This is a genomic window from Micromonospora sp. WMMB482 (assembly GCF_019038635.1).
Lineage (GTDB): Bacteria > Actinomycetota > Actinomycetes > Mycobacteriales > Micromonosporaceae > Micromonospora > Micromonospora marina.
In genome coordinates this window covers 4,024,909-4,082,134 of record NZ_JAHOPD010000020.1, presented here as the reverse complement: position 1 = coordinate 4,082,134, position 57,226 = coordinate 4,024,909, and the positions used below count along the sequence as shown (strand labels likewise).

Annotated in this window: 55 protein-coding genes and 1 pseudogene (2 of these 56 running past the window's edge); 16 read left to right on the top strand and 40 right to left on the bottom strand. The window is 72.2% G+C overall.

The genetic code is table 11. The annotated features are described in order from the left end of the window. On the bottom strand, positions 1–4 hold the 5' end (the start) of the coding sequence (locus KSK32_RS20415) for a sulfurtransferase (protein WP_216932644.1). The gene continues 854 nt to the left of window position 1, outside the view; 4 of the gene's 858 nt are visible here — the first part of the coding sequence; the start codon lies at positions 2–4; its stop codon lies beyond the left edge, outside the window. A 97-nt stretch (positions 5–101) separates the two neighbouring features. On the opposite strand from KSK32_RS20415, the gene KSK32_RS20410 reads away from it, so the two are divergent. Continuing rightward, the gene (locus tag KSK32_RS20410; protein WP_216932643.1) at positions 102–788 is read left to right on the top strand and encodes a metal-dependent transcriptional regulator; all 687 of its coding nucleotides are present in this window, start codon (positions 102–104) and stop codon (positions 786–788) included. Between the two features lie 33 nt (positions 789–821). On the opposite strand, the gene KSK32_RS20405 is transcribed toward KSK32_RS20410, so the two are convergent. Both KSK32_RS20405 and KSK32_RS20400 read right to left on the bottom strand, forming a co-directional pair. After that, a complete protein-coding gene (locus KSK32_RS20405; RefSeq protein ID WP_216932642.1) occupies positions 822–1,370 on the bottom strand; it encodes a hypothetical protein in 549 nt (182 codons plus the stop codon). A gap of 87 nt (positions 1,371–1,457) precedes the next feature. Then, positions 1,458–1,691: a DUF5522 domain-containing protein gene (locus tag KSK32_RS20400; protein ID WP_289256343.1), complete on the bottom strand. Its 234-nt coding sequence runs from the start codon at positions 1,689–1,691 to the stop codon at positions 1,458–1,460. 194 nt (positions 1,692–1,885) lie between these two features. Here KSK32_RS20400 and KSK32_RS20395 point away from each other — a divergent pair, with 194 nt between their 5' ends. Further along, positions 1,886–2,482, top strand: a complete 597-nt coding sequence (locus KSK32_RS20395) for an RNA polymerase sigma factor (protein ID WP_216936242.1) — start codon at positions 1,886–1,888, stop codon at positions 2,480–2,482. Beyond that, positions 2,479–3,429 (top strand): hypothetical protein, encoded by a 951-nt coding sequence (locus KSK32_RS20390; protein WP_216932641.1) that lies wholly within the window; start codon positions 2,479–2,481, stop codon positions 3,427–3,429. Before KSK32_RS20395 ends, KSK32_RS20390 begins: the two co-directional genes overlap by 4 nt. A gap of 79 nt (positions 3,430–3,508) precedes the next feature. Here the strand turns inward: KSK32_RS20390 and KSK32_RS20385 are convergent, their stop codons facing one another. The 3 genes from KSK32_RS20385 to nrdR all read right to left on the bottom strand — a co-directional run bounded on the left by KSK32_RS20385 (position 3,509) and on the right by nrdR (position 8,003). Continuing rightward, positions 3,509–4,462 (bottom strand): DUF2332 domain-containing protein, encoded by a 954-nt coding sequence (locus tag KSK32_RS20385; RefSeq protein WP_216932640.1) that lies wholly within the window; start codon positions 4,460–4,462, stop codon positions 3,509–3,511. Between the two features lie 108 nt (positions 4,463–4,570). After that, positions 4,571–7,468, bottom strand: coding sequence for a vitamin B12-dependent ribonucleotide reductase (locus KSK32_RS20380; RefSeq protein WP_216932639.1), 2,898 nt, complete (start codon positions 7,466–7,468; stop codon positions 4,571–4,573). A gap of 34 nt (positions 7,469–7,502) precedes the next feature. Next, the gene (gene nrdR, locus KSK32_RS20375) at positions 7,503–8,003 is read right to left on the bottom strand and encodes a transcriptional regulator NrdR (RefSeq protein ID WP_013284751.1); all 501 of its coding nucleotides are present in this window, start codon (positions 8,001–8,003) and stop codon (positions 7,503–7,505) included. A gap of 490 nt (positions 8,004–8,493) precedes the next feature. On the opposite strand from nrdR, the gene lexA reads away from it, so the two are divergent. Then, on the top strand, positions 8,494–9,276 hold the full coding sequence (gene lexA, locus KSK32_RS20370; RefSeq protein WP_013284750.1) for a transcriptional repressor LexA: 783 nt from the start codon (positions 8,494–8,496) through the stop codon (positions 9,274–9,276). 54 nt (positions 9,277–9,330) lie between these two features. On the opposite strand, the gene KSK32_RS20365 is transcribed toward lexA, so the two are convergent. Beyond that, positions 9,331–11,052: a hypothetical protein gene (locus tag KSK32_RS20365; RefSeq protein WP_216932638.1), complete on the bottom strand. Its 1,722-nt coding sequence runs from the start codon at positions 11,050–11,052 to the stop codon at positions 9,331–9,333. Between the two features lie 161 nt (positions 11,053–11,213). On the opposite strand from KSK32_RS20365, the gene KSK32_RS20360 reads away from it, so the two are divergent. After that, positions 11,214–11,807, top strand: coding sequence for a peptidoglycan-binding protein (locus KSK32_RS20360; protein ID WP_216932637.1), 594 nt, complete (start codon positions 11,214–11,216; stop codon positions 11,805–11,807). A gap of 57 nt (positions 11,808–11,864) precedes the next feature. Here the strand turns inward: KSK32_RS20360 and hflX are convergent, their stop codons facing one another. After that, a complete protein-coding gene (gene hflX / locus KSK32_RS20355) occupies positions 11,865–13,286 on the bottom strand; it encodes a GTPase HflX (RefSeq protein ID WP_216932636.1) in 1,422 nt (473 codons plus the stop codon). Between the two features lie 196 nt (positions 13,287–13,482). Between hflX and KSK32_RS20350 the strand changes: the two genes are divergently transcribed. Beyond that, positions 13,483–14,955, top strand: coding sequence for an NAD-dependent malic enzyme (locus KSK32_RS20350; protein WP_216932635.1), 1,473 nt, complete (start codon positions 13,483–13,485; stop codon positions 14,953–14,955). Between the two features lie 463 nt (positions 14,956–15,418). Here the strand turns inward: KSK32_RS20350 and dapF are convergent, their stop codons facing one another. From dapF to KSK32_RS20335, 3 genes are read right to left on the bottom strand one after another with little or no spacing between them, the layout of a single operon-like run. Continuing rightward, entirely contained in the window at positions 15,419–16,264 is an 846-nt protein-coding gene (dapF, locus tag KSK32_RS20345; RefSeq protein ID WP_216932634.1) for a diaminopimelate epimerase, read from the bottom strand. 7 nt (positions 16,265–16,271) lie between these two features. Next, entirely contained in the window at positions 16,272–17,291 is a 1,020-nt protein-coding gene (gene miaA, locus KSK32_RS20340; protein ID WP_374226719.1) for a tRNA (adenosine(37)-N6)-dimethylallyltransferase MiaA, read from the bottom strand. Further along, on the bottom strand, positions 17,174–17,893 hold the full coding sequence (locus KSK32_RS20335; protein WP_216932632.1) for a class III extradiol dioxygenase subunit B-like domain-containing protein: 720 nt from the start codon (positions 17,891–17,893) through the stop codon (positions 17,174–17,176). The genes miaA and KSK32_RS20335 overlap by 118 nt, the downstream gene beginning before the upstream one ends. 204 nt (positions 17,894–18,097) lie before the next feature. On the opposite strand from KSK32_RS20335, the gene KSK32_RS20330 reads away from it, so the two are divergent. Beyond that, the gene (locus KSK32_RS20330) at positions 18,098–19,306 is read left to right on the top strand and encodes a DUF349 domain-containing protein (RefSeq protein WP_216932631.1); all 1,209 of its coding nucleotides are present in this window, start codon (positions 18,098–18,100) and stop codon (positions 19,304–19,306) included. 334 nt (positions 19,307–19,640) lie between these two features. Beyond that, positions 19,641–21,266, top strand: coding sequence for a cellulase family glycosylhydrolase (locus KSK32_RS20325; protein ID WP_216932630.1), 1,626 nt, complete (start codon positions 19,641–19,643; stop codon positions 21,264–21,266). 90 nt (positions 21,267–21,356) lie between these two features. Here the strand turns inward: KSK32_RS20325 and miaB are convergent, their stop codons facing one another. Continuing rightward, entirely contained in the window at positions 21,357–22,856 is a 1,500-nt protein-coding gene (gene miaB, locus KSK32_RS20320) for a tRNA (N6-isopentenyl adenosine(37)-C2)-methylthiotransferase MiaB (protein WP_216932629.1), read from the bottom strand. Between the two features lie 52 nt (positions 22,857–22,908). On the opposite strand from miaB, the gene KSK32_RS20315 reads away from it, so the two are divergent. Further along, positions 22,909–23,136: a DUF2277 family protein gene (locus KSK32_RS20315; protein ID WP_018785974.1), complete on the top strand. Its 228-nt coding sequence runs from the start codon at positions 22,909–22,911 to the stop codon at positions 23,134–23,136. Positions 23,137–23,215: 79 nt separating this feature from the next. Here KSK32_RS20315 and KSK32_RS20310 read toward each other — a convergent pair whose 3' ends face one another. Both KSK32_RS20310 and selD read right to left on the bottom strand, forming a co-directional pair. Continuing rightward, positions 23,216–23,695 carry a hypothetical protein gene (locus KSK32_RS20310; protein ID WP_216932628.1) on the bottom strand — a complete coding sequence of 160 codons (480 nt, stop codon included), beginning with the start codon at positions 23,693–23,695 and terminating at the stop codon, positions 23,216–23,218. A 212-nt stretch (positions 23,696–23,907) separates the two neighbouring features. Continuing rightward, positions 23,908–24,897 (bottom strand): selenide, water dikinase SelD, encoded by a 990-nt coding sequence (gene selD, locus KSK32_RS20305; protein WP_216932627.1) that lies wholly within the window; start codon positions 24,895–24,897, stop codon positions 23,908–23,910. A gap of 198 nt (positions 24,898–25,095) precedes the next feature. Here selD and KSK32_RS20300 point away from each other — a divergent pair, with 198 nt between their 5' ends. The 4 genes from KSK32_RS20300 to KSK32_RS20285 all read left to right on the top strand — a co-directional run bounded on the left by KSK32_RS20300 (position 25,096) and on the right by KSK32_RS20285 (position 28,441). Beyond that, positions 25,096–25,851: an amino acid ABC transporter ATP-binding protein gene (locus KSK32_RS20300; protein WP_289256342.1), complete on the top strand. Its 756-nt coding sequence runs from the start codon at positions 25,096–25,098 to the stop codon at positions 25,849–25,851. A 50-nt stretch (positions 25,852–25,901) separates the two neighbouring features. Beyond that, on the top strand, positions 25,902–26,834 hold the full coding sequence (locus KSK32_RS20295; protein ID WP_216932626.1) for a glutamate ABC transporter substrate-binding protein: 933 nt from the start codon (positions 25,902–25,904) through the stop codon (positions 26,832–26,834). 78 nt (positions 26,835–26,912) lie between these two features. Continuing rightward, on the top strand, positions 26,913–27,569 hold the full coding sequence (locus KSK32_RS20290; protein WP_194802967.1) for an amino acid ABC transporter permease: 657 nt from the start codon (positions 26,913–26,915) through the stop codon (positions 27,567–27,569). Then, positions 27,566–28,441: an amino acid ABC transporter permease gene (locus KSK32_RS20285; RefSeq protein WP_216932625.1), complete on the top strand. Its 876-nt coding sequence runs from the start codon at positions 27,566–27,568 to the stop codon at positions 28,439–28,441. Before KSK32_RS20290 ends, KSK32_RS20285 begins: the two co-directional genes overlap by 4 nt. A gap of 75 nt (positions 28,442–28,516) precedes the next feature. On the opposite strand, the gene rny is transcribed toward KSK32_RS20285, so the two are convergent. The 9 genes and pseudogenes from rny to KSK32_RS20240 all read right to left on the bottom strand — a co-directional run bounded on the left by rny (position 28,517) and on the right by KSK32_RS20240 (position 37,249). Then, positions 28,517–30,283 (bottom strand): ribonuclease Y, encoded by a 1,767-nt coding sequence (gene rny / locus KSK32_RS20280; RefSeq protein ID WP_216932624.1) that lies wholly within the window; start codon positions 30,281–30,283, stop codon positions 28,517–28,519. After that, a complete protein-coding gene (locus KSK32_RS20275) occupies positions 30,280–30,516 on the bottom strand; it encodes a hypothetical protein (protein ID WP_216932623.1) in 237 nt (78 codons plus the stop codon). The genes rny and KSK32_RS20275 overlap by 4 nt, the downstream gene beginning before the upstream one ends. A gap of 778 nt (positions 30,517–31,294) precedes the next feature. Further along, complete coding sequence (locus KSK32_RS20270; protein ID WP_216932622.1) at positions 31,295–31,999, bottom strand: 3-keto-5-aminohexanoate cleavage protein; 705 nt, start codon at positions 31,997–31,999, stop codon at positions 31,295–31,297. Positions 32,000–32,050: 51 nt separating this feature from the next. Beyond that, entirely contained in the window at positions 32,051–32,743 is a 693-nt protein-coding gene (locus KSK32_RS20265) for a regulatory protein RecX (RefSeq protein WP_216932621.1), read from the bottom strand. A gap of 11 nt (positions 32,744–32,754) precedes the next feature. Next, positions 32,755–33,804 carry a recombinase RecA gene (recA, locus tag KSK32_RS20260; RefSeq protein WP_216932620.1) on the bottom strand — a complete coding sequence of 350 codons (1,050 nt, stop codon included), beginning with the start codon at positions 33,802–33,804 and terminating at the stop codon, positions 32,755–32,757. 185 nt (positions 33,805–33,989) lie between these two features. Further along, positions 33,990–34,190, bottom strand: a complete 201-nt coding sequence (locus KSK32_RS20255; RefSeq protein WP_091190932.1) for a DUF3046 domain-containing protein — start codon at positions 34,188–34,190, stop codon at positions 33,990–33,992. After that, positions 34,181–35,493: pseudogene (locus tag KSK32_RS20250) on the bottom strand (MFS transporter). Before KSK32_RS20250 ends, KSK32_RS20255 begins: the two are co-directional and overlap by 10 nt. A 68-nt stretch (positions 35,494–35,561) precedes the next feature. Continuing rightward, entirely contained in the window at positions 35,562–36,704 is a 1,143-nt protein-coding gene (locus KSK32_RS20245) for an acyl-CoA dehydrogenase family protein (RefSeq protein ID WP_216932618.1), read from the bottom strand. A 20-nt stretch (positions 36,705–36,724) separates the two neighbouring features. Beyond that, complete coding sequence (locus KSK32_RS20240) at positions 36,725–37,249, bottom strand: hypothetical protein (protein ID WP_216932617.1); 525 nt, start codon at positions 37,247–37,249, stop codon at positions 36,725–36,727. Positions 37,250–37,331: 82 nt separating this feature from the next. On the opposite strand from KSK32_RS20240, the gene KSK32_RS20235 reads away from it, so the two are divergent. Next, a complete protein-coding gene (locus tag KSK32_RS20235) occupies positions 37,332–37,988 on the top strand; it encodes a 4a-hydroxytetrahydrobiopterin dehydratase (RefSeq protein ID WP_216932616.1) in 657 nt (218 codons plus the stop codon). A 42-nt stretch (positions 37,989–38,030) separates the two neighbouring features. Further along, positions 38,031–38,378 carry a nuclear transport factor 2 family protein gene (locus tag KSK32_RS20230; RefSeq protein ID WP_289256341.1) on the top strand — a complete coding sequence of 116 codons (348 nt, stop codon included), beginning with the start codon at positions 38,031–38,033 and terminating at the stop codon, positions 38,376–38,378. On the opposite strand, the gene KSK32_RS20225 is transcribed toward KSK32_RS20230, so the two are convergent. Both KSK32_RS20225 and KSK32_RS20220 read right to left on the bottom strand, forming a co-directional pair. Beyond that, a complete protein-coding gene (locus KSK32_RS20225) occupies positions 38,368–39,069 on the bottom strand; it encodes a UdgX family uracil-DNA binding protein (protein ID WP_216932614.1) in 702 nt (233 codons plus the stop codon). The two genes, KSK32_RS20230 and KSK32_RS20225, sit on opposite strands and share 11 nt — an antisense overlap. Before the next feature lie 80 nt (positions 39,070–39,149). After that, complete coding sequence (locus KSK32_RS20220) at positions 39,150–40,487, bottom strand: aminotransferase class I/II-fold pyridoxal phosphate-dependent enzyme (RefSeq protein ID WP_216932613.1); 1,338 nt, start codon at positions 40,485–40,487, stop codon at positions 39,150–39,152. Positions 40,488–40,525: 38 nt separating this feature from the next. Here KSK32_RS20220 and KSK32_RS20215 point away from each other — a divergent pair, with 38 nt between their 5' ends. Then, the gene (locus tag KSK32_RS20215) at positions 40,526–41,806 is read left to right on the top strand and encodes a bifunctional pyridoxamine 5'-phosphate oxidase family protein/GNAT family N-acetyltransferase (RefSeq protein ID WP_216932612.1); all 1,281 of its coding nucleotides are present in this window, start codon (positions 40,526–40,528) and stop codon (positions 41,804–41,806) included. A gap of 12 nt (positions 41,807–41,818) precedes the next feature. Here the strand turns inward: KSK32_RS20215 and KSK32_RS20210 are convergent, their stop codons facing one another. The 15 genes from KSK32_RS20210 to KSK32_RS20140 form a co-directional block, all read right to left on the bottom strand. After that, a complete protein-coding gene (locus KSK32_RS20210) occupies positions 41,819–42,748 on the bottom strand; it encodes a sporulation protein (RefSeq protein ID WP_216932611.1) in 930 nt (309 codons plus the stop codon). 137 nt (positions 42,749–42,885) lie between these two features. Next, a complete protein-coding gene (locus tag KSK32_RS20205; RefSeq protein ID WP_216932610.1) occupies positions 42,886–43,950 on the bottom strand; it encodes a hemolysin family protein in 1,065 nt (354 codons plus the stop codon). Beyond that, the gene (locus tag KSK32_RS20200; RefSeq protein ID WP_216932609.1) at positions 43,947–45,302 is read right to left on the bottom strand and encodes a hemolysin family protein; all 1,356 of its coding nucleotides are present in this window, start codon (positions 45,300–45,302) and stop codon (positions 43,947–43,949) included. Before KSK32_RS20200 ends, KSK32_RS20205 begins: the two co-directional genes overlap by 4 nt. A 163-nt stretch (positions 45,303–45,465) precedes the next feature. Next, positions 45,466–45,801 carry a monovalent cation/H(+) antiporter subunit G gene (mnhG, locus tag KSK32_RS20195; RefSeq protein ID WP_216932608.1) on the bottom strand — a complete coding sequence of 112 codons (336 nt, stop codon included), beginning with the start codon at positions 45,799–45,801 and terminating at the stop codon, positions 45,466–45,468. Between the two features lie 184 nt (positions 45,802–45,985). After that, on the bottom strand, positions 45,986–46,249 hold the full coding sequence (locus tag KSK32_RS20190) for a monovalent cation/H+ antiporter complex subunit F (protein WP_216932607.1): 264 nt from the start codon (positions 46,247–46,249) through the stop codon (positions 45,986–45,988). Positions 46,250–46,261: 12 nt separating this feature from the next. Beyond that, positions 46,262–46,894, bottom strand: coding sequence for a Na+/H+ antiporter subunit E (locus KSK32_RS20185; protein WP_216932606.1), 633 nt, complete (start codon positions 46,892–46,894; stop codon positions 46,262–46,264). Continuing rightward, entirely contained in the window at positions 46,891–48,396 is a 1,506-nt protein-coding gene (locus KSK32_RS20180; RefSeq protein ID WP_216932605.1) for a Na+/H+ antiporter subunit D, read from the bottom strand. Before KSK32_RS20180 ends, KSK32_RS20185 begins: the two co-directional genes overlap by 4 nt. 55 nt (positions 48,397–48,451) lie before the next feature. Then, positions 48,452–48,934 (bottom strand): Na(+)/H(+) antiporter subunit C, encoded by a 483-nt coding sequence (locus KSK32_RS20175; protein ID WP_216932604.1) that lies wholly within the window; start codon positions 48,932–48,934, stop codon positions 48,452–48,454. A 55-nt stretch (positions 48,935–48,989) separates the two neighbouring features. Beyond that, positions 48,990–51,821, bottom strand: coding sequence for a Na+/H+ antiporter subunit A (locus KSK32_RS20170; RefSeq protein WP_216932603.1), 2,832 nt, complete (start codon positions 51,819–51,821; stop codon positions 48,990–48,992). Positions 51,822–51,955: 134 nt separating this feature from the next. Further along, on the bottom strand, positions 51,956–52,582 hold the full coding sequence (locus KSK32_RS34585; protein WP_216932602.1) for a universal stress protein: 627 nt from the start codon (positions 52,580–52,582) through the stop codon (positions 51,956–51,958). Positions 52,583–52,672: 90 nt separating this feature from the next. Continuing rightward, on the bottom strand, positions 52,673–55,387 hold the full coding sequence (locus KSK32_RS20160) for an HAD-IC family P-type ATPase (protein ID WP_216932601.1): 2,715 nt from the start codon (positions 55,385–55,387) through the stop codon (positions 52,673–52,675). 264 nt (positions 55,388–55,651) lie between these two features. Next, complete coding sequence (gene mnhG, locus KSK32_RS20155) at positions 55,652–56,017, bottom strand: monovalent cation/H(+) antiporter subunit G (protein ID WP_216932600.1); 366 nt, start codon at positions 56,015–56,017, stop codon at positions 55,652–55,654. Further along, positions 56,014–56,271: a monovalent cation/H+ antiporter complex subunit F gene (locus KSK32_RS20150; RefSeq protein WP_216932599.1), complete on the bottom strand. Its 258-nt coding sequence runs from the start codon at positions 56,269–56,271 to the stop codon at positions 56,014–56,016. Before KSK32_RS20150 ends, mnhG (KSK32_RS20155) begins: the two co-directional genes overlap by 4 nt. Position 56,272: 1 nt before the next feature. Then, a complete protein-coding gene (locus KSK32_RS20145) occupies positions 56,273–56,683 on the bottom strand; it encodes a Na+/H+ antiporter subunit E (protein ID WP_216932598.1) in 411 nt (136 codons plus the stop codon). 6 nt (positions 56,684–56,689) lie between these two features. Next, positions 56,690–57,226, bottom strand: the final stretch of a protein-coding gene (locus KSK32_RS20140) for a proton-conducting transporter membrane subunit (RefSeq protein WP_216936240.1). It continues 927 nt past the right edge of the window; 537 of the gene's 1,464 nt are visible here — the last part of the coding sequence; its start codon lies beyond the right edge, outside the window; it ends in the stop codon at positions 56,690–56,692.

The following is a 57,226-nucleotide window of genomic DNA, read 5'->3' as shown; positions in this document are numbered from 1 at the left end:
ACATGCGGTCCAGTCAACACCATTCGACGCGCCACCTCCGGCTTGGCCTGCGTCGATGGTCGGTGGTAGCGGGTACCATCAGAGGCCAGGAGGCCGCAGACGTGAAGCACGACCTTGTTGACACCACTGAGATGTACCTGCGCACCATCCTCGAACTCGAGGAGGAGGGCGTGCCGCCGCTTCGTGCCCGCATCGCCGAGCGGCTGAAGCAGAGCGGTCCGACGGTGAGCCAGACCGTCGCCCGCATGGAGCGCGACGGCCTGCTCACCGTCGAGGGCGACCGGCATCTGACCCTCACGCCGCAGGGCCGCAACACCGCCGTGTCGGTGATGCGCAAGCACCGGCTGGCCGAGCTGCTGCTGGTGAACGTGATCGGGATGCCCTACGAGGAGGCCCACGAGGAGGCCTGCCGGTGGGAGCACGTGATGAGCGACGCGGTGGAGAAGCGAGTCTTCGACCTGCTCAACCGCCCGACCCGCTCGCCGTACGGCAACCCGATCCCGGGCCTGGCGGAGCTGGGCGACCCGGGCCAGACCCCTGCCGACGGCGTCGAGGGCGAGCGCAACCTGGCCTTCCCCGGTCTGTCCGGCCCGGTCGTGGTGCGGCGGATCTGCGAGAGCGTGCAGACCGACTCGGACGTGCTCCGGCAGTTGCACGCCGCCGGCGTCGACCCGGGCGCGACGGTGACTGTGGCGCAGGAACGCGACGGCGTCTCCATCGACCGCTCCGGCGACCGGGTACGCCTGCCCCGCGAGGTGGCGTCCCGGGTGTTCGTCGCGGCCCGCTGACGCGGTCCCGCGACCTTCGGTCAGAGCTGCCGGTCAGAGCTGTCTGGTGTCGATCGCCTTCGCCAGCGTGACCAGCTTGCCGGCTGTCTTGTCCGCCTCCGCCTTCGCGGTGCCGGGCGGGGCGGTCCAGCGCAGGGTGGCGAGCTGGCCCTCGGTGTCCAGCCAGCCGACCTCGGCGGCCGGGCCGGACTTCGCGGTCTTGGGCAGCGTGCGCCGGTAGGCGGCCTTGCCCAGCTTGCTTATCTTCGCCGCGCCGCCCGGCTGCACGTCCAGGGTGAACGTCGCAGCGTCGATCGACGTCTCGGTCACCGACAGCGTCAGCTCCGGCAGCACCGCCCCGGCCGCCCGGACCAGGCAGGTGTGGGTGTCGCCCCGCTCGGTGGCCGCCGCCACGTCGAACGTGCCGCCAGTGTGCTCGGCGATCACCGCGAAGTCGAGCAGCCGGCACGCCCCGCCCGAGGACGCCGCCGCGACCGGGACCGGCGGGGGCGGAGCCGGCGGCCCGGCCTCGGTCGGCCCCTCGTCGGCGCAGCCGGCGGCGAGCAGGACGGCCGGAACGACCAGCCAGATACGGGCACGCACGGGAGACCTCCGCGGTCGGCGGCGGGTCCGGCCCGCCGGAGTTCCGTCGGACACCGTACGGTGCACCCCAGCGGGGACGGAAGCCCCCTAATCGGCCACGTACGGACAGTGCCGGCAGCCTCGCCCGCAGCACGTGCCACGCCGCGCCAGGAAGCCGGCGCTGAGCACGAACAGCCCCGTCTCCGGATCCAGGTAACCGGCCTCCCCGGCGGCCAGGGCGGCCGTGTGCGCGGCGAGGATGCGTTCCCGCCCCGGGTGGTCCGGCGACAGCCTCGACGGGTGCGGTTCGGTAAGGGGCCGTCCCGCCAGCTCGTCGCGCACCGCTGAAGTCTACGGAGGGTGCCCTCGCGAGGTCGGCACCACCGGCATCCGCCCGGTCCCGATGGTCTCGCCGAGGGCGATGCTCACGCTGATGTCGGTGTCACGCCGGCTGTCCGGGAGGGACACTACGACCGGACCGCGCCCGCCGTGAACCCGTCCGCGCCGACCGGGCATGAACGGATGTGACGAACAAGATGCACCGGGCCGAGGCCCACGAGCGGGGACATCCCGGGGTCTGGCCGCCCGACGAGCCGTCGGACGACGACGTGATACGCGCGTCCCTCGCCGAGCCGGAGCGGTTCGCGCCGTTGTTCGACCGGCACGCCGTCCCCGTGCACCGTTATCTGGCTCGCCGCATCGGTCCGCCGGCGGACGACCTCCTGGCCGAGACCTTCCTGGTCGCATTCCGGCGGAGGGCGTCGTACACCCCGGACGTCGGCGTACGGCCGTGGCTCTTCGGGATCGCCACCAACCTCCTGCGCCGGCACGTACGGACCGAGGAACGCCGCTACCGCGCGCTGGCCCGGCTCGCCGCCGGCGAGTCGGCACCGTCGGTGATCGAGGACGCGATCGACCGGCTGGACGCCGCCGCCCTACGCCGGGACCTGGCCCTGGCGCTGGCCTCGCTGCACCGGCGGGACCGGGACGTGTTGCTGCTCACCGCGTGGGCGAACCTGTCGTACGAGCAGATCGCCGCCGTGCTCGACATCCCGATCGGCACCGTCCGTTCCCGCCTGCACCGTGCCCGCCGACTCACCCGACTCGCGCTCGCCCTCGAGGAGCCGACATGAACGAGATCAACCTGCTACGTACGCACGGGCCGGATGCCCCGAAAGCGTCCACCGAGACGCTCCGCCTCGCGAGGGACCGCCTCGCCGGCGAGTTGGCCGCCGCATCCGTACGCCGGAGGGTTCCGCCGCTGCGGCGGCGGACGCTCCTGGTGGCAGCCGGGGCCACGGTGGTGGCCGGGGCGGGCGTCGGCCTCGCGGTACGTCCGCTCGATCGATCGGCGGAGCCGTTGACCCTGGTGGCTGCGACGATCCCGGAGTTTCCGCTGACCCTGCGGTCGCGGCCGGCGACGCTGAACCCACCTCGCTACAGCTACGCCCCGGGCCAGTTTCTCGCCGTGTACCTGTCCCGCAGCACCACCGACGACGTCTACCTCTCTGTCGGGGACAGTCGACCGGCACCGATCGCGACGACGTCACGTCCGGTGGCTGTCGGAGGCCGGCCGGCCGAGATGTACGAGGAGCCGTACCCCGGCGGTCCGCGTGAGCACGTCGTGTCGTGGGAGCGCAGGCCCGGTCAGTGGGTGTCGCTGACCGGCCACGGCATGTTCGCCGACGACGCGGCGCTGCTCCGGCTGGCCGAGCACCTCGTTGACGAGCCGCAGCAGGTGCCGCTGCAGGTCCGGCTGGCGCCAGGCGGTTGGCGGCTCGCCTTCTTCAAGAACGACACCATCCTGACCCTGCAGGGCGACTCCACCGACGAGACGCTCACCGTGCAGGTCGTTGCACGCCGTGACCCGGACCTGCTGCGCAACGTGATGGGAGCCCGGGAGGAGCGAAGGGTCACGGTGGGCGGCCGGGAAGCCCATCTGATCCGCGCCGACGAGATCTGGTTCCTGCAGGCCGAGGTGCCCGGCGGGGCGGTGGTCAACCTGCGGGCGCCGCTGCGGCTCTCGGTCGACCAGGTCGTCGCGATCGCCGAGCAGATCTCGGTCACTCCGCGCCCCTGACCGTCTGTTGCCGGCCCGTTCCGGTCGATCATGAGGTTGGCGGTCGTCCTGCCGGCGTGTCGCGCCGCCAACTTCATGATCACGCGTTCGGGGCCGGGGCCGGGAGCCAGGTCAGGGACTGGCCGTGGCCCCGGGTCCAGGCCAGCGGGCGGCCGTCCAGGGCCAGGACGTTGTGGAACCCGTCGGCGGGCGGCTCGGGCAGCGTCGCGTGCGGCAGCACCGACAGGTCCTCGTTGGCAATCCAGTGGCCGGGCAGCGTGCGTACCAGCGCGGTGAAAGCGTCCCGGCGCGCCTTCGGCACCTGGTAGAGCACCGAACTGTGGAACACCACGAGCGTCGCCCCGGCCGGAGCTTGCGCCGCCAGCGCCGGTAGGTCGTCGACCAGGTCACCGCGTACCAGCAGCGGCGGGTCGGCCGCCGCGACCGCCGCCGCCGCGCGCAGCCGCTCCCGGCGGTGCCGGTGCTCCGGCCAGATCAACGCCTCCAGCCAGGCCACGTCCGCCGGGTCGGTGACGTCGAGCGGGTTCACGTCGAGCCCGGCCCGCCACACCACCTCCGGACGCCGCACCGGCGGCTCGGTGCCGGTCAGGTCACAGTCGAGCACCGGCTCGCCGTCGCCGACCCGCCGGTCGCCGTAGCGGTACGCGTACCGGTCGGGGTAGAGGCACAGCCCGGCGGACGCACCCACCTCCAGCAACGCCAGCGGCTGCGGCAACGCGGCGAGCACCGGCAGCAGCACCGCGCAGCGCCCCGCCTCGTTCGTCTGCGTCGCCCGCACCCGCATCTGGGCCGCGACGTCCGGCCAGTGCGCCATCACGTACGCGCGGAACGCCGCCGGGTCGTCCACCGGCCCGCCGCGCAGCCGCACCACCCCGAACAGCAGGTTCGGCTGACGCTTCGCCGGCGGCAGCGAGTCGAGCAGGGCGAGCAGCTCCGGGTCACCGGCTACCGCCCGCGACAACCGCTCGTACGCCGGGGACACGCCGCGCGTCTCACGCTCGGCGAAGACCCGATAGATGTCTGCCGTGCTCATCCCCCGAGCATTCCAGCTTCCGTACCCGATCGTCTGTGACCGTGGGCACCCGGACGCGCGCGAACGCGGCAGGGAAGTCCCTGCCGCGCTCGCGTGTTCGGCCGGTCGTCAGCTGCAACCGCTGGTGGAGCCGCAGCCCTCGCAGACGTAGCAGCTACCGGCGGGCCGCATCTTCGTGCCGCAGGTGAAGCAGAGCGGCGCGTCGGCGGCCTTGCCAATCACGGCCTCCAGCAGTTCGGTGCTGGAACCCACCGGCGGCGCGGGCTTCACGGCAGCGGCGTCGGCCATCTCCTGCGCCGGCTGCGCGACCGGGCCGGTCTTCGGCTCGGGCGCCTCGACCGGGGCGGAGGCGGCCATCGCGGTGAGGTCCGCACCGCTCGCCTCCGCCTCCGCCTCGGCCGCGAGCTGGGCGGCCCGCTCCCTGGCGGTGAAGATGCCCAGCTCGGCGCGGCGGTCGTACGGCAGGAAGTCCAGTGCCAGGCGACGGAAGATGTAGTCCATCACCGAGGCGGCCATGCGCACGTCCGGGTCGTCGGTCATGCCGGCCGGCTCGAAGCGCATGTTGGTGAACTTGCTGACGTACGTCTCCAGCGGGACGCCGTACTGGAGACCGATGGAGATGGCCACCGAGAAGGCGTCCATCACGCCGGCCAGGGTCGAGCCCTGCTTCGACATCTTGAGGAAGACCTCGCCGAGGCCGTCGTCCGGGTACGACGAGGCGGTGAGGTAGCCCTCCGCGCCGCCGACCGAGAACGAGATGGTCTCCGACGGGCGCTTCTTCGGCAGCCGCTTGCGCACCGGGCGGTACTCGACGACCTTCTCGACGACCTTCTCCGGCTCGGCGGCCGGCGTCTTGGTCTCGACGGTGCCCTTGCCCGGCTTGGCGGCCGACAGCGGCTGGCCGACCTTGCAGTTGTCGCGGTAGATCGCCAGCGCCTTCAGGCCGAGCTTCCAGCCCTCGAAGTAGATCTTCTCGACGTCGGAGACGGTGGCCTGCTCCGGCATGTTGACCGTCTTGGAGATGGCGCCGGAGATGAACGGCTGGACGGCCGCCATCATCCGCACGTGACCCATCGGCGCGATCGAGCGCTCGCCCATCGCGCAGTCGAAGACCGGGTAGTGCTCCGGCTTGAGGCCCGGGGCGTCCACCACGTGGCCGTGGTCGGCGATGTGCTCGACGATCGCCTCGACCTGCTCCTCGGGGTAGCCGAGGCTGCGCAGGGCGCGCGGCACGGTCTGGTTGACGATCTGCATCGAGCCGCCGCCGACCAGCTTCTTGAACTTCACCAGCGCCAGGTCCGGCTCGACACCCGTGGTGTCGCAGTCCATCATCAGGCCGATGGTGCCGGTCGGGGCGAGCACGCTGGCCTGCGAGTTGCGCCAACCATTCTTGTCGCCGAGCTTGTTGCCGAGCGTCCACTGCTTGGTCGCCTCGCGCTGCACGGCGGTGGCCACGGTGCCGGTCGGCTTGATCGCGTCGTTGGCGGCGGCGTGCTTGCGCATGACCCGCTTGTGCGGCTCGGCGTTGCGGGCGTAGCCGTCGTACGGGCCGACGATGCCGGCCAGCTCGGCGGAACGGCGGTAGGCGGTGCCGGTCATCAGCGAGGTGATCGCGGCGGACACCTCCCGGCCCTGCTCCGAGTCGTACGGCAGGCCGGAGGCCATCAGCAGCGCGCCCAGGTTGGCGTACCCGATGCCGAGCTGCCGGTAGGCGCGGGTGGTCTCCCCGATCTTCTCGGTCGGGAAGTCGGCGAAGCAGATCGAGATGTCCATCGCGGTGATGACGAACTCGACCGACTTGACGAACTTCTCCACCTCGAAGCCGCCGTCGGCGCGGAGGAACTTCATCAGGTTCAGCGAGGCCAGGTTGCACGAGGAGTTGTCCAGGTGCAGGTACTCCGAGCAGGGGTTCGACGCGGTGATCCGCCCGGTCTCCGGGCAGGTGTGCCAGTCGTTGATGGTGTCGTCGTACTGCAGGCCCGGGTCGGCGCACTCCCAGGCCGCCTGGGAGATGGTGTGGAACAGCTTCTTCGCGTCGATCGTCTCGATGGTCTGCCCGTCGAGCCGGCCGCGCAGGTCGAAGCCGCCGCCGTTCTCCACCGCGGTCATGAACTCGTCGGAGACGCGGACCGAGTTGTTGGCGTTCTGGTACTGCACGCTGACGATGTCGGCGCCGCCCAGGTCCATGTCGAACCCGGCGTCGCGCAGCGCGCGGATCTTGTCCTCCTCGCGCGCCTTGGTCGCCACGAACTCCTCGATGTCCGGGTGGTCCACGTCGAGGATGACCATCTTGGCCGCGCGCCGGGTGGCGCCACCGGACTTGATGGTGCCGGCGGAGGCGTCCGCGCCACGCATGAAGCTGACCGGGCCGGAGGCGGTGCCGCCGGAGGAGAGCAGCTCCTTCGAGGAACGGATGCGGGACAGGTTGACCCCGGCGCCCGAGCCGCCCTGGAAGATCCGGCCCTCCTCCTTGTACCAGTCCAGGATGGAGTCCATCGAGTCGTCGACCGACAGGATGAAGCACGCCGAGACCTGCTGCGGCGACGGCGTGCCGACGTTGAACCACACCGGCGAGTTAAAGCTGAACACCTGGTGCAGCAGCATCCAGGTCAGCTCGTGCGCGAACACCTCGGCGTCGGCCGGGGTGGCGAAGTAGCCGTACTCCTCACCGGCGGTGCGGTAGGTGTCGACCACCCGGTCGATGAGCTGCCTGAGCGACCACTCCCGTTCCGGGGTCCCCACCGCGCCCCGGAAGTACTTGGTGGTCACGATGTTCGCCGCGTTCACCGACCAGGACTCGGGGAACTCCACCCCGCGCTGCTCGAAGTTGATCGAGCCGTCCCGCCAGTTCGTCATGACGACGTCGCGGCGCTCCCAGGCGACCTCGTCGTAGGGATGCACCCCCTCGGTCGTCCAGACGCGCTCGATCTTCAGCCCCGCCCCGGCCTTGTTCCGTGACTTGCTGGTCGTCACGCCCTCGCCCCCCTCGTCGGCACGGTCACCCACCGCGCCTCGTGTACCTGTCAGAAACCCGAAAATGTCAGCTGATCGCGCCGGCGGCGTCCGCCGCACCGGCACCGGCGCCCTCCCGGGCGCGCGCGGCGGCCCGCAGCGTCTCGATCTCGCGCTCGAAGTCGGCGAGCGAGTCGAAGGACCGGTAGACGCTGGCGAACCGCATGTAGGCCACCTCGTCGAGGTCACGCAACGGGCCGAGGATGGCCAGGCCCACCTCGTGGCTGGGGATCTCGGCCGCCCCCTTGGCCCGTACGGTCTCCTCGACCTTCTGTGCCAGCAGCGCGATCGAGTCGTCGTCGACCGGCCGCCCCTGGCACGCCTTGCGCACCCCACCGATGATCTTCGTACGGCTGAACGGCTCGGTCACCCCGCTGCGCTTGACCACCGCGAGCACCGCCTCCTCGACGGTGGTGAACCGCTTGCCGCACTCCGGGCACGACCGTCGCCTCCGGATGAGCTGGCCGTCGTCGGCCTCCCGCGAGTCGACCACCCGGGAGTCGGCGTGCCGGCAGTACGGACACCGCATTCGCCCGACCTCCTGTCGTCGATCGCGGGCACACCTACCGGCTCCCGGGCACGCGTCGACACGGCGGGGCCATCGTCCGATGACCGTCGCCGGGTGCGCTGTGCGGGAGTGCGTTCGGTAGTTGGACCCAACCTGTAGGCAACTTACGCCCGTGTGACTACTACATCTAGGGGTCGACCGTATGCCGAACCCCAAGCGAGGTCAAGTTGACCGGCGTGTCCGGCGAGTCGTCAGGATCACGTCCGGCGCGGCGCCGCCGAGGAGCCCAACGGACGGCCTCCCGCACTGGTCACGGGCGGCCGGGATAGAACATCCGTTCGAGCGGCGTACCCTTCTATCAGAACACCAGTTCGGAAATCCAGGAATTCGGCGCGACACGCCGACAGCAGGTCGTACAGATGTTTGAAAATGGCCGATCTCACCTATACGGTCAGACCACACGCACCACGAGCCGACGAGGCACCCCAGCGCCGACCAGGGAGGGACGGACGTGACCGAGGACCGGGCCAGCCGGCAGAAGAACCCGCAGCCGAACGACGGGGCGGGTCCTCCGGCGACCCGTCGCCCCCGCACCGCCCGCAGCCGCACCGCCCCCGCGGCCGTGCGTCCGGTCACCCCGGTGGTGAGCAGCTTCCCCGACCCGGCGACAGTCGACCTGACCGCCCGGCAGCGGCGGATCCTGGAGTTCATCCGCAACTGGGTCGAGCGCCACGGCTACCCGCCGAGCGTACGCGAGATCGGCGAGGCGGTCGGGCTGGTGTCCCCGTCCAGCGTCGCCTACCAGCTCAAGGAGCTGGAGAAGAAGGGCTTCCTGCGCCGCGACCCGAACCGGCCGCGCGCCGTCGATGTCCGCGCACCGGGCGAGGCGGACGACGAGGCGGCCCGCGCGCAGCGGCCCGCCCCGGCGTACGTGCCGATGCTGGGCCGCATCGCCGCCGGTGGGCCGATCCTGGCCGAACAGGCGGTGGAGGACATCTTCCCCCTCCCCCGCGAACTGGTCGGCGAGGGCGAGGTCTTCATGCTCCAGGTCAAGGGTGACTCGATGCTCGACGCGGCGATCTGCGACGGCGACTGGGTGGTCGTCCGGCAGCAGCCGAACGCCGAGGTCGGCGACATCGTGGCCGCCATGCTCGACGGTGAGGCGACGGTGAAGACCTACCGGCGGCGCGACGGGCACGTCTGGCTGATGCCGCAGAACCCGGCCTTCGACCCGATCCCCGGCGACGACGCCACGATCATGGGCCGCGTGGTCGCGGTGCTGCGCCGCATCTGACCGACAGCAGCGAAAAGGGGTGACCGTGGCCGGTCACCCCTTTTCGGTGTCGTCTCAGTAGCGGTCCCCCCGGTACTCCCGGCCGCCGCCGGACACCGGGCCGTACCGGCCCTGGTCGTCGTAATCGTCGCGGCGCCCGCCGCGCGGCTCCTGGCCGCGGCGCGGTGGCTCGGCCCGGCCGCCGTCCCCCCGCGGCCCGCCGCCGTTCGGCTGCCCGCGGTGTCCGGCCCCGCCCGGGCCGCCGCCGTAGCCGCCACCCGGGCCGCCACGGCCGGGACTGCCCTGACCGCCGCCGCCAACCGAGCTGTCACGGCCGGGACCACCCTGACCGCCGCCCGGTCCGCCCTGTCCGCCGCCGCCGTAGACGCCGCCACCGCGCCCGCCGCCGCCGTACACGCCGCCGCCCTGCGGACGAGCCCCGCCCGGAGGACGGCCACCGCCCTGGCCACGGCCGCCGTCCTGCGGGCCGCCGCCGTACACGCCGCCGCCTTGCCGGCCACCGCCGTAGACACCGCCGGACGCCGGGCGGTCGCCGTTGGCCGCGCCGCCGTAGACGCCACCCTGACCACCGCCGTAGACACCGCCGCGCGGGGCGTCCGGCCGTTCGCCCGACGGGAAGCCGTTGTTCACCGGGAAATCGCCGCTGCGCTCGGGCTCGCCGGCCGGTGCCCGGGGCGCCGGCTTGCGCCGCGCCCGCAGGATGCCGAACACGCCCGCGCCCATCAACAGCGCGCCGATCACCCCGACCGCCGCGATCAGGTACGTGATCTCGTCGAGCGAGAGCCCTTCGAGCCAGGACTTCTCGGCGGCCACTTTGGTGTCGGCCCTGCCGCCGTTGGCCAGCGCCTCCGCACCGGTGGTCGACGGGGTGTAGCTGAGGATGTGGATTGGGTCGGTTGCATCGAAAATACCCCCGTCAGAGACGGTGACGAACGACTTGCCGTCGGGGGTGTAGGAGATTGCTTCGCCGAACGGGTCGGCCAGTGGGGTGACGCGAGGCTTGCCGGTGGTCAGAGAGGTGACGATGTCACCCCCGGTCACGTCGAACTCGAAGGCGTCCGCATAGGTGCGCAGGGTCACCTTGCTGCCGTCGGGCGAGCGAGCCGCGCCGGTCACCGTCACTCGACCACTAGCCTTGAGTGGATTGTCCGTCGTGGTCCTCGGCAGCGAGACCTCACCGACCTTCTTCATCTTCGCCGGCTCGGTAGCACCACTTCGCAGCTTTTCTGCGGGCGTGAATATCTCCGCCGGCCCGGCGGGGACCTTGGTGATGATCAGCGGCATGTTGTTGTCGTCGATCAACAACGCTTCCGCATCACGCGGCTTATCGTCGGGATAAGAGAGACGGTGCAAGACCAACTGCTTGGAACCGTCGATCCGGCCCGACCACACCGCTACTCGTTCCCGGCGTTTTGTGCTGGTAATATTGTCGCCGGTATCGGCGACCCACAACGTCTTCCGGTCGGGGCCGAGCGCCAGATCCTCGGTATCCAACGGCCCGTCGCCTGAGTAGCGCAGCTCCTTCGAGACCTTGCACTTCTCATTCAGGTAGAAGACCCGCTCTAGGCTGTCGTCGTCCGTCCCGTCGTTGATGACCACGTAACCACTGGACGTCGCCACCAGACCGGACAGCTCCCGCAGCCGCTTGTCCTCGACCGTGCACTTCTTCTTCGGAGCCGCGGAGAGCACCGGGGCCGCAGATGCCGCCGGGGCGGCCCAGACCGGCACGACAAGCGCTCCCAGCGCGAGCGTAACCGGGAAGACAACGTGGCGCATGACGCACAGTGTCGCATGCCCCGTTGGCGAGGGGCGGCACGGCAGGGCCCTAAGCCCAAAATTGGGCTATTCCACACAAGCGCAACTTTCCGGACGAAGCGCCTGACCCAAGGGCCGCCCCATTGACATACGCCTACACGACAAATAGGAATCATCACGGCATGCAGGTCATGCAGGTCACTCAGACGACGGGGATTGGAATCCTAGTGCGCCTTAGGAAAAAGCTGCTCGCCGCTGCGCTCACCACCACAGTCGGCATCATCGGATTCGTCGCACCAGCCCATGCTAATACGAGCCAGGGTTTCGTGGCAGGATCAGGGGCCGTCACCGACGATTTCGGTGACGAAGGCACAGTTTCCAGAAGCCCACACAAGCGCAGTGGAGCGACGGGCCTCTGGCAATACATCCTCTGGGCCGACGGGGCCAAGGAGAGCGACGGCTCCACCTTCGACGCAAGCGACATCGACTGCGACTTCGGCCCGAATACAGAGCATGCGACGAAGGACTGGCAGCGACGCTATGGCCTGAGTGCCGACGGCGTAGTCGGAACCGGAACCTTCGGTCGCGCGGACAACAAGCTCGCACAGGTGGGTGATCTCGGCGAGGGTCAGATCAGGGTCAGGTACAACGGATCCGTGCATACCTTCGACATGATTCGGAACGGCTACAACAGCGGCCTGAACTCCTACGGTTATTTCTCGACCGGAAGCTACGCCTTCTACCGGTACAGCAGCGCCCCCGGCGACTGCGTCTGACGCGAGAGGCTCCTGTGGTGCCTTCCCACCTGTTGGGAGGCACCACAGGAGACGCGGTCAACCCGCGAACGGGACCAGCTCGGCGGCGAGCGCCTGCCCCACCCGCACGTGCAGCAGCGTGCCCTCGGGCAGGTGCGCGGTGCTCAGCACCTCACCCTGCCGGTGCACCCGGGCGACCAGGTCACCCCGGTCGTACGGGAGCACCGCGCGCACCTCGACGGCCGGCCGGGGCAGCCGCCGCTCGACGGCCTCACGCATCTCGTCGATCCCGCGCCCGCTATGGGCGGAGACGAAGACGGCGTCCGGCCAGAGCCGCTTGAGCCGCAGCATCGTCTCCTCGTCGGTGGCGTCGGTCTTGTTCACCACCAGTAGTTCCGGCAGCCGGTCGGCGCCCACCTCGGCGAGCACCTCGCGTACCGCCCGGACCTGCTCCTCCGGGTCCGGGTGCGTGCCGTCGACCACGTGCACGACCAGGTCGGAGTCGGCGACCTCCTCCAGCGTCGAGCGGAACGCCTCGACGATCTGGTGCGGCAGGTGCCGGACGAACCCGACCGTGTCGGACAGCGTGTAGAGCCGCCCGTCGGACGTGGTGGCCCGGCGGGTGGTCGGGTCCAGCGTGGCGAACAGCGCGTTCTCCACCAGCACACCCGCACCGGTCAGGCGGTTGAGCAGGCTGGACTTGCCGGCGTTGGTGTAGCCGGCGATGGCCACCGCGGGCACCGCGTTCCGGGTGCGCCGGGCGCGCTTGGTCTGGCGTACCGTCGCCATGCTCTTGATCTCGCGGCGCAGCCGCGCGATGCGGTGGCGGATGCGCCGCCGGTCGGTCTCCAGCTTGGTCTCACCGGGACCACGCAGGCCCACGCCGCCGCCGGCGCCCCCGCCGCGGCCGCTACCACCGGTCTGCCGGGACAGCGTCTCGCCCCAGCCGCGCAGGCGCGGCAGCAGGTATTCCAGCTGGGCCAGCTCGACCTGCGCCTTGCCCTCCTTGCTCTTGGCGTGCTGGGCGAAGATGTCGAGGATCAGGGCGGTCCGGTCGACCACCTTGACCTTGGTGCGCTGCTCCAGGTTGCGCAGCTGCGACGGCGACAGCTCACCGTCGCAGATGATCGTGTCGGCGCCGGTGGACAGCACCACCGCGCCCAGGTCGTCGACCTTGCCCCGGCCGATGTACGTGGCCGGGTCGGGCCGGTGGCGACGCTGGATCAGCCCTTCGAGCACCTGCGAGCCGGCCGTCTCGGCCAGCGCCGCCAGCTCGGTGAGGCTGTTGTCGGCGTCGGTCTGGGTGCCCTCGGTCCAGACCCCCACCAGGACGACCCGCTCCAGCCGGAGCTGGCGGTATTCGACCTCGGTGACGTCTGTGAGTTCGGTGGAGAGGCCGGGGACCCGCCGTAGCGCCTGCCGCTCCGACAGCTCGTACTCGCCGGTGGTGGCGTCGAACTCGTCGTCGGTGTAGGGGTGGAAGGTCTCCTGCTCGCGCAAACTGCGTCTCCTGTCCGTTATGTGCAACGCCGAGCATTTTCGGCGCGTGACACCAATCCTGACATGTGACAACGCCGGACGCACGTGTGTTATGCCCGCGACGCTACCCACCGGTAGCGGGGGCGGATGCCGGGCGACCTGGGCGGGCGAGTAGAAATGCCAGTCGAGCCGCTCAGCGCCGACGGAGGAGTTTCTCGTGGCCAACACACGACTGCCGAGTGCCGGATTCTCCATCACCATCCGGATCGCGGTACCCGCCGACGCCACCTCCATCGGCCGCCTCACCACCGCCGCCGGCGAGGCCGGGGCCATCGTGACCGCGCTGGACGTGGTCGACTCCGACCCCGCGCACGTGATCGTCGACCTCACCTGCGACACCGCCGACGCCGGCCACGCCGACCAGGTCGTCGACGCGCTCACCGCGCTCGACGGCGTGGACGTGCGCAAGGTCTCCGACCGCACCTTCCTGCTGCACCTCGGCGGCAAGATCGAGGTCACCCCGAAGGTCGCGCTGCGCACCCGGGACGAGCTGTCCCGCGCGTACACCCCGGGCGTGGCCCGGGTCTGCATGGCGATCGCGGAGAACCCGGCCGACGCGCGCCGGCTCACCATCAAGCGCAACACCGTCGCCGTGGTGAGCGACGGCACCGCGGTGCTCGGCCTGGGCAACCTCGGGCCGGCCGCGTCGCTGCCGGTGATGGAGGGCAAGGCGGCGCTGTTCAAGCGCTTCGGCGGGGTGGACGCCTGGCCGGTGGTGCTGGACACGCAGGACACCGACGAGATCGTGGCGATCGTCAAGGCGATCGCGCCCGCGTACGGCGGGATCAACCTGGAGGACATCGCCGCGCCGCGCTGCTTCGAGATCGAGGCCCGGCTGCGCGAGGCGCTGGACATCCCGGTCTTCCACGACGACCAGCACGGCACCGCGATCTGCGTGCTGGCCGCGCTGACGAACGCGCTGCGCGTCGTGGGCAAGCAGCTCGCGGACGTCCGGGTCGTGGTCTCCGGCGCCGGCGCGGCCGGCACCGCGATCATGAAGCTGCTGCTGCGCCAGGGCGTGGGCGACATCATCGCGTACGACCGCCAGGGCGCCCTGCACCGCGGACTGCCGGACCTCAACCCGGCCTGGCAGTGGCTGGCCGACAACACCAACAAGGAGAACTACTCCGGTGACCTGGCCGGGGCGGTACGCGGCGCGGACGTGTTCATCGGCGTGAGCGCGCCGAACCTGCTCACCGGCGAGGACGTCGCCGCGATGGCGAAGGACGCGATCGTCTTCGCGCTGGCCAACCCGGACCCGGAGGTGGACCCGCGGGAAGCGCGCAAGTACGCCGCGGTGGTCGCCACCGGTCGCTCGGACCAGCCGAACCAGATCAACAACGTGCTGGCCTTCCCCGGCGTGTTCCGCGGCATGCTCGACGCGCACGCCGAGGAGTTCACCGACGAGATGGCGCTCGCCGCCGCGCAAGCCATCGCGGACGTGGTCGGTGCAGACAAGATCAACCCGACGGTGATCGTGCCGAGCGTCTTCGACTCCCGGGTCGCCCCGGCCGTGGCCGCCGCGGTGCGGGCCGCCGCCCAGAACCCGGCCGCGACGCCGGCCCCGGCGGCCGACCCGGGACCGGCCGACCTCCCCGAGATCGCCGCCAACGCCAGCGCCATCCCCTGAGCTGGCCGGAGCGCACGTGGATTCGCACGAGATCCTGGAAGGAAACGGCCCTCACAGGGGCCCGAATCTTCCAAGATCGCCAGCAGCAACCCCCTCCGGAGGGCGGCACGTCGAACAGAAGCCGCCCGCCGCGGCTTGACCGACCCCACGTCCCCGAAGTGGCGGCATCACCGCCCTTGATCAACGCCAGTTCGCCGAAGTGGCGGCATCCGCGGCTCGGCGACACCACCACGTCGGCGAACTGGCGTCGATCATGACGATCCGGGGCGGGATGGAACGGCCGAGGCGCGCCTGCCGTGCTACGGACACCACTCGTCACGGTCTCGACCAAGGAGTTTGTGTCATCCGGAACCCCGGAATCCGCCACAAACTCCTTGATCACCGGGCGGGAGGGCGGGCATCACCGGGGCGGGAGGGCGGGCGGCACCGGACGGGGCAGGGCGGGCCGGGGCAGGGCGGGGGGCTAAGGGTGCAGGGCTGTGGGCGTGAGAGTGCCTGTCGCCACCAGCACGGCGGGGCCGGAGAGCCAGCACGAGTCGGCTGTCACGGTGACCGTCAGACGCCCGCCTGGCACGTCCACTGTCATCGTGCCGGTGTCCAGGCCGGCGTCGCGCAACGCCACCGCCGCCACCGCGCACGCGCCGGTGCCGCAGGACAGCGTCTCGGCCGAGCCGCGCTCGTAGACCCGCATCAGCACGTGCCCGTCGGTGCCGGCGACCGGCTCGCCCGGGGAGGTGAACTCGACGTTCACCCCGGCCGGGAACGTCGAGGCGTCCACCTCGGGCGTGCGGGTGAGGTCCAGCCCGGTCAGCTCCAGCGCGGCGGGCAGCGGGCACACCAGGTGCGGGTTGCCGACGTCCACGGCGGTGCCGGGCAGCGTCAGCCCGCCGAGCGTGGCGGTTGCCGTGTCGTACAGCCGGGGGCGGCGCATCTCGACCGACACGTCAGCGCCCTCGACGCGGGCCCGCACCAGGCCGGCGCGGGTGGCGATGGGCAGCGTCCCGCCCGACGGGGCGACCAGCGAACGGTCCAGCAGGTAGCGGACGAACACGCGGGCCCCGTTGCCGCACATCTCGGCGAACGAGCCGTCGGAGTTCCAGTAGTCCATGAACCACTCGGCCTCACCGGCGAGCGCGACGCCCTCCGGGTGCTTGGCGGCGCGTACGACGCGCAGCACGCCGTCGCCGCCGAGGCCGCGCCGCCTGTCGCAGAGCGCGGCGACCAGGCCGGGTGTCAGGTCGAGGGCGCCGTCCGGGTCGGGCAGGATGACGAAGTCGTTGCCGGTGCCGTGACCCTTTGTGAACTCCACGCCCCCATCATGGCCGATGCTCGGCGACCACCCGCAGGGCAGTGTCGAGAAACGCGGGCGACGCCGAGTCCAGCCAGTGCACGCGCGGGTCACGCCGGAACCAGGAGCGCTGCCGCCGCACGAACCGGCGGGTGGCGCGGACCGTCTCCTCGTGCGCCTGCGCCTCGGTCAGCTCCCCGGCCAGGAACCGCAGCACCTGCTGGTAGCCGAGCGCCCGGCTCGCCGTCCGCCCCTCGGGCAGCCCTTCGCCGACCAGCGCCCGCACCTCGTCGACCAGCCCGCCGGCCCACATCCGGTCCACCCGCAGCGCGATCCGCTCGTCCAGCGCGGCGGTGTCCAGGTCGACGCCGAGCTGCACCGACGGGTAGTACGGCGTGGGTGACGGCAGCGACGCGGTGAACGGCGCGCCGGTCAGCTCGATCACCTCCAGCGCCCGGACGATCCGCCGGCCGTTCGTGGGCAGGATGCTCGCCGCCGCGCCCGGATCGGCCTCGGTCAGCCGGGCGTGCAGCGGCTCGGGGCCGACCGCCGCGAGTTCCGCCTCCAGCCGCTCCCGCAGCGCCGGGTCGGTGCCGGGGAACTCGAACCGTTCCAGCACCGCCCGCACGTACAGCCCGGAGCCGCCCACCAGCAGCGGCACCCGTCCCCGGGCGAGGATGTCGTCGACGGCCGCGCGGGCCAGCGTCTGGTACTCGGCGACGCTGGCCGGCTCGGTCACCGGCCAGATGTCCAGCAGGTGGTGCGGCACGCCCTCCCGCTCGGCCGGCGTCAGCTTCGCGGTGCCGACGTCCATGCCCCGGTAGAGCTGCATCGAGTCGGCGTTCACCACCTCGCCGCCGAGCGCGTGCGCCAGCGCGATGCTCAGCGCCGACTTCCCGGCCGCGGTCGGCCCGACCACCGCCACGACGGTCACGACCGCTCCCAGTTCGCCACCAGGTAGGCAACGCCGTAGGGCGCGTCCTGGTAGCTGACGTCGCCGCGCCAGTCGCCGCCCGCCGCCCGGGCCGCTCCGGCCAGCACCTGCCACGGCGCCCGCCCCGCGACCCTCAGCTCCGCCGACAGCCCCGGGTCCAGGCCGAGCAGGGCGTCGGTGTCCGCGCGGGCCAGGGCCGAGGCGACCCCCTCGTCGTACGCCTCGGCGCGCGGGTCGTCGTACCCCGGCGCCTTGACGCCCCGGCAGGCGGACCCGTCGCCGAGCACGAGCAGCGCGACCCGCGGATCGTCGTCGCCGATCAGGCTCGCGCCGAACGCCGCGCACTCCGCCGGTGTGGCGTCGTGCGCCACCGACCGGGCCAGCCGGGGCAGCTCGGTGCCGGAGCGGTTCAGCAGCCAGGCGCCGACGGTCAGGCTCAGCGGCAGGCGCTCCGCGCCGGAGCAGGAGGTCTTCCACAGCCGCACCGGCCGGTCGAGCCCGAAGCCGCGCAGGGAACCCGAGTCGGCGGCGTCGAACCGGACGGTCTCCGGCCCGCCGCCGACGAGCAGAATCGCCTCGGGATCGGCGGCGAGCAGCCGGGCGACAGCGGCGTCGGTGGCGGCGCGCAGGTCGTCCAGCTCGGGCGCGGCGGCGCCGGCCAGCTCGGGCACGATAAACGGAGGGTGAGGGCAGACGGCGGCGGCGACCAGGGGCACGCCCCCAAACCTATCGGCATCCCCCGGTGCGTCCCCGCGCCGATCCGGTCATCGAGGGCGTACAACACCGTATGGTCACGGTCGGCGACAGGCGCTCGACACGGACGGGGGCGGACCTGTGACAATGCCGGGAGAAAGTTTGCTGCGCCGTGGCGGCGAACGAGGGGGCTGTCCCCTCGGCGCCGGGAGAACGAGGATGGGCACATGAGCGACTGGACTGCCTTCGGACGGGTCGACGAGGACGGCACCGTCTACGTCAAGACCGCCGAGGGCGAGCGGGTGGTCGGATCCTGGCAGGCAGGGGCACCGGAGGAAGGGCTCGCCCACTTCGCCCGGCGCTACGCCGACCTTGTGACCGAGGTCGACCTGACCGAGGCCCGGCTCAACTCGGGCGCGGCTGACGCCGGCCACTCCCTGACCACGATCCGCCGGATCCGTGGGTCGCTGGCCGAGGCGCACGTCGTCGGTGACATCGACGCCCTTGCCGCCCGCCTGGACAAGCTGGCCACCGTCGCCGAGGAGAAGGCCGGCGAGGCCAAGGCGGCCCGCGAGGCCGCCCGGGGCGAGGCGCTGGCACGCAAGACCACCCTGGTCGAGGAGGCCGAGAAGCTGGCCGCCGAGTCGACCGGCTGGAAGACCGCCGGTGACCGGCTCAAGGAGATCCTCGACGAGTGGAAGACCATCCGCGGCGTCGACAAGAAGACCGACGGTGAGCTGTGGAAGCGGTTCGCCGCCGCGCGCGACGGCTTCACCCGCCGCCGGGGTGCCCACTTCGCCTCCCTCGACCAGCAGCGCAAGCAGGCGCAGACGGTCAAGGAGGAGCTGGTCGCCGAGGCGGAGAAGCTCAAGGACTCCACCGACTGGGGCGTCACCGCCGGTCAGCTCAAGGACCTGATGGCCCAGTGGAAGGCCGCGCCGCGCGCCGCCAAGGAGGCCGAGCAGAAGCTCTGGGAACGGTTCCGCGCCGCGCAGGACGAGTTCTTCACCCGCCGCAGCGAGGTCTTCTCGGCGCGCGACAACGAGCAGCGCGCCAACCTGGAGCGCAAGCAGGCGCTGCTGGCCGAGGCCGAGGCGCTGGACGTCGACGGCGACCCGAAGGGCGCCCAGGCGAAGCTGCGGGAGATCCAGGCGCAGTGGCACGAGGCCGGCCGGGTGCCCCGCGAAGCCGCCGCCGGGCTGGAGCGCCGCCTGCGGGCCGTCGACGACAAGGTCCGCGAGGTGATGGACTCGGCGTGGCGGCGTACCTCCAAGGAGGACAACCCGCTGCTGGCGCAGATGCGCGCCCAGGTCGCCGAGGCCGAGGACCGGCTGGCGCGGGCCCAGGCCGCTGGTGACGCCCGCCGGATCAAGGAGGCCGAGCAGGCGCTCGCCTCGAAGCGGCAGTTCCTCCAGCTCGCCGAGCAGGCCGGCTGAGGTCAGCACCCCCGGCCGGGCAGGCCGGCGGACACGCACATCGGGAGAGCCCCCGGCCTGGTCGGCCGGGGGCTCTCCGGCTTCACGCCGCCGGGTTGACGCATCGAGGCAAGCTGATCAGAATGAGCGGCGGAGCCTGGTTCCGGCACCGGCACGAGGGCATCGACGGCTGAACTGCGCCGTCGACGATCGCCGATGCGCATTTCCGCGGGTGGCCGTCCACGTGACCGGCCCGGCGCGCGCTTTCGCGCGTACTCGACGAGGAGCGGGCCGATCCTCCTGGTCCTGCCGCCCGCGGCGCCTGCGCGGCGCGGGCATCCGAAGTGGAGCTTTCATGCACCGACGCACCGCCCTCGGCGGCGCCCTGACGGCGCTCGCCACCGCAGCAGCAGGCGTTCTCGTCGCCGCCGCCGTCTCCACCGCACCGGCCGCCGCGGCGGCCGGTGGCACCGGCACCGGTTACCTGCACACCAGCGGCAACAAGATCGTCGACAGTACGGGCGCGACAGTCCGGCTGACCGGCATCAACTGGTTCGGGATGGAGACCGACAACAAGACGTTCCACGGCCTGTGGTCGAGCAACCCGTGGCGCTCCCAGCTCGACACCATGGCCCGGCTGGGCTACAACACGCTGCGCATCCCGTACTCGAACGACGCGCTCAAGGCGGGCGCGACCGCGACCGGCATCAACGACTTCGTCAACCCGGACCTGGTCGGGCTCTCGCCGCTGCAGATCCTCGACAGGGTCATCGACTACGCGGGCAGCAAGGGGATGCGGGTCATCCTGGACCGGCACCGGCCGACGTCGGCCGGGCAGTCGCCGCTCTGGTACACCTCGACGGTCTCCGAGGCGACCTGGATCAACGACTGGAAGATGCTGGCCCAGCGGTACGCCGGCAACACCACTGTGATCGGCGCGGACCTGCACAACGAGCCGCACGCCGAGGGCACCAACCCGGCCGCCACCGGCGCCTGCTGGGGCTGCGGCGACACCGCGCGGGACTGGCGGCTGGCCGCCGAGCGGGCCGGCAACGCGATCCTCGGCGTGCAGCCGAACTGGCTGATCTTCGTGGAGGGGGTGAGCTGCCCGAGCGGCGGCCTGTCGAACGTCTGGGACAACGACCCCAGCAACGACGAGGACTGCGGCTGGTGGGGCGGCAACCTGTCCAGGGCCGGGCAGTTCCCGGTGCGGCTGAACGTGGCGAACCGGCTGGTCTACTCGCCGCACGAGTACGCCACGTCGGTCTACCGCCAGGCCTGGTTCGACGACCCGTCGTACCCGGCGAACATGCCGGCCATCTGGGACAAGTACTGGGGCTACCTCTACAAGCAGAACATCGCGCCGATCATGATGGGCGAGTTCGGCACCACGCTCCAGGATCCGAAGGACAAGATCTGGCTGCAGAACCTGATGGCATACACCGGCACCGGCGTGAACGGCATGTCGTTCACGTACTGGTCGTGGAACCCGAACTCCGGTGACACCGGCGGCATCGCCAACGACGACTGGACCACGATCAACCAGCCGAAGCAGGACATCCTCACGCCGTACCTGATCCCGCCGAACGGCGGGGGCGGCAACCCGACCCCGACGCCGACCGGCACCGGCTCCCCCACGCCGACGCCCACCGGCACGTCCTCGCCCGCGCCGAGCGGCGGCTGCACGGCCAGCTACAAGCAGGTCAACGCGTGGGCGGGCGGCTTCCAGGGCGAACTGACCGTGAAGAACACCGGCACCGCCGCGGTGAACCCGTGGTCGGCCACCTGGGCGTGGCCGTCCGGGGTGACGCTTGCCAGCGGCTGGAACGCCACCGTCACGCAGTCCGGCACCACAGTGACGGCGGCCGCGCCGGCCTGGGCGTCGTCGCTGGCGCCGGGCGCGTCGGTCACCGTCGGCTTCACCGCCAACGGCACCGCCGCGACGCCGGGCAGTGTGAAGCTCAACGGCACCGCCTGCTGATTAAGGAAGGGCACCTTCTTAACGTCTCCGGTAGAGGAAGGGCCCCCTTTTAACACTGGGTGTTAAAAGGGGGCCCTTCCTTGCATGCGGTCAGTGGGCGGTGCAGCCGCCTATGGGGGCGGTTGTCGCCGCCGGCGCGCCGATCGTCGGCAGTCCGAGCAGCACCCCCGGGGTACGCGGAACCTGTCCCGCCTCGGCCGCGTCCCCGGCCCGGGTGCGCCGGTGCGCCAGCGGCGCGCCGTCGGCGTTGAGGTGGTGCGGGGCGGCGTACGTGACGACTGTGTGCACGATGTCGCCGGGGCGGATCCGCCCGGCCAGCTCACCGGTGGCGAAGTGCACGAGCCGGCCGTCGCGGGCCCGTCCGGACATCCGGCCGGTGCGCTCGTCCTTGCGGCCCTCGCCGACTGCCACCAGGACCTCGACGGTCTCCCCGACCAGCTTCTTGTTCTCCGCCCAGGTGATCTCCTCGACGCAGGCGATCAGCCGTTCGTAGCGCTCCTGCACGACCTGCTTGGGCAGTTGCCCGTCCATCGTGGCGGCCGGCGTGCCGGGGCGCTTGGAGTACTGGAACGTGAACGCCGAGGAGAACCGCGCCTCCCGCACCACGTCGAGCGTGCGGGCGAAGTCGGCCTCGGTCTCGCCGGGGAAGCCGACGATGATGTCGGTGGTGATCGCCGCGTCCGGCATCGCCGCCCGGACCTTCTCGATGATCCCCAGGTAGCGCTCCGACCGGTACGACCGGCGCATCGCCCGCAGCACGTCGTCCGAGCCGGACTGCAACGGCATGTGCAGCGAGTGGCAGACGTTCGGCGTCTCGGCCATCGCGGCGATCACGTCGTCGGTGAAGTCCTTCGGGTGCGGGCTGGTGAACCGCACCCGCTCCAGCCCGTCGATGTCCCCGCAGGCGCGCAGCAGCTTGCCGAAGGCGTACCGGTCGCCGAACTCGACGCCGTAGGAGTTGACGTTCTGCCCGAGCAGCGTCACCTCCAGCACGCCGGAGTCGACCAGCGCGCGGACCTCGGAGAGGATGTCGCCGGGGCGGCGGTCCTTCTCCTTGCCGCGCAGGGAGGGCACGATGCAGAACGTGCACGTGTTGTTGCAGCCGACGGAGATCGAGACCCACCCGGCGTACGTCGACTCGCGCCGGGTCGGCAGCGTGGAGGGGAAGACCTCCAGCGACTCCAGGATCTCGACCTCGGCCGCGGCGTTGTGCCGCGCCCGGTCCAGCAGCGCCGGCAGCGAGCCGATGTTGTGCGTGCCGAAGACGACGTCCACCCAGGGCGCCTTACGGACGATGTCGCCGCGGTCCTTCTGGGCCAGGCAGCCGCCGACCGCGATCTGCATCCCGGGATGCTTCGCCTTCACGGGGCGCAGATGACCCAGGTTGCCGTAGAGGCGGTTGTCGGCGTTCTCCCGGACCGCACAGGTATTGAACACCACCACGTCGGGCTGCTCGTCGGCCTCGGCGGCGCGCACGTAACCGGCGTCCTCGAGGAGGCCGGAGATGCGCTCGGAGTCGTGCACGTTCATCTGGCAGCCGTACGTACGCACCTGGTAGGTGCGCGGGCTGCCCGCGGCTGCGGTAGTCATGACCCGGACAGCGTATCCGGGTGGAGCCGATCGGATCGAACGAGGAGGAGCCGTGTGCCGGAGCATCAAGACCCTGCGTGAGCCGTACGTCCCGGTGGTGACCGAGGAGGACATCCGCGCCGCCGCGTTGCAGTACGTCCGGAAGATCTCCGGATTCCGTACCCCTGCGGCGCACAACGCGGCCGCGTTCGACGCCGCGGTGGACGCGGTGGCCGCCGCCACCGCGACGCTGCTCGACCAGCTCGTGGTGCGGGGGCAGCAGCAGGCGGCCCGGGGCTGAGCCCGGGCCCGCCACCGCTCGCCGCCGGAGGGGACACGGCGGCGAGCACCGCCTCACGGGTGCCGGCCGGCGTCCGCGCTCAGGCGGCGGCGAGCGCCGGTGCGACAGTGTCCGGGGCCCAGCGGGAGCGGTGGCACTGCGACCAGCCCCGGCATCGGGCGTCGGCGACCGTGCACAGCCGGTGATGGCTGAGCACCTCGCCGTCGTCGGTGTCGGCCACGTCGAAGTGCACCGGCCGGATCGTGCCGTCCGGCGCGACCAGCAGGTGGCGGCCGGCGTCGAGCGTGTCGTCGCGCATCAGGCAGTTGCGGCCCAGCAGCCGGGCCAGCGCCGCGATCGCGGGCAGCTCGGACAGGCTCTCGGGCACGCCATAACAGTCGACCACGGTGCCGTACAGCCCGGGCGCCTCCCACACGTCGCAGACCACCGCGTACGCGGGGAGCCGCACCGGGTCGGCGACGGCCATGGGCATCACCACCCGGCCGAGCGCCTCGGCCAGTGCCGGGTAGACCTCCACCGGCTCGCCGCCGTCGATTCTCCAGTTCCACAGCTCGGTCATGCCGCCTCCTCGCTGCGCTCGTTCCACCGGCCTCCGGATCGGGCCTTAATGACGATGGTGGGCTGCGTTTGCCGTCAACCGGGCGCAAGTTACCGGTCTGTGACCATTCCGGGCAAAATTCCCTCGGGCGACGTTGCCCTGAGTAGCTGGAAGATGACAGTTTATCGGGTACGGTGCCGCGCCGACGGCCCAGCCGCGCCGCGAATCGCGACTCAGCGCACCCGGATCAGGTGCTCCGAAGCCGGCAGCAGCTCGCCGATCACCGTGCCGCCCGGCACCTCACCGGCGACCAGCAGGCCGCCGGAGGTCTGCGCGTCGGCCAGCAGCAGCCGCTCCCCCTCGTCCGCGCCGCCGAAGTCGGTCCACGGGTTGACCCAGTCCAGGTTGCGCCGGGTGCCGCCGCTGACGTACCCGTCGCGCAGCGCCTCCCGCGCACCCGGCAGGTACGGCACCGCCGCCGCGTCGATCGCCACCGTCAGGCGGCTCGCCCGGGCCAGCTTCGAGGCGTGCCCGAGCAGGCCGAAGCCGGTCACGTCGGTGCCGCAGCGGATGCCCGCGGCCACCGCCGCGCGGGCCGCGTCCCGGTTGAGCCGGGCCATCGACTCGACCGCCTCGGGGAAGCGCTGCCCGGTCTGCTTGTGCCGGGTGTTGAGCACGCCCACCCCGAGCGGCTTGGTCAGCGACAGCGGCAGCCCGGCCCGCCCCGCGTCGAGCGTGATCAGTTCCTCCGGCCGGACCACGCCGGTGACCGCCAGGCCGTACTTCGGGCCGTCGTCGTCCACGCTGTGCCCGCCGGCCAGGTGGCAGTTCGCCTCACGGGCCATGTCCAGGCCGCCGCGCAGCACCTCGCGGGCCATCTCCGGCGGCAGGATGCCGCGCGGCCAGCAGAGCAGGTTCAGCGCGACGAGCGGGGTGCCGCCCATCGCGTACACGTCGGAGAGCGCGTTGGCGGCGGCGATGCGCCCCCAGTCGTAGGCGTCGTCGACCACCGGGGTGAAGAAGTCGGCGGTGCACACCAGGCCCGTACGCTCGTCCAGCCGGACCACCGCGGCGTCGTCGCCGTTCTCCAGACCGACCAGCAGATCGGCGGAGCCGCCGGTCGCACCGAGCCCGGCGACCATCGCCTCCAGCTCGCCGGGCGGGATCTTGCAGGCGCAACCGCCACCGCGGGCGTAGTCGGTCAGCCGGATCGCGTCGGTCATCCCCTCATGATCTCCGGCCTGCGGCGAAGCCGCCACCCGGCCACCCGGTGGGTGACGAAATTCGGACGGGCCGGCACGCCGACGACCGGTGTTACCGCTCCGTGACCATCTGGGTTGCGTTCTGCCACATCACCCCGCCTACAGTTGCCCAACCGAGGGTCGACCGACTCCCGGATTCCGCCATGGACGACAGGGACGGTGGACGACGTGACGACGGGCGACCCGCTGATCGTGCTCGACGGGGTCAACAAGTGGTTCGGGCCGCTGCACGTGCTCGACGACGTGTCCCTGTCCGTCGGCCGGGGCGAGGTGGTCGTGGTGATCGGCCCGTCCGGCTCCGGCAAGTCGACGCTGTGCCGCACCATCAACCGGCTGGAACCCATCGACAACGGCACCATCACGTTCGACGGGCAGCCGCTGCCGGCCGAGGGCAAGCCCCTGGCCAAGCTGCGCAGCGAGGTCGGCATGGTGTTCCAGTCGTTCAACCTCTTCGCGCACAAGACCATCCTGGAGAACGTGACGCTGGGGCCGGTCAAGGTCCGCAAGGAGAAGCCGGCAGCGGCCCGTGAGCGCGGCCTGGCCCTGCTGGACCGCGTCGGCATCGCCAACCAGGCGGACAAGTACCCGGCGCAGCTCTCCGGCGGTCAGCAGCAGCGGGCGGCGATCGCTCGTGCGCTGGCCATGCAGCCCAAGGCGATGCTGTTCGACGAGCCGACCAGCGCGCTGGACCCGGAGATGGTCGGCGAGGTGCTGGACGTGATGACCTCGCTGGCCGGCGAGGGCATGACCATGGTCGTGGTGACCCACGAGATGGGCTTCGCCCGGCATGCGGCCAACCGGGTCATCTTCATGGCCGACGGCAAGCTGGTCGAGGACGCGCCGCCGGCCGAGTTCTTCGCGAACCCGCGCAGCGAGCGGGCCAAGGACTTCCTCTCCAAGATCCTCACTCACTGAGCGCCCGTAGTGGAGTCGTCCCGTCGACTCCGTCGAAGAAGGAGATGAGTATGCGTTACAAGCGCGTGGCGGCGGTCGCCATGATGGCCTCACTCGCCCTGTCCGCGGCGGCCTGTGGCAAGGAGGGAAACCCGACCCCCAGCGGCGGCAACGCCAGCGGTGGTGCGCAGGGCGACAGCTGCAGCAGCTCGGGCGTGACCTTCACCCCCAAGACGGACGCCAACGTCGCCGGCAGCCCGGCCTTCGAGAAGATCAAGTCGGCCGGCAAGGTCGTCGTCGGCGTCAAGTTCGACCAGCCGAACCTCGGCTACAAGGACGCCCAGGGCAACCGCTGCGGCTTCGACATCGAGATCGCCCAGTACGTCGCCAGCACGCTCGGCGTCGACCCGGCGAAGATCGAGTACAAGGAGATCGCGTCCGCCAACCGGGAGACCGCGATCAAGGGTGGCGAGATCGACTACTACGTCGGCACCTACTCGATCACCGACAAGCGCAAGAACGACGTCTCCTTCGCCGGCCCGTACTTCGTCGCCGGCCAGGATCTGCTGGTCCGCAAGGACGAGTCGTCGATCACCGGCAAGGACACGCTCAAGGGCAAGAAGGTCTGCTCGGCCACCGGCTCCACGCCGATCCAGAAGATCCGCGACGAGGGCCTGACCGAGGGCGAGAACATCGTCGAGTTCAAGACCTACTCGGAGTGCGTCTCGCAGCTGCTCGACAAGAAGGTCGACGCGGTCACCACCGACGACGCCATCCTCAAGGGCTACGCCGCGCAGAACCCGGACGAGCTCAAGGTCGTCGGCCAGCCGTTCAGCACCGAGAAGTACGGAATCGGCCTGCCCAAGGACGACAAGGCGATGCGTGACTACGTGAACGACCAGATCGAGGCCGCGTTCACCGACGGCACCTGGAAGAAGATCTACGACGGCACGCTCGGCAAGTCCGGCTCGCCGGCCACCCCGCCGCAGCTCGAGCGGTACTGACGGTCCGCACCGACGTCGGACCGGGCGGGGAGGTCCTCCTCCCCGCCCGGTCCCGTCTGGAGAGAGTGAGAGCGAGGTATGGGCGAGTTCTTCCGCGTCCTGACGGACAACGCGAGCCTGTTCCGCGAGGGGTTCTTCAACACCGTCAAGCTGTTCCTGATCGCCGGCGTCGGCAGTCTCGTCCTCGGCATGCTGCTCGGCGCGATGCGGGTGTCCCCGGTACCCGCGCTGCGGGCGTTCGGCGCCACCTACGTCAACCTGGTCCGCAACACTCCCCTGACGCTGGTGTTCGCGTTCCTCGTCTTCGCGGTGCCGAAGCTGGACGTCAACATCGACTACTTCAACAGCGCCTGCATCGCGCTGATCGCGTACACCTCGGCCTTCATCTGCGAGGTGGTCCGCTCCGGCGTGAACACCGTCGCCACCGGCCAGGCCGAGGCGGCCCGCGCGCTGGGCATGACGTTCGCCCAGGTGCTGACGTTGATCGTGCTGCCACAGGCGCTGCGAGCGATGGTCCCGCCCATGATGAGCGTGCTCATCGCCATGCTCAAGAACACCACGATCGCCGCCGGCTTCTCCGTGCTGGAAGCGGGCGCCATCCCGGCGTACATGTCGGAGCGGGGTGAGCCGCAGTTCATCGTGCTCACCTGGATCGTGATCGGCTTCCTCATCCTGATCATCCCGCTGGTGGTGCTCCAGCGGATCCTCGAGCGCAAGTGGGCGGTGGCCCGATGAGCAGCAGCAGCGTCCTCTACGACATCCCCGGCCCGAAGGCCCGGATGCGCAACCGGATCCTCGGCATCGTCTCGATCGCCGCGATCGTCGCGCTGATCGCGTTCGTGGTCTACAAGTTCGACCAGACCGGCCAGTTCGAGGCCCGCAAGTGGGAACAGTTCCAGTACGCGGCCGTGCAGCGGGAGCTGCTGAACGGTCTCTGGGCCACGCTGAAGGTCGCCGCCGTCGCCACCGTGCTGGCGCTGCTGTTCGGCGCGTTCTTCGCCAGCGCCCGGCTCAGTGACAAGGTGTTGTTCCGGGTGCCGGCCACGTTCGTGGTGGAGCTGTTCCGGGCCATCCCGCTGCTGATCCTGATCTTCTTCGGCTACTACGTGCCGTTGCAGTACGGCTGGCCGATCGACAAGTTCTGGGCGCTGGTCATCGGGTTGACGCTCTACAACGGCTCGGTGCTGGCGGAGATCTTCCGGGCCGGCATCAACGCCGTGCCGTACGGGCAGTCCGAGGGCGCGTACGCGATCGGCATGCGCAAGAACCAGGTGCTGCGACTGATCCTGCTGCCGCAGGCGTTCCGGTCGATGCTCCCGGCGATCGTCAGCCAGCTCGTCGTGCTGCTCAAGGACACCGCGCTCGGCTTCATCATCACGTACCCGGAGCTGCTCTTCGTGGGCAAGCAGATCGGCGGCCGGCTGGCGTTCGGCCTGCCGTACGTGCCGACGTACCTGGTCGTCGCGGCCATCTACATCAGCATCTGCGGCCTGCTGTCGGTGCTGGCCTGGTGGTTGCAGAAGCGGCTGACGCGGCTGCCGCGCAGCGCGGCCAAGCCGGTGCCGCCCACTCAGACCGACGGCGGGACCGGCGCCACGCCGCTGTGATCTGACGTCGTCCGACGGACACGAAACGGGCGGATGGGGTCTCCCCCACCCGCCCGTTCACCGTCTTACCGCCACTCAGCGGGCGATCTCGGTGACCCGGGACTCGCGCACCACAGTCACCCGGATCTGACCCGGATAGGTCAGCTCCTCCTCGATCTGCTTGGCCACGTCCCGGGCCAGCACCGCCGCGCCGATGTCGTCCACGTCGTCCGGCTTGACCATCACCCGGATCTCGCGGCCCGCCTGCATGGCGAAGACCTTCTCCACGCCCAGCTTGCCGGCCGCGATCTCCTCGATCCGCTCCAGCCGCTTGACGTACGCCTCGAGGCTCTCCCGCCGCGCGCCCGGCCGCCCGCCCGAGCAGGCGTCCGACGCCTGGGTCAGCACTGCCTCGATGGTCTGCGGCGGCACCTCGTTGTGGTGTGCCTCGATGGCGTGGACCACGTCCTCGCTCTCGCCGTACTTGCGGGCCACGTCCGCGCCGATGATCGCGTGGCTGCCCTCCACCTCGTGGGTGAGTGCCTTGCCGATGTCGTGCAGGAACGCACACCGCTTGATCGTCGGCACGTCCAGCCGCAGCTCGGCGGCCATCACCCCGGCGATGTGTGCGGTCTCCACCAGGTGCTTGAGGACGTTCTGCCCGTACGACGTCCGGTAACGCAACCGGCCCAGCAGCGTGACCAGCTCCGGGTGGATCTCGGTGATGCCGACCTCGACCAGCGCATCCTCGGCGGCCCGGAAGCACAACTCCTCCACCTCCTGCCGGGCCACGTCGTAGACCTCCTCGATCCGGTGCGGGTGGATCCGGCCGTCGAGCACCAGCTTCTCCAGCGTGACCCGGCCGACCTCCCGGCGTACCGGGTCGAAGCAGGACAGCAGCACCGCCTCGGGAGTGTCATCGATGATCAGATTGACGCCGGTGACCGACTCGAAGGCGCGGATGTTGCGCCCCTCCCGGCCGATGATCCGCCCCTTCATCTCGTCTCCGGGCAGGTGCAGCACGCTGACCACGCTCTCCGCGGTCTGCTCGCTGGCGACCCGCTGGATGGCGTCCACCACGATGTTGCGGGCACGCTGCTCCGCGCTACCGCGCGCGTCCGCCTCGATCTCCCGGACCAGCAGCGCGGCCTCCCGCTTCGCCTGCCCCTCGATCGATTCGACCAGCTCGGCACGGGCCGCGTCAGCGGTCAGCCCGGCCACCCGCTCCAGCTCCCGGCGACGCTTCTCCTCCACCTCGGTCAGTGTCCGCTCGCGCTCGGCCAGGGCGGCCTCCCGGCCGGCGAGCGCCGCGGTGGCGGCGGTGAGCTGCCGCTCCCGCTCGGCCAGTCGCTCCACCTCCTCGGTGTGCAGCCGCTCCCGCTCGTCCATCCGGGCGGCCCGGCGTTCCACCTCGGCCGCCTGCTCCCGGGTGGTGGCGGCCAGCACCGCCACCTCCCGCTCGCCGCTGCGCCGCGCGGTCGCGCGCAACTGCTCGGCGTCCGCCTCGGCCTGCTTGTGCGCGCGCTCCAGCACCGTGTCCGCCTCGGCGCGGGCGTCGTCGAGCACCCGCCGCGCCTCGGCACGGGCCGCCTTCGCCTCCGCCTTGGCGGCGGCCGCCTCGGCCCGCGCCGCCGCCGCGGCGGACTTCGCCACGTCGATGGTGCTGTTCACCTCGTCGGCGGCCGTCCGCAACGCCGCGAGGGACTGCTCCTGCCGGTCCTTCTCCGCGATGAAGGCCGGGTCCTCCGGCGCGGGCGCCAGGCTGAGCCGCCTGAGGGTACGCACGCCGAGCAGCACGGCGCCGACCACCACCACGACCAGCAGCAGCACGACCAGGAGGAGGACGACGTCGAAGGCGCTCATCGAGCCGCTCCGCAGCGGTACGCGGACACGCTCGCCCGCCGCGCTCCGGCGACCTGGCCGACGTCACCGGTCCGTCGGGACTCGGCGATGCGCCCGGCGATGCCGGCCCGTCGGGGCTCGATGGCCCGGCCGGCGATGCCGGTCCGTCGGGGCTCGGTGGCGGGGTTGTCGCCCGCCGGGGAGGGCTCGGGGCCGTGTGGCAGACCGCCGGTGAACCTGTGCCGCCCTGCCATGGCCGCCTCCCCCTGAAACGTCGGCGCCGCAGGACACGCGCGAAGGACACGCGCCTGCGGCTCTGGACGCCCGACCGGAGCGGCTGGCTCTGGGCAGCTTTCCGTCGGCGGTGTCCCGAGCGGGGAACCGCTGGCGGCCGGTTGCAGTTGTCGGAGGCTCCGGAGGCTCCGGAGCGCCCGTCAAGGGCCGGTGTAGCTGGCCAAAGTGATGCTGTTCTGTTACGAGATCTATGTTGTGCGCTTAGCCTGCGCTGGTCGGGCAAAGTGAGCCTGTATGGCGAGGCTAGGTCGCGAGGGGCCGTTCGGTCAAGGAGTCATGATCAAACCACCCGGACGGAGAGAAGTTACGGCGTCACTCATTGGTGATCAGATGCCGGACAGGCCAGGACAAACCCCGCCCCGCAGCGCCGCGACTGGACCACCCCGACCAGCGCAGACCCCTCTCGCGCCCTCATGATCAGCTCCGCCTCCACCCTCCCACCCCGTGATCAAGGAGTTGACGTCCACCCACGACCGCCCAGACGACACAAACTCCTTGATCACCGTCCGGCCGGGTTGCGCGTGCCCGCGCCACGGCGGGCGGGGGTAGCCGGCCCGGCAGGTCCGGCCGAGCGGGCGATCATGAGGTTGGCCTGGACGAAACGGACGGGAAATGCCGTCAAGTTCATGATCGACGGCGGCGGTCAGGGTCGCGCGAGGGCGGCGCCGGATCTACCGCGGCGGTCGGGGGTCGCGCGAGGGCGGTGCCGGGCGGGCGCCGGGCTGGGAGCGGGGTGGGTCAGCGGGCGGCGGCGGTGTGGGCTGCGGTCACCAGGGTGGCGTTGTCGGGGGCGGGGGTGCCGTCGGGCAGCAGCAGCGTGTCCTCCAGGCCGATCCGGGTGTGCAGACCACGCCGGACCGCCTCGGCGTACACCGGCCAGGTGGCCGGACCCTCGCCGTGCAGCAGCACCGGCGGGTGCCCGCCGGGCAGCGCGGCGAGGATCGCCGCCGCGTCGGCGAGCGCCGTCTCGACCCGCTCGGCCATGCACTCGACGAGGATCCGCCCGGTGGGCGCGGACCAGCGGCGCCAGGCGCCGACCGCCGCCGGCGTCCACAGACCGGCCTCGACCATCACGCCGCGCTCGTGCAGGGCGGCGGCGACCTCGGCCGCTCCGGGTTCGTGGGCGTTCACCGAGGCGAAGTCGGGCAGCACCGTCCAGGCGCGGACGGCGGCGACCCGCGCGGCCGGGTCGGGGACGATCCAGACGCCGGTGCTCACGCCGACCGGCAGGCCGGGGCGGGCGTAGCGGATGGCGGTGACCGCCGCGGCGATCACCGCCGGGTCGAGCGACTCGGCGCCGCTGTCGTCGCGCGGATGCACGTGCACCGCTGCCACCCCGGCGGTCGCACACCACACCGCGTCGGCGGCCAGTTCGGCCGGGGTGAGCGGCACCGCGGGGTGCTCGCCCCGCCGTCGGGTGCCGTTGAGACACGCCTTCAGCACGGGTGTGCGCCTCCCCTCGGGACGGCGGCCGCGACACCGGCGGCCGGTCGGTCAGTCGAGCCGGCGGGAGTCGAGGTCGTGCTCGGCGTCGGCCATCGCGTCGGCGTCGATGTGCTCGGCGAACTCGGCCGCCTCGGCGCTCTGCGCGGCCAGCGCGTCCTTCACCGCCCGGTACGCCACCCCGGCCGGGTAGCCCTTGCGCGCCAGCATGCCGACCAGACGCCGGAACACCGCGTCCGGCTCGCCCCGGGTGCTGCGCAGCTTGCGCTCCACCAGGGCGCGGGCGGTCTGCGCCTCGGTCTCCTCGTCCAGCCCGTCCAGGGCCGCGCCGGCCACCTCGCCGTCGACGCCGCGCTGGCGCAGTTCGTTGGCGAGCGCGCGGCGGGCCAGCCCACGGCCGTTGTGCCGGCTGCTCACCCAGGCGCGGGCGAAGGCGGCGTCGTCGACGATGCCGACCTCGTCGTACCGGTCGAGGACCTGCTCGGCGACCTCCTCGGAGATGCCGCGCCGGGCCAGCGCGCCGGCCAGCTCGGCCCGGGTGCGCGGGCGCACCGCGAGCTGACGCAGGCAGATTTCCCGGGCCACCTCGGCCTCGTCGCGCGGCGGAGCCGGAGCCTCCCCTGCATCGGGCTCCGCCGCGCGATCACGGCGTCCCCGGCGAGGCCGGGGCGTACCTGTGGCGTCGCCCGCACGGGGTGGGCCGGCATCCCAGCCCCGGCCCGTACGGGCGCGTCGTCCTGCCACGGGTCAGCGGATCAGAAGTCGACCGGCGGCAGTTCCGGGCCACCGGCGGCGTCGCCCGCACCATTGGTGCCGACGCCCAGCTTCTCCAGGATCTTCTTCTCGATCTCGGCCGCCACGTCCGGGTTCTCGCGGAGGAACTCGCGGGCCTTTTCCTTGCCCTGGCCGAGCTGGTCACCGTCGTAGGTGTACCAGGCGCCGGACTTGCGGATGATCGCCTGCTCCACGCCGACGTCGATCAGCGAGCCCTCGCGGGAGATGCCCTTGCCGTACATGATGTCGAACTCGGCCTGCTTGAACGGCGCGGCGACCTTGTTCTTCACGACCTTGACCCGGGTGCGGTTACCGACCACGTCGGTGCCGTCCTTGAGGCTCTCGATGCGGCGCACGTCGAGCCGGACCGAGGCGTAGAACTTCAGCGCCCGGCCACCGGTGGTGGTCTCCGGGCTGCCGAACATCACGCCGATCTTCTCGCGGAGCTGGTTGATGAAGATCGCGGTGGTGCCGGTGTTGTTGAGCACACCGGTGATCTTCCGCAGCGCCTGGCTCATCAGCCGGGCCTGGAGACCGACGTGGCTGTCACCCATCTCGCCCTCGATCTCGGCGCGCGGCACCAGGGCCGCCACCGAGTCGATCACGATGATGTCGATCGCGCCGGAGCGGACCAGCATGTCGGCGATCTCCAGCGCCTGCTCGCCGGTGTCCGGCTGCGAGACCAGCAGGGCGTCGGTGTCGACGCCGAGGGCCCGCGCGTACTCCGGGTCGAGCGCGTGCTCCGCGTCGATGAACGCGGCGATGCCGCCGGCGCGCTGGGCGTTTGCGACCGCGTGCAGCGCGACGGTGGTCTTACCGCTGGACTCCGGACCGTAGATCTCGACCACCCGGCCGCGGGGCAGACCGCCCACGCCGAGCGCCACGTCGAGCGCGATGGAGCCGGTCGGGATGACAGCCGTCTGCACGACGGGCCGCTCCCCCAGGCGCATCACCGAACCCTTGCCGAACTGCTTGTCGATCTGAGCGAGAGCAAGGTCGAGCGCCTTCTCCCGGTCAGGCCCTGCTGCCATCGTTGCCACCCCTGCCTTCGCCGGCGTCTTTCCTGAGCTTCGCGTCACGCGGGACACGCTAGGCGCTGGGTCCGACAGAAAACCAGCCGACGGGCCGTGAGCTGTGGACGAGCACCCCGCTGTGGACAATAGCCGAACAGGTGTACGACTGGGCAAGCGACACGCGGGATCGACGAAAAGGCTGCTCAGCGTAGTCGGGCGGGCACCCGGTCCGGGTAGGCGGCGACCACGGCGCGCCAGACCACGTGCGTTTCCTCACCGGCGGCGAGGGCCTGCTCGATGGTCCGCCCGCCGAGCTGGGACAGCACCTGGTCGCTGGCGATGCTGGCCGCGTACCCCGGGCCGAACGCCTCCTCCAGCCGCGTCCAGAAGTCGGTCAGCCGCACGTGTTCAGTCCTCCTCGTCGAGTGGTGCCGGGCCGGTACGGCGCAGCGCCAGCGCCACCAGCGGCACCACCGCGATCGCCGCCAGCAGGGTGAGCGTCGGGTACCCCACGGCCCGCATGACGAACCCGCTCGCCGCCGCCGCGCCCGCCCCGGCCAGCCCCATGAGCAGGTCGGACAGGCCCTGCACGCCCGGCCGGTCGGCGGTGGGCACCGACTCCGACAGCAGCGTCGAGCCCGCCACCATCGTGCCCGACCAGCCCAGCCCGAGCAGCGCCAGCCCCACCGACAGCAGCGGTGTGCTGTGCCCCGAGGTGCCGGAGACCGCGCACGCGGCCAGCAGCAGCGCCACCCCGCCGAGGATCACCGGCCGGCGGCCGAACCGGTCGGTGAGCCAGCCCACCACCGGCGACAGCGCGTACATGCCGGCGATGTGCAGGCTCAGCACCAGGCCGACCACTGGCAGCACGTCCGCGTCGGAGTGCCACTCGCCGAGGTGCACCGGGGTCATCGACATGACAGCGACCATCACCAGGTGCCCCACCGCGACCGCGGCGATGCCGAGGCGGGCGGCCGGCCGCCCGCGTACCGTGCGCCACGCGGCGACCATGCCACCGCGGCGGGTGACCGCCGGTGCGGCGCCCGGTGCCGGCTCGGCCGCCGTCAGCCGGCGCGCGGTGAGCAACGGGTCCGGCCGGAGCAGGACCAGGAGTACGACGGCGGTGAGCGTGAACGCGACGGCGCTGAAGGCGAACGGGCCGGCCAACGCCGGCAGGCCCCAGCCCCGGGTGGTGTCGTCGGCGAGCGCGGCGAAGTTCGGCGCGGCCACCGCGCCGATGGTGGTCGCCCACACCACCAGCGAGAGCTGCCGCCCCCGGCGGTGCGGCTCGGCCAGGTCCACCGCCGTGTAGCGGGCCTGGAGGTTGGCCGCCGTGCCGCCGCCGAACAGCAGCATCCCGACGAAGAGCAGCGGCACCAGGCGCGTCGCGGTGGCGACCACCACCAGCACACCGCCCACCGCACCCACCGCGTACGCGAGGACCAGGCCGGGTCGCCGGCCACGTGCGGCCATGAGCCGGGTGACCGGGATGGCGAGCAGCGCGGCGCCGACCACCCCGGCGCTCTGCGCCAGACCGGCCAGGGCGGTGCCGGCCACCCGGGCGGCGAGCAGCGCGCCGACCGAGATGCCGATGGTGACGCCGATGCCGCCGATGATCTGGGTGAGGAAGAGCAGCCGGACGGTACGCCGCTGGATGCCGGCGACGTCGAGCCGGGGCGGGGCCGGCGCGGTCAGGTCGGTGGACATGCGCGCTCCTGATGGGGACGGATGCCCCATCCTCCCGCACCGGCCCGTCCGGCCGGCACCCGGTTTCGCTACAGGCCGAGGCCCCGGCCGATGATCTCCTTCATGATCTCGGTGGTGCCGCCGTAGATGGTCTGCACCCGGCTGTCCAGCCACGCCTTCGCCACCGGGTACTCCGCCATGAAGCCGTAGCCGCCGTGCAGCTGCACACACCGGTCGGCGACCCTGGTCTGCAACTCGGTGGTCCACCACTTGGCCTTCGCCGCGTCGGTGACCGAGAGGCGCCCCGCGTTGAACTCGGTGACACAGTGGTTGACGAACGTCCGCGCGATGGTGACCTCGGTGTCCAGCTCGGCCAGCAGGAACCGGTTGTGCTGGAACCGGCCGATGGGCCGCCCGAACGCCTCGCGGGAGCGCGCGTACTCGATGGTGAGCGCGAGCAGCTTCTCGCAGGCCGCCACCGCTGCCACGGCGATGCTCAGCCGTTCCCGGGGCAGGTTGGCCATCAGGTGGTAGAAGCCGTGGTTCTCGGTGCCGATCAGGTTCTCCGCCGGCACCCGGCAGTCGTCGAAGAACAGCTCGGCGGTGTCGTTCGCCTTCAACCCGACCTTGGCCAGCCGGCGGCCCCGGCTGAAGCCCGGCGTGCCGTTCTCCACCACGACCAGGCTCACCCCGTGGGCACCCTGGTCCGGCGCGGTCTTCGCCACCACGACCACCAGGTCGGCCATCTCACCGTTGGTGATGAACGTCTTCTGCCCGTTGAGGACCAGGCTGTCTCCGTCGCGGACCGCCGCGGTGCGGATGCCGGCCAGGTCGCTGCCCGCGCCCGGCTCGCTCATCGCGATGGCGGTGACCAGGTCGCCGGAGCAGAAGCCGGGCAGCCACCGCTTGCGCTGGTCGCCGGTGGTCAGCTCGGTCAGGTACGGGGCGACCACGTCGTTGTGCAGCCCGAACCCCAGACCCGTGCACCCGGCCGCGACGATCTCCTCGTCGAGTACCGCGTTGAACCGGAAGTCGTGCTGCCCGCCGCCGCCGTACTCGGGGTCGACGTCGGGGCCGAGCAGCCCGGCCGCGCCGGCGGCCCGCCACACCTGCCGGTCGACGATCCCGTCGGCCTCCCAGCGCTCGTGGTGCGGCACCGCCTCCCGGGTGAGGAACCGTCGGCACAGGTCGCGGAACTCGTCGTGGACGGGCTCGTAGAGATGCTGCTCCATGGCGGCAAGTCTGACACCGCTCAGCCGCCCCGGACAGGGGTGAGCGCCGCTCGCAGCCGGCGCTCACGGCGGCCGGTACGGACGGCCTCGGCCAGGATCGCGACCAGCACGATCCCGAACCCGACGGCGGCGAACTTCCAGCCGGCGCGGATCGCGAGCACGATCAGCGGGCCGAGCAGCAGGACGCCACCGGCCGCCCCGAACAGCGCTCCCCGGCGTGCCGCGGAGAGGTTGTCCGCCACCGCCGCGCGTCCCGCCTCGTCGGCGGGCGGCTCGCCGCGGCGCAGTGCGGTCTCGGTGACCGCCCAGGCGGCGGCGCGCTCCGCCTCGGCGGGGCGCGGTTTCCCGAACCGGGCCCCCACGAAGACGAAGAAGCCCCAGATCACCGCGTTCAGACCGGCCTCGACCACCGCGGCCTGCGCGGACGCGTCCCGCTCCCAGAGCCGGATGGGCAGCCAGACGAGTCCGGCGATCACCATGGCCATCACGTAGGGGCCGGGAGCACCCAGCCGGAGCAGCGACGCACGAGGTCGGGAGTCGGCCATGCCCGGATCGTATCCCTGCGTGTCGATCGTCGGTCCCCTGTGGAAGGTGGCGCGCGGACGGGCGGCACGCCAGGATGGCCGGATGAGCACACTCACGGGGAGACAGGTCGCCGAGGCCGGGCTGGACGGGTGGACGTACCTGCTGGGGGCGTTGCAGACGCGCATCCGTACCCCCGATTTCGCGGCCGGACTGGCGCTGGTGGCGGCGGTGGGCGCGGAGGCCGAGCGGGTCGACCATCATCCCGACCTGGACCTGCGTTACACCCACGTGGACGTGCGGCTCTGGTCGCACGACGCGGGCGGCGTGACAGGGCGTGACCTGCGCCTGGCCCGGACGATCTCGGCGCTGGCCGCCGACGCCGGGCTGACCCTGTCGGCGGCCGGGCTATCCCGTCTGGAACTCGCGCTGGACACCCCTGGGCACGCTGCGGTGCTTCCGTTCTGGCGGGCGGTCCTGACCTGGCAGTCGCCGGGCGGCCGGGGCCCGGACGACGACGAGGTACGTGACCCGGACGGCGTGCTGCCCACGGTTTGGTTCCAGCCTTCCGGCCGGGACGAGCCCCGGCAGCGGTGGCATCCGGACGTGTGGGTCGACCCGGCCGAGGTGGACGCCCGCATCGCGGCGGCGCTGGCGGCCGGCGGCACGCTGGTCAGCGACGCGGAGGCGCCGAGCTTCTGGGTCCTAGCCGACCCGGACGGCAACCGGGTCTGCCTCTGCACCTGGCAGCAGCGCTCCTGATCGGGGCAGCGGCGGGCGGCGCTCGGCGCTAGCGTGCCCGATGTGGACGCACGCGCGCTGATCGAGGAGTTCAACGACGCCTGGCTGCGGGGCGACCTGGCCGCGGTGTCGGCCTGCCTGGCCGAGGATGTCACCTACTGCCCGAACGCCTGGGACGGGCCGGCCGGCACGGTACGGGGGCGGGCGGCGGTGGCCGAGGTCTTCGCCGGGCAGCTCGGGCCGGGCGGCGGTCCGGCGCTCGGCGCGGTCTGGGCCACCGGCGACCGGGCGGTCTGCGAGTGGGCCTGGCCGCCGGCCGAGGACGGAACGGTGCTTCGCGGGCTGGACGTCTACCGGGTCCGGGACGGGCGGATCGTCGCCAAGGACGTCTTCGGCAAGATCACTTCTTGAGCGCCTTCGCGGCCACCTTCAGGTCGGCGACCAGCCCTTCGTAGGCGACGTCCTGGTTGTCGGCGCGCAGCACCGCGGACGGGTGGATGGTGGCGAGCAGCCGGGCCGCCGGGGCGTCGGCGACCGCGCCCGTCCGGTCCACCGGCACCCGCTCGAAGTCCTCCGGGTGCTGGGCGGCGGCGGGCCAGGGCAGCAGCTCACCGCGCTGCCTCGTCACCCGGAACGACGTGCCGAGCAGCGCCTTGGCGGCGGTCGCGCCGAGCACGACCACGATCTCCGGGCGCAGCCGGGCGAACTCGGCGACCAGCCACGGCCGGCAGGCGGTGACGTGCACCCGGTCCGGGGTCTGGTGGATGCGCCGCTTGCCACGCAGCTCGAACCGGAAGTGCTTCACGGCGTTCGTCAGATAGATCTGGGCGGGGTCCAGCGCCGCGTCGTCGACGGCCTTGCGCAGCAGCCGCCCCGCCGGGCCGACGAACGGCAGTCCCTTCTGGTCCTCGATGTCGCCCGGTTGCTCACCGACGAAGACCACGCGCGCGTGGTCGTCACCGCGGCCGAAGACGGTCTGGGTGGCGTCCCGGTACAGCTCACAGCCCCGGCAGCCGCCCGCCGCGGCGCGCAGGTCGTCGATGGTGTCCGCCGACGGCGGGATGAACTCCTGCGCTCCGGGGGCGCTCTCGGTCTCGGCCATGCCGACCGTTCTACCCCGTCCGGCGCCGGGCACGCGAGCGGCCCGCCGCGCTGACCGGAGGTGTTAAGAAGGGGCCCTTCCTATACCGAATGCGTTAATAGGGGGCCCTTCCTTCCCGCGGTGAGCGCGTCGGCGAGCGCGGGGATGTCCGCCTCGTCGAGCGCGCTCACCGAGACGCGCACGGCGGGGGCGGCCGCGATCCGGTACAGGCCGCCGGGGGCGAGCGACCACCCGGCGTCGCGCAGCGTCGTGATCGCCACCGTCTCGTCGGGCACCGGCACCCAGACGTTGATCCCGGTGCGCCCGTACGCGGCCACCCCGCGCACGGCGAGCGCGGCCACCAGCCCGTCGCGCCGCCGGTCATAGCTGTCCGCCGCGCGCCGCACGAGCCCGGCGGTGGCCGGGTCGCGCCAGAGCGAGACGACCAGCCCTTGCAGCACAGTGGAGACCCAGCCGGCGCCGACCCGCGCCCGCCCGGCCACCCTGGCCACTGTCGCCTCGTCGCCGGCCAGCACGGCCAGCCGCAGGTCGGGTCCGTAGGGCTTGCTCACCGACCGGACGAAGGCCCACGCCGCTGTCGCCCCGGCGAGCGGATGAACTGGTACGCGGGCCAGTTCGGCGGCGTGGTCGTCCTCGATCAGCAGCAGGTCGGCCCGGCCGGCGAGCAGCGTCCGCAGCGCGCCGGCCCGGTCGGCGGAGACGGCCGCGCCGGTCGGGTTCTGCGCCCTGCTGGTCACCACGAGCGCCCGGACCCCGGCGGCGAGCGCCGCCCGGACGCCGCCCACGGTGGGCCCGTCGTCGTCCACCGGCACCCCGACGGTACGCAGCCCGAGCGCGGCGATCAGGTCGAGCAGGTTGGCCCAGCCCGGATCCTCCACCGCCACCGCGTCGCCGGGGCGCAGGTGGGCGGCGAGCAGCCGTTCGATGCCGTCGAGCGCGCCGCCGGTGACTGTCAGCTCGCCGGCCGGCACCCCGTCCGCGGCGAGGCGGTCCCGGGCCAGGGCGGCCAGGTCGGGCAGCACGGCGTCGGTCGCGTACCCGCCGGGAGGTCCGATCTCGGCGGCGAGCGCGGCCAGGTGCGGCCCGAGCGGGGGCAGCAGCCGGGGGTCGGGCTGGCCTGCGGAGAGGTCGCGGCCGCCGGTCAGCGGCGGGGGCAGCAGCGCGGCGCGGCGGGCGGCGACCGGCGGGCGGGGGCGGACCCGGGTGCCGTGCCGGCCGGCGGTCGTGACCAGGCCGCGTTGCCGCAGTTCCCGGTACGCCTTCGCGACGGTGGCCGGGCTGACGCCGAGGTCGGCGGCGAGCGCGCGGACCGCGGGCAGGGCGTCGCCCGGTGCGAGATCGCCGGTGCGGATGCCGGATTCGACGCTTGCCGAAATCGCGGCCGAGGTGGACCCGGCGACCTGATAATGTGCTGCCACAGTTCGGATATTGTACTAGAACAAAGGTGGGATGACACGTGTACCCCCCGACCGAACGCACCACCGCCAGCCGCGTCCGCGACCGGATGCACTACGACCGGGCCACCGCGCACGCGCTGCTGGACGAGGCGTACCACTGCGCGCTGGCGTTCACAGTGGACGGTGAGCCACGCGTCCTGCCGACCCTGCACGTGCGCGTCGGCGACACGCTCTACCTGCACGGGTCCACCGGCAGCCGGCCGCTGCTGGCCGCCCGGGGCGAGGCCGGACTGCCGGTCTGCGTCGCCGTCACCCACCTCGACGGGCTGATCTACGCCCGCTCCCAGTTCCACCACAGCGCCAACTACCGGTCAGTGGTGGCGCACGGGACCGCCCGCCTGGTCGACGACCCCGGCGAAAAGGCAGCGGTGATGACCGCCCTGGTGGAGAAGGTGGCCGCCGGCCGGTCCGCCGACAGCCGCCCGCCGAACCGGCGCGAGCTGGCCGAGACCGCCGTGCTGGCGCTGCCGCTGCGGGAGGTGTCGGTACGGATGCGCACCGGCGGCGTCAACGACGAACCGGCCGACGAGGCGCTGCCGTACTGGGCCGGAGTGGTGCCGCTGCGGCTCACGCCGGGCCGCCCGGCACCCGCGCCCGGGGTGGCCGCGCCGGTGCCCGCGTACCTGCGCTCGGCCCGCTCCCCGTGGCACGAGCCGGCGGTGCTGCGCGGCGAGCACGTCGTGCTGGAGCCGCTCGACCTCGCCCACGCCGACGAGCTGTACGCCGCCACCGCCGACCCGGAGGTGTGGCGGCACCTGGGCGGCGTCCAGCCGGCCGGCGCCGCCGAGATGCGCCGGGTGGTCGCCGCCTACCTGGACGCGCAGGAACGCGGCGAGCAGGTGTGCTGGGCGCAGCGGTGCGCCGTCACCGGCGCGGTGATCGGCACGACCTCCTACTACGAGATCGACCCGGTCCGCCGGTCGCTGGCGATCGGCTACACCTGGCTGGGCCGCCCCTGGTGGCGTACCGGCGTCAACACCGAGGCGAAGCTGCTCCTGCTGGGCCGGGCGTTCGACGAGCTGGACGCGGTCCGCGTGGTCTGGCACACCGACATCCGCAACGAACGCTCCCAGCGGGCGATCGAACGGCTCGGCGCGAGCCGCGAAGGCGTGCTGCGCCGGCACAAGCAGCGTGCCGACGGCTCCTGGCGGGACACCGTGCAGTACTCCATGCTCACGCAGGAGTGGCCGACGGCACAGGCCAGCCTGCGGGAAAGGCTTCGCCCGTGTAAGGAAGGGCCCCTTCTTAACGCCTCCGGTAGAGGAAGGGCCCCTTCTTAACAACGCACCCGCTCACGTCCCGTCGCCGCCTCCGCCACCGCCGCCGATGCCCGCTCCGCCGGCCGTACCCCCGAGTCCGTAGCCGGGCGCGACCGGCCGGTCGGGCGGACGGCTGACGTGCGCCGACTCGCGGATCGTGGCCGACCAGTCGGCGTGCGCGGCGGCGGCTGCGTGCCGGTCGATGGCGTGCCGCAGCCAGCCGTCCACGGTGGCCACCCAGTCCCGCCGGTCGGCCCCGGCGTGCCAGACCCGGAACCGGCTGATGCTCTGATGGGTGATCCCGGCCAGGGAGAGCCGCCGGTCCACCCAGAGCAGCACCTCCATGCCGGCCGAGTCGGTCAGCATGATCACTTCGAGTTCCGTCATCGGACCGGCGTAGAGCGGGGCGGCCCAGAACCCGTACCACTGCTGGAACGGCAGCTCCTGCTCCACGCCCGGCAGCCGGCCGTCCCGCAGCCCCGCCTGCCGGATCGCGAAGCCGAGCGTGTCCAGCGCCGTGAGCACGTGCTCCTGGGTGGGCAGCGGATGGATCAGCACCGGCACCATCGCGCCCTGGTCCACCTCCGGGTCCACCGACACCTCGGTGCGCAGCCCGGTACGCAGACTCAGCAGCGGCACCCCGCCGTACGTGGTCACCGGCGCCCCCCACGGCAGCGGCACCGCGAAGTCGACGGCGCGCCGCCGCCCGGCCGGCACCACGAACCGTCCCGCGATCGTCCAGGTCTGGAACTGCACCAGACGGCGCGGCGCCTCCGGATCATCCGGTTCGACCTGCGTCACCAGCCCCAGCCGGATGTGCCGGACCGGCACGTCCGAGCCGCCGGCGGCGAGCGTCACCCGGCCCGGCAGGCGCAGACCCGGCCGGGTGCTCGGGTTGGGCACCGTCGTGGTCACCGACAGCCCGGTCCAGGCGGAGTCCCGCGACACGCCGGTCAACCGCATGCCGGGGCTTTCCCGCTGCCCGCCCGGCCATGCGCCGCTCGCCTCCCACACCGGCAGGGTCGGGCAGCACGCCGAAAACGGATACCGGCCCGGCGAGGTGGTGTCCCACCCCGCCGGGCCGGTACGGATCACGACGGTCAGCGCATCCGGCGGCCCCGCGGCACCGGGTCGGTCTCGTCGTCGAACTCGCCGATGACCTCCTCCAGGAGGTCCTCCAGCGCGACGAACCCGATCGGCCGGGTCGGCCCGCCACCGTTGCTCACCAGCGCGAGCTGCGCCTGACGCGCCCGCATCGCGGCCACCGCCTCGGTCACCGACGCCTCGGCCGGCAACGTGAAGGCGCTGGTCATCAGCTCTCCGGCGGTCGCCGGGCGGCCGGTGGTGACGGCGCGCACCGCCTCGCGTACGTGCACCAGGCCGCACACCTCGCCACCGGAGTCGACCACTGCGAGCCGGGACCGGCCGCTGTCGCGGGAGACGTGTTCGATCCGCTCGGCGGTCTCGCCCCGGCCCACCGTGACGATCCGGTCGAACGGCTCCATCACCTGCGCGACGGTGGTGCCCTGTAGCTCCAGCATGCTGGTCAGCAGCTGGTGCTGCTCGGCGCCGAGCAGCCCGTGCTCCCGGGACTGCTCCAGCAGGATGCGCAGCTCGTCCGGGCCGTGCACCTGAGCGAGCTGGTCCTGCTGCTGCACCCCGAACAGGCGCAGCATCGCGTTCGCGAGCCCGTTGAGCGCGGACAGCACCGGCCGGGCGATCCGGGCGAACGCCCGGAACGGCAGCGCCAGCAGCACCGCCGAACGCTCCGCGTCGGTGATCGCCCACGACTTCGGGGCCATCTCGCCGACCACCAGGTGCAGGAACGTCACGAGCGACAGCGCGAACACCAGCGCCACCACGTGGCTGACCGCCTCAGGCAGGCCGACCGCGTGCAGCAGCGGGCTGAGCAGGTGCTCAATGGCCGGCTCGGCCAACGCGCCCAGACCCAGCGTGCACAGCGTGATGCCGAGCTGCGCGCCGGCCAGCATCAGGCTCAGCTCGCGGACGCCGTCCAGCGCCGCGCGGGCCGCCCGGCCGCCACCGGCAGCCGCCTGCTCCAGGCGGTACCGCTTGGACGCGACGAGCGCGAACTCGGCGGCCACGAAGAACCCGTTGAGCGCCAGCAGCACCACGGAGAAGAACAACGCGAACCCGGGGCTCATGCGGCACCATCCCCGGACACGCCGGCGGTCGGCCGCAGCCGCACCGAGTCGGCCACGTGCCGGTCCACCGCGAGCACCTCGACCAGCACCCGCAGGCCGTCGGCCGGCCCGTCGCCGTCCGCGACGACCGGGATCTCCAGCCGGTCACCGACCTCGGGCACCCGGCCCAGCTCCCGCATGACCAGACCGGAGAGCGTGTCGTACTCGGGCGCCTCGGGCAGTTCGATGCCGGTGCTGTCGGCGACCTCGTCGATGCGCCAGCGCGCCGGGACCACCCAGGAGCCGTCCTCCTGCCGGGCCGCGGCCCGGTCCGGCGGGTCGTCCTCGTCGCGGATCGGCCCGACCAGCTCCTCGGCCAGGTCCTCCAGCGTGATCACACCGGCGAAGCCGCCGTACTCGTCGACCACGCAGGCGAGCTGCCGGTGCCCGGACCGCAGGCGGTCCAGCACCGTCGGCAGCGGCAGCGTCTCGGGCACCAGCAACGGGGGTACGGCCACCGCGTCGACCCTGGTGGTCGCGCGCTGCGCCGGGGGCACCCCGAGCACGTCGGCGATGCCGACCACGCCGATCAGGTCGTCGACGCCCTCGGCGCCGCGTACCGGGAACCGGGAGTGGCCGGTGTCCAGCAGCTCGACGATCCGGCTGACCGGCTCGTCGGCCCGGACGGTGTGCACGTCGACCCGGGGCACCATCGCCTCCCCGGCGGTCAGCTCCCGGAAGTCCAGACCCCGGTCCAGCAGGTCGGACATCTCGGCGTCGAGATGCCCCTCCTCCCGGGACTCGGCGATGATCTGTTCCAGGTCCTGCGGCGTGGCTCCGCTGGGCAGCTCCTCGATCGGCTCGATGCCGACCCGGCGGAGCAGCCGTACGGCGGCCCGGTCGAACAGCGTGATCAGCGGACCGGCGATCTTCAAATACACCAGGGTGGACCGGGACAGCGCCCGGGCGAGCGGCTCGGCCCGCGCGATGGCCAGGTTCTTCGGGGCCAGCTCACCGAGAACCATCTGCACCACGGTGGCGATGATCAGGGCGAGGGCCACTGACAGCGGCAGCGACACCGAGCTGGACAGCCCGGCCAGGCCGAACAGGTCGGCCAGCCCGGCGCCCAGGTACGGCTCGGCCACGTAACCGACAAGCAGGGCGGTGACGGTGATGCCGAGCTGCGCGCCGGACAGCATGAACGAGAGCCGCCCGGTCACCTCCAGGGCCCGGGCCGCGGCACGATCGCCACCGTCGGCGAGCTGCTTGAGCTTGCCCCGGTCCACGGCGACGTAACCGAACTCCTGGGCCACGAAGTAACCGGTGGCGGCGGTGAGGACGGTGATGAGAAGGAGACCGACGAGGATCAACACGGGAGGTTCAGGGCTCCCGCGGTCGTCGGGAAGGGAATTCGCCGGGTATTACCCGGCCGGCTACTGCTGCCCTCCGGGGCAGGAGAGTCGATCATGCGGCCCATTTTATCGGTACCCGCTGGACGTTCGCTGAGGGTGCCGGGAAGCCTCCCGCCCGTCCGGTTCAGCGTCCGGCCAGCTCGTCGGCGTCCAGCAGCTTCCGGTCGACCCGTCCGGAACGGTACGCGGCCCGGCCGATCATCTGCGCGGCCACCGGCGCGGTGGAGAGCTGGAAGATCGCCACCAGGACCAGCATGCCCAGGTCCGAGGGGGTACGCAGGCGCAGCGCCAGCCCGGCCAGGAGCAGCAGGACGCCGAGCACCTGCGGCTTGGTGGCCGTGTGTATCCGGTCCAGTACGTTCGGGAAGCGAACCAGCCCGATGCCGGCGACCAGGCCGAGCACCGCCCCGGCCAGCAGCAGGAATCCCCCCACCCAGTCCGCAAGGGTGGCCGCACTCATGACGCTGAGCCCTTATTCGTTCGCGACTGCGGGGCTCGCAGGACCGGCTCACTCCTCGCGCTCACGCCGCGCCCCCTTCCGTTCGCGACTGCGGGGCTCGCAGGACGGCTCACTCCTCGCGCTCACGCCGCGCCCCCTTCCGTTCGCGACTGCGGGGCTCGCAGGACCGGCTCACTCCTCGCGCTCACCCTTCGGCCCGGACCGCGAAGCGCACCAGCGACACCGAGCCGATGAAGCCGAGCAGGGAGAGCACCACCAGCACGGGCAGCGTGGTGGCGTGCCGGTTGACAGCGGCCTCCGCCCCCACCCCGGCGAGCATCGCCGTCAGCAGCAGGTCGGCGCCGACGACCCGGTCGAGCAGGGACGGGCCGCGGTAGATGCGGGCCAGGGCGAGCAGCGCGGTGGCCGAGAGCAGCACGGTCAGCGCGACGGCGAGCAGGGCGTTCACAGGTTCCTCCGTTCAGTGGGGTTCGAGGTCGAGCCGGCGTACCTCGTCGGGAGATCCGATGGCGCGGACGATGCGCCGTTCGACGGCGAGTACGCGCTCGCGGCTGCCGGCCACGTCCTCGGGACCGCGCACGTCGAGCACGTGCACGTAGAGCACGCCCCGGGTCCGGTCGACGTCGAGGATCAGTGTGCCCGGCACCACCGAGATCACCTCGGCGGTGAGCGTCAGGTTGAGGTCGGTGCGCACGCGCAACGGCACCGCGATGATCGCGCCGCGCGGGCGGTAGCCGAAGTGCAGCGCCACGGCGGCGACGTGCAGGCTGGCGCTGACCAGCTCGATCACGAAGCTGGCCAGGAACACCAGCAGAGCCCGGGGGCGGAACCGGCCGCCGAAGGTGACCGGCGGCAGTGGGAAGAACAGCAGCACGGCGGTGCCGACCACCAGGCCGGCGGCAAGGTTGCCCCAGGACACGTCGCCCCACAGCAGCATCCACGCGACGACCAGCCAGCCGAGCGCGAGCGCCTGGTCCCGCCGCCGTCCGCCCCGGCCGACTGCCGGCGTCGGCGCGTCCGCGGCGGGCGCGGCCCGGGGTACGCCCGACGGCTCCCCGGGGACGCCCCCGCCCGGGGGTAGGTCGTCGGTCACGGCACGTCCCGGGGCAGGACCGCCCGCACGTACGGGGTGCGCTCGCGCAGGTCGGTGGCCGCATCAGCGGTGACCTGGAACAGCGGCCCGGCCAGCAGCGTGAACAGCACGCCCAGCGCGACCAGGGCGGTGGTCGCGCCGACCATCAGTCCGGGTAGCCGGGCGGGCGGGGTGGCGGTGGCCAGCCGGGGCGCCCGCCAGAACGCGATGTTCCACACCCGGGAGGCCGCGTAGAGCGTGAGCAGGCTGGTCAGCGTGCCGGCCGCGACCAGGACGGCGGGCAGCACGCCGCCGGCCGCCACGCCGGCCTGGAGCAGGCCGAGCTTGCCGAGGAAGCCGGAGAACGGCGGGATGCCGGCGAGGTTCATCGCCGGGACGAAGAAGAGCACGCCGAGCATCGGAGCGATCCGCGCCAGCCCGCCGATGCGGCGCAGGTCGGTGCTGCCCGCGCGTTCCTCGACCAGGCCGGCGACCAGGAACAGCGTGGTCTGGATGGTGATGTGGTGCACCACGTAGAAGATCGCCCCGGACAGGCCGGCGACGCTGCTCAGCGCCACCCCGAAGATCATGTAGCCGATGTGGCTGACGAGCGTGAAGGACAGCAGCCGCTTCAGGTCCGACTGGGCGACCGCGCCGAGGATGCCGACCACCATGGTCAGCCCGGCCACCACCATCAGCAGCGTGGCGACCTGGCCGCCGGGGAACAACAGCGTCTCGGTGCGGATGATCGCGTAGACGCCAACCTTGGTGAGCAGGCCGGCGAAGACCGCGGTGACCGGCGCGGGCGCGGTCGGGTAGCTGTCCGGCAGCCACGCCGACAGCGGGAACACCGCCGCCTTGATCCCGAACGCGAGCAGCAGCGTCAGTTGCAGGGCCAGGCGTACGCCCGACGGCAGCGCATCCAGCCGGCCGGCGAGCTGCGCCATGTTCAGCGTGCCGGTCGCCGCGTACACCAGGCCCACGGCGGACAGGAACAGCAGCGACGACAGGATGCTGACCACCACGTACGTCGATCCGGTCCGCAACCGCACCTCGGTGCCGCCCAGCGTGATCAGCACGAAGCTCGCGGCCAGCAGGATCTCGAAGCCGACGAAGAGGTTGAACAGATCCCCCGCCAGGAAGGCGTTCGTCACGCCCGCGGTCAGCACCAGGTACGTGGGGTGGAAGATGCTCACCGGCGCGGTCTCCCCGGTCTCCGCCCGGCCCTGACCGATCGAGTAGAGCAGCACGCACAGCGTCACCGCCGAGGAGACGAGCACCATCAGCGCCGCCAGCTGGTCCGCCACCAGCACGATGCCCACCGGCGCCGGCCAGCCGCCCACCTGCACCACCACCGGCCCGAACCGGTACGCCTGCACCAGCAGCACCGCCGCCACCACCAGGACGCTGGACAGGCAGAGCACGCTCACCGACCGCTGCAACCGGGGCCGCCCGGACAGCAGGAGGGTGAGTGCCGCGCCGAGCAGCGGCACCACCACCGGCAGCGGCACCAGGGCGCTCACAGCGGGGTCTCCGTTCGCGACTGCGGGGCTCGCAAACCCGGCTCACTCCTCACGCTCACAGGGCCTCCCCGTCCCGGCGCAACCGCCGGCGGGCCGGTTCCGGGTCCACCTGCTCCGGGTCGTCGCCCGGGCCCTCGCCGCCGAGGTCCGCCGTGGACACCTCGTTGCTCTCGGCGAGCCGGACGATCTGCCGGTCCTCCAGGTCGTCCTGCACCTCGTCGTCGCCGCTGATGTACCAGCTCCGGTAGGCGACAGCGAGCAGGAACGCGGTCAACCCGAACGTGATCACCACAGCGGTGAGCACCATGGCCTGCGGCAGCGCATCGCTCATCCCGCCCAGCGGGGTGGAACCCACGAGCGGCGCGGCGCCGGCCCGCCCGCCGAGCAGGATGAGCAGGTTGACGCCGTTGCCGAGCAGGATGATGCCGAGCAGGATCCGGGTCAGGCTGCGTTCCAGCAGCAATGTGACACCGGCGGCGACGAGCACCCCGACCGCCAGCACCAGCACCAGCGTCGGCCCGGCCGCCCCGCGTGTCACTGAGCCACCTCTGTTCGCGACTGCGGGGCTCGCAAACCCGGCTCACTCCTCGCGCTCACGGCGGACTCTCCCGCTGGACGACCAGGCCGCGCCCCGCCTCGCCCGCGGCCTCCACGTGCCGGTCCACCTCGGCGCCCAGGCTGCGCAGGATGTCCAGCACCAGCCCGACCACCACCAGGTAGACGCCGATGTCGAAGAACAGCGACGTGACCAGGTAGAAGTCGCCGACCACCGGCAGCCACAGGTTGACCTTGACGCTCTGGAGCACCTCGCCGGTGAGCGCCAGGCCGAGCACACCGCTGCCCACGGAGATGCCCAGGCCCGCGCCGAGCACCGTGCCGGCACCGACCGGCGCCGCCTCGGCCAGCTCGTACCGGCCGCCGGCCAGGTACCGCAGGGCCAGCGCGAGACCGGCGACGAGCCCGCCGGAGAAGCCACCGCCGGGGGCGTTGTGCCCGGAGAAGAGCAGGAACAGCGAAAAGATCAGCACGGTGTGGAAGATCAGCCGGGTGACCACCTCGAACACGATCGAACGCCGCCGTTCCGGCAGCGTCTGCCCGCCGCGCAACCACACCGTGCGCCGGTCGTCGGCGCGCATCGCAGCCGGGGGACGGCGGGGACGCGGCCCGGTGCGGGAACGCTCGTAGATCAGGCTGGCCACGCCGGTCGCGGTCACCACGAGCACCGAGATCTCCCCCATCGTGTCCCAGGCCCGGATGTCCACCAGCGTCACGTTCACGACGTTGCGGCCGTACCCCTCGGTCGCGGCGAGATCGGGGAACGCCGCGGAGATCGACGGCGCCCGCCGCGCACCGGCCGCGGCCAGCGCCAGACCGGCCATCACCACCCCGGCGGCGATCCCGATGCCGCGCCGCACCCAGCGGCTGCGCCGCAGCGGGCGGGCCGAGAAGCGTTCCGGCAGCCGCCGCAACACCAGCACGAACACCGCGATCGTCGCCGTCTCCACGAGGAACTGGGTGAGCGCCACATCCGGCGCGCCGTAGAGGACGAACATCATCGCGGTGCCGTAGCCGGTCACGCCGACGAGCAGCATCGCGGTGAGCCGGCGGCGCGCCCCGACCGCGAGCAGCGCGGCAACCGCGATCACCACGCAGATCACGAGCTGGGCCGGGTTGTCCCAGGCCGCCAGCTCGACCCGCCAGGGCGCGGTGGCGATCATCGCCCCGCCCGGCACGACCACCAGCGCGAGCAGCACGGTGCCGAGGTACTGCGGCAGCGAGCCGCGCTGGGTGGCGCCGGTGATCTCGATGGCGAGCCGGTCGAAGCCGTGCGTCACCCACTCGTACCCCTGGTTGCCGCTCACGGGAAAGCGCAGCCGGGCCAGCGCGGGGGCCAGCGGGCCGCGGACCAGATGCAGCACCACACCGCCGGCCAGCACGAGGGCGGACAGGCCGAGCGCCGCCGTGGGTCCGTGCCAGAGCGCCAGGTGCTCCTCGACCGGCCCGAACAACTCGGCGTACGGCTCGAACAGGCCGCTCAGCCACCCGGCGGCCGGACCGGCGGCGAGCCCGGCCCCGGCGAGCAGCGCCGGGGGTACGAGCATCGCGGCAGGCGGCCGGGCCGGTGGTGTGTCCGGCACGCCGGGCCGGGCGGCGAACGCGCCCCAGAGGAACCGGATGCTGTACGCGACGGTGAGTGCGCTGCCGACCACCAGCACGATCAGGGCCAGTGGATCATCGGTGAACGCGGCGAGCGCCGCTTCCTTCCCGACGAACCCGAGCAGCGGCGGCACCCCGGCCATCGAAGCGGCGGCCAGCGCGGCGACGGTGGTGAGCACCGGCGCGGCCCGCCCCACCCCGGACAGCTCCCGCAGGTCACGGGTGCCGGCCTCGTGGTCGAGGATGCCGACGACCAGGAACAGCGCCGCCTTGAACAGGGCGTGCGCCGCCAGCATCGTCACGCCGGCCAGCGCCGCCTTCGGGGTGCCCGCGCCGAACACCACGACGAGCAGGCCGAGCTGGCTGACCGTCCCGTACGCCAGCAGCAGCTTCAGGTCGGTCTGCCGTAGCGCCGCCCACCCGCCGATGACGAGTGTGACCAGTCCGGCCACCACGGTGACCGGCCGCCACCCGCCGACCGGGGCGAGCACCGGGCCGAGCAGTCCGACGAGGAAGATGCCGGCCTTCACCATCGCCGCCGCGTGCAGGTACGCGCTCACCGGCGTCGGGGCGGCCATCGCCACCGGCAGCCAGGCGTTGAACGGGAACACCGCCGACTTCGCCAGCGCCCCGGTGAGGATGAGCAGCACCGCGACGGTCAGGTAGCGCCCGCCGGGCAGCGGCGCCGAGGCCACCTCCGACCACCGGTAGCCCCCGGCGTGGTGGCCGAGCAGCAGGAACCCGACGAGCATGGCCAGCCCGCCCAGCGTGGTCACGGTGAGCGCCTGCGCGGCGGCCCACCGGCTGGACCGGCGCTCGGTGCTGTGCCCGATCAGCAGGTAGGAGAAGACGGTGGTCAGTTCCCAGAACACGTAGAGCAGCAGCAGGTTGTCGGAGACGACGAGGCCGAGCATCGCCCCGGCGAAGGCGACCATGACGGCGGCGAACCGGGTCAGCCCGGTGGACCCCGGCCGGAAGTAGCGGGCGGAGTAGACCAGCACCAGCGCGCCGACGCCGCCGACGAGCAACAGCATCAGCCAGGACAGCGTCGTGACCCGCAGCGCCACGTCGAGCTGGAGCTGCGAGATCCAGGGGTACGTCTCGACCACCTCGCCGCCGTCACGTACCGCACCGGTGTGGGCCGCCGCCCAGACCGCTGTGGCGGCCGGGGCGAGCGCGAGCAGCAGGCAGGCGCGCGGACCCCACCGGCGGACGAGCAACGGGGCGAGCAGTGCCGCCACCAGGTGCACGATCAGCAGGACGAGCACGCGTACTCCCGGTCGAGGTGACAGCGCGCGGGGGGCACGCTGCGGGTACGACCGATCAGACGCCACTTCCCCACCCAGCCGGGCCGTTTTCCACAAAACCCACCCCGCACGGCGGTCATCCGGCCCCGTCCCGCTCAGCGGTCCGGGAGGCTGCCCAGCAGCAGCGCCCGGGAGGAACGGCGGGTGAGTTCCTCCGCCACGCTGCCCAGCAGCCGGTCCCGGATCCCGTGGCCGTGCCGGCCGACCACCAGGAGGTCGACGTCGTGCGCCTCCGCCACCGCCAGCAACGCGTCCACCGGATGCCCCCGCACCATCTCGACGGTCGGCGTCGGCAGGCCCGAGGGCAGGGCCTCAGCCCGCTCCTCGAGAAGCCGGCGGGCTTCCCGTGACTCGGCCGCCTGGTCCTCGCCTACCGAGTCCGGGCTGGTCACGGTGACCAGGACCAGATGACTGGCGGTGTGGCTGAGCGTCCGGGCGACTGCGCGCAACGCGCGGTCGGACTCGGCGGATCCGTCCACGCCTATCGCGACGCGCAGTCCACTGCCCTCCCGGGACGAGGGCCGGTGCACCACGTCGATCACCGCCGGCCGGGCGCGGCCCCGTTCCACCGCGATCGGGATGAACAGCGGACCGAGCAGCCCGCCCACGAGATACCACGAGAGGTGTGGATGGCCGCCCCGGATCACGAACCAGCCCGCGGTGAGCAGGCCGACAGTCAGCCACAGGACGGCCACCAGGAGCACCCACCACCAGGGGGTCACGGTCGGCTCCGGGCCGGTGACGATGACGGAGTCATGTCCGCTACTACCCGGGTCGCCGGCGGCTAGGCCATCTGACCACCGCCGGCCGGGTCACACCAGATGCCGCCGTAGCCGCTTGTCCACCGCCACCACCAGCGCGGCGGCGGCACTGACCGCCAGGATTCGCAGCCACGCCCCACCTGACAGCGGCGCCGTGCCGAAGATCCGGTTCATGACGGGCACGTAGGTGATGGCGAGTTGGCCCGCCGCCTGCGCCAGGACGCCGAGCAGGATCCACCGGTTGGACATCAGCCCGGTGCGCCAGACCGGCTGGCTGAGCGATCGGCAGCTGAACAGGTAGAAGATCTCCACCACGACGAACAGGTTGAGCGCGGCCGTACGCGCCTCGGCGACCGGCTGCCCGGTCTGTTGCTCCCAATGGAAGATCCACGAGGAGCCGGCCACGAGGAGCGCCGCCACCAGGAACACCCGCACGATCAGGGGGCGGGTCAGCAGAGGGCGGGCGGGATCACGGGGCGGCCGCCGCATGAGGCCCGCCTCCTTCGGCTCGAAGGCGAGCATCAGGCCGAGGAGCACGGCGGTGGTCATGTTGATCCACAGGATCTGAGTCGGCAGCAGCGGCAGCGTGGCCCCGAGCACGATCGCCACGAGTACCACCAGGCCCTCGCCGAGGTTCGTCGGCAACGTCCAGACCAGGAACTTGGTCAGGTTGTCGAACACGCCGCGGCCTTCCTCCACCGCGGCCTCGATGGTGGCGAAGTCGTCGTCCGTGAGCACCATGTCGGCGGCTTCCTTGGCCACCTCGGTGCCGGACCGGGCCATCGCGACGCCGATGTCGGCCTGCCTCAGGGCAGGAGCGTCATTGACGCCGTCACCGGTCACCGCCACCACGTGCCCGCGCCCCTGGAGCGCCTCGACCAACCGCAGCTTCTGCTCCGGTGAGACCCGTGCGAACACGGCGGTCTCCTCGACCACCTCCGCGAACCGGCCGTCCGGCAGATCGCGCAGTTCCGCCCCGGTCAGCACCCGGCCGCGCTGGTCCGTCCCGAGCACCTTGAGCTGGGTGGCGATGGCTGAGGCGGTCGCCGCATGGTCGCCAGTGATCATCTTGACTCGGATGCCCGCTGAGTGACACGCCTCGACGGCCGAGGCGGCGGCGGCCCGAGGCGGGTCGAGCATGGCCTGCAGGCCGGTGAACACCAGAGTGCCCGGCAACTCGTCCTCGACGAACGCGCGCGTGACGCCGGGCGGACGCTCGGCGGTGGCCAGCACTCGCAGGCCCCGACCGGCCAGGTCCTCCGCCGCCCGCAGGATCCGCTTGTCGTCGAGCGGGTCAAGCGACCCGTCGGCGCGCATCGCGGCGTCGGACATGGCCACGATCCGTTCGACACTCCCCTTGACCAACCCGAGCGGGCGACCCGTGTCGCGATCGTGGTGCAGAGTGGCCATGTACTGCCGTTCCGAACTGAAGGGAATCGTCTCGGACCGCGGATACCGCCGGACGACGTCGTCATGACCGAGTCCGCCCTTGGTGGCGACCACGAGCATCGCGGCTTCGGTGGGATCCCCGGTCAGCACCCATTCGCCGTCCCTGCGGGCGAGGCGGGCGTCGTTGCAGGCGGCACCCGCGAGCAGACAGCGTTCCAGGGACTTGCTCGTGGTCGCCGTGACCCTCCTCCGCTCCTGGTCGGTCATCTCGCCGTCCGGCGCGTATCCGGAGCCGGTGACCGCGTACTCGCCGTCGAGTGTCCAGACGGCACGTACCGTCATCTGGTTCTCGGTCAGGGTGCCGGTCTTGTCCGAACAGACCACCGTGGTGCTGCCGAGCGTCTCGATGGCGGGCAGTCGACGGATCACAGCACGGCGTCGAGCCATCCGGGTCACCCCGATGGCCAGCGTGATGGTGACCGCCGCGGGCAGACCTTCCGGAATGGCGCCCACTGCGAGGGCGACCGCCGCGGTGAACGTCTCGACGGGCTCCTGACCCCGCAGCGTCCCCACGCCGAAGGTGGCCGCCGACAGCAGGAGGATGGAGGTGGTGAGCACCTTGCTGAACCACCCCAGTTTGCGGGTCAACGGTGTGGCCAGGGTCTCCGCCGAACCCACAAGCCGATGGATCTGTCCGAGTTCGGTGCGGGCGCCGGTGGCGACCACGATGCCTCTGCCACCGCCGGCCGTGACCAGCGTGCCGGAGTAGGCCATGTTGCGGCGGTCGGACACCGGCGTCACGTCCGGCAGTTCCGCCTCGTCCTTGCTCACCGGGACGGATTCACCGGTCAACGCGGACTCGTCCACCCGCAGCCCGTCCGAGTGCACGACCCGGAGATCCGCCGGAACCTTGCCGCCCGGCTCCAACTCGACGAGGTCGCCGGGCACGAGTTCCTCGGAGCCGACCGACCGGGTCTCGCCGTCGCGGATCACCCGCGCCCCGGTGCGCACCATCGACCGGAGGCTGTCCAGCGCCGCTTCGGCCCGCGACTCCTGGACGAACCCCACGGTGGCGTTGATGAGCACCACCCCGAAGATCACAGCGGAGTCGACGTACTCCCGCAACGCGGCGGTGACCGCGGTCGCCGCGAGCAGCACGTAGATCAGGGGATGATGGAACTGCCCCAGGATCCGGCGCAGGACTCCGGGCCCGCCCGCGGTCGGCAGCACGTTGGGTCCGTAACGGTCGCGGCGACGGGCGGCCTCGTCACCGCCGAGCCCTCGCTGCGGGTCGGTCTGGAGGAGGAGCACCACCTCGTGGGCCGACATCTCGTGGTGCGCCCCATCGCGCGGATCGGCCGTACCCTTCGAGTCCATCGGTCACCCCCGACCCCGACGCGGACCCGCCCGCCCAGACGTCGCCACGGACTCGGCATCCGAAGTATAGGCAGGTCAGCCGCGGCAGAACCGGGAATCTGAACACCGTGCACCCGGTTCGCCGGACCACGTTCGGCTCTGTTCACCGTGCCGGCCGGCACGCCACGTGGTGTCCGGAGGCGACCGGATCTCCGTACTCCCGGCCGGTCGGCGGACCGCTCACCCGAAGGCGACCAGCGACGGTGACGGCGGGCGATGCGACTGTCACGAGGCTTCCGGCTCTCCGGACGACGACGGCGGAGTCGGCCCACGGGCGCCGAGGTCGTCGCTCCGGGTGACCGGCGCGAGCGGCGTTCCCGCCCGGTAGGCGGCGCGGCCGAGAGCGTAGCCGCCGAGCGGGGCGGTGAACAGCTGCAGTCCGACGGCGAGCAGCATCACGGCGCCGGTTCGCAGGCTCGGCATGAGCAGCAGGACGCCCAGCAGCACGCCCACCGCCCCGAGGCTGGCCGCCTTGGCGATCGCGTTCATCCGGTTGTAGGCGTCGGGCAACCGGACGAGTCCGACGGCGCTCACGACGACCAGGCCCACCCCACCGAGGAGCAGGACCGATGCCAGCACCTGGCGGATCACGACCGGCCCCGGTCGAGGAGCCGGGCCAGCGAGACCGTCGCCAGGAAACCGACCAGAGTGCCGACGAGGACCAGATCCAGGATGGCGGGAATGTCGAGCCGGGCGGCGAGAACCGCGACGGAGGCGAGGACGTGGACGAAGGCGAGATCGAGCGCCGTGGCCCGGTCGGCGTCGGACGGGCCGATCACCAGCCGGCCGATGACCAGGATCATCGACAGTGCGAGTGCGATGAGCACGATGTCCAGGAGAAGCACGTCAACCTCGGTCGTTGTCTCCGGCCGGGCCGGATCGTCGCCCGTCGGCGGTGGCGGGGCGCAGAGCGGACAACAGCCGGTCCTCCAGAGCGGCGAGCCGGAGACGGAACGCCGTCTCGTCGTGAACGTGCATGCCGTGCACGAACATCGCCGGCGCGGACCGGTCGATCGCGAGCGGCAGGGTGCCCGGCGTCAGACCGACGAAGAGCACCATCCACACGATCTCATCGTCGGTTCTCGCCCGTAGCGGGATCCGGACAATCGCCGGACACAGCCCGGAACCGGGCGTCACGATCTCCCGCACGACCACGAAGTTCGCCTGCACCAACTGGACAGCGAAGTACCCGGCGAAGCGCATGATTCGGAGGGTCCGCCGTAGCAGCCGCGACGGCAGGTCAGTCCCGCGCCTCATCCTGATTCACCGTCCGGCCCGCGGGTGCTCCACCGGATCGGTCAGGCCGGTGGCGGCCTCCCCGGAGAGGACCAGCAACTGCTGGGCGGCGAGACCGAGCAGCAGAGTCACCACGGCGAGCGTCAGCGCGGACGCCGTCGCCCAGGTCCGCGCCCTCTCTCCGAGCGCGACCGGCTCCGCCGGGCCCGGCGGCCCCCAGAAGACCGAGCCCCAGATCTTGAGCATCGACGTGAGAGTGAGCAGGCTGACTCCCAGGGCCACCGCCACCGCGAGCCAGGCTCCGCTGTCCACCGCCGCACGGATGAGCAGGAACTTGGCCAGGAACCCGGAGAAGGGCGGCAGGCCGGCAAGCGAGAGCGCAGCCCCCGCGAAGGACATGGCCAGAATCGGGCGCGTCGCAGCCAGACCGCCCAACGACGCCAGCCGGTCCGTGCCGCGATCCGCGTGCACCGCCGCCACACTGAGGAACAGAGCGGCCTTGACCAGGATGTACTGCACCAGATAGAAGATCGCGGCAGTCAGGCTGGCCTCGGTGAAGAGGGC

Coding starts and splice junctions, on each gene's coding strand:
- KSK32_RS20325 (WP_216932630.1), top strand. CDS start 19,641: ATGCACCGACGCACCGCCCTCGGCGGCGCCCTGACGGCGCTCGCCACC.
- KSK32_RS20225 (WP_216932614.1), bottom strand. CDS start 39,069: ATGGCCGAGACCGAGAGCGCCCCCGGAGCGCAGGAGTTCATCCCGCCG.
- KSK32_RS20310 (WP_216932628.1), bottom strand. CDS start 23,695: ATGACCGAGCTGTGGAACTGGAGAATCGACGGCGGCGAGCCGGTGGAG.
- KSK32_RS20385 (WP_216932640.1), bottom strand. CDS start 4,462: ATGAGCACGGCAGACATCTATCGGGTCTTCGCCGAGCGTGAGACGCGC.
- miaB (WP_216932629.1), bottom strand. CDS start 22,856: ATGACTACCGCAGCCGCGGGCAGCCCGCGCACCTACCAGGTGCGTACG.
- KSK32_RS20360 (WP_216932637.1), top strand. CDS start 11,214: ATGCAGGTCATGCAGGTCACTCAGACGACGGGGATTGGAATCCTAGTG.
- KSK32_RS20205 (WP_216932610.1), bottom strand. CDS start 43,950: ATGAGCCCCGGGTTCGCGTTGTTCTTCTCCGTGGTGCTGCTGGCGCTC.
- KSK32_RS20330 (WP_216932631.1), top strand. CDS start 18,098: ATGAGCGACTGGACTGCCTTCGGACGGGTCGACGAGGACGGCACCGTC.
- KSK32_RS20285 (WP_216932625.1), top strand. CDS start 27,566: ATGAGCAGCAGCAGCGTCCTCTACGACATCCCCGGCCCGAAGGCCCGG.
- KSK32_RS20390 (WP_216932641.1), top strand. CDS start 2,479: ATGAACGAGATCAACCTGCTACGTACGCACGGGCCGGATGCCCCGAAA.
- nrdR (WP_013284751.1), bottom strand. CDS start 8,003: ATGCGGTGTCCGTACTGCCGGCACGCCGACTCCCGGGTGGTCGACTCG.
- KSK32_RS20295 (WP_216932626.1), top strand. CDS start 25,902: ATGCGTTACAAGCGCGTGGCGGCGGTCGCCATGATGGCCTCACTCGCC.
- KSK32_RS20235 (WP_216932616.1), top strand. CDS start 37,332: ATGAGCACACTCACGGGGAGACAGGTCGCCGAGGCCGGGCTGGACGGG.
- KSK32_RS20395 (WP_216936242.1), top strand. CDS start 1,886: ATGCACCGGGCCGAGGCCCACGAGCGGGGACATCCCGGGGTCTGGCCG.
- KSK32_RS20290 (WP_194802967.1), top strand. CDS start 26,913: ATGGGCGAGTTCTTCCGCGTCCTGACGGACAACGCGAGCCTGTTCCGC.
- KSK32_RS20240 (WP_216932617.1), bottom strand. CDS start 37,249: ATGGCCGACTCCCGACCTCGTGCGTCGCTGCTCCGGCTGGGTGCTCCC.
- KSK32_RS20275 (WP_216932623.1), bottom strand. CDS start 30,516: ATGGCAGGGCGGCACAGGTTCACCGGCGGTCTGCCACACGGCCCCGAG.
- mnhG (WP_216932608.1), bottom strand. CDS start 45,801: ATGAGTGCGGCCACCCTTGCGGACTGGGTGGGGGGATTCCTGCTGCTG.
- KSK32_RS20210 (WP_216932611.1), bottom strand. CDS start 42,748: ATGCGGTTGACCGGCGTGTCGCGGGACTCCGCCTGGACCGGGCTGTCG.
- KSK32_RS20160 (WP_216932601.1), bottom strand. CDS start 55,387: ATGGACTCGAAGGGTACGGCCGATCCGCGCGATGGGGCGCACCACGAG.
- KSK32_RS20245 (WP_216932618.1), bottom strand. CDS start 36,704: ATGGAGCAGCATCTCTACGAGCCCGTCCACGACGAGTTCCGCGACCTG.
- selD (WP_216932627.1), bottom strand. CDS start 24,897: ATGACCGACGCGATCCGGCTGACCGACTACGCCCGCGGTGGCGGTTGC.
- recA (WP_216932620.1), bottom strand. CDS start 33,804: ATGGCAGCAGGGCCTGACCGGGAGAAGGCGCTCGACCTTGCTCTCGCT.
- rny (WP_216932624.1), bottom strand. CDS start 30,283: ATGAGCGCCTTCGACGTCGTCCTCCTCCTGGTCGTGCTGCTGCTGGTC.
- KSK32_RS20365 (WP_216932638.1), bottom strand. CDS start 11,052: ATGCGCCACGTTGTCTTCCCGGTTACGCTCGCGCTGGGAGCGCTTGTC.
- KSK32_RS20145 (WP_216932598.1), bottom strand. CDS start 56,683: ATGAGGCGCGGGACTGACCTGCCGTCGCGGCTGCTACGGCGGACCCTC.